General features: G+C 63.9%; 62 protein-coding genes and 1 pseudogene (2 of these 63 only partly in view). 29 read left to right on the top strand and 34 right to left on the bottom strand.

The window, feature by feature from the left end:
* Window positions 1–244 carry the 5' portion of an NADH:ubiquinone oxidoreductase subunit NDUFA12 gene (locus NLM25_RS21955; protein WP_254118959.1) on the bottom strand. 164 nt of this gene lie to the left of the window's left edge, so the window shows 244 of its 408 coding nt (coding positions 1–244); it begins with the start codon at window positions 242–244; its stop codon lies beyond the left edge, outside the window.
* A 244-nt stretch (window positions 245–488) separates the two neighbouring features.
* Here NLM25_RS21955 and NLM25_RS21950 point away from each other — a divergent pair, with 244 nt between their 5' ends.
* From NLM25_RS21950 to NLM25_RS21940, 3 genes are all read left to right on the top strand, one after another.
* A complete protein-coding gene (locus tag NLM25_RS21950) occupies window positions 489–1,121 on the top strand; it encodes a BA14K family protein (protein WP_254138356.1) in 633 nt (210 codons plus the stop codon).
* A 247-nt stretch (window positions 1,122–1,368) separates the two neighbouring features.
* The gene (locus NLM25_RS21945) at window positions 1,369–1,782 is read left to right on the top strand and encodes a response regulator (RefSeq protein ID WP_254118955.1); all 414 of its coding nucleotides are present in this window, start codon (window positions 1,369–1,371) and stop codon (window positions 1,780–1,782) included.
* Complete coding sequence (locus NLM25_RS21940; protein WP_254138355.1) at window positions 1,779–4,037, top strand: CHASE3 domain-containing protein; 2,259 nt, start codon at window positions 1,779–1,781, stop codon at window positions 4,035–4,037. Before NLM25_RS21945 ends, NLM25_RS21940 begins: the two co-directional genes overlap by 4 nt.
* 25 nt (window positions 4,038–4,062) lie before the next feature.
* Here NLM25_RS21940 and NLM25_RS21935 read toward each other — a convergent pair whose 3' ends face one another.
* The 5 genes from NLM25_RS21935 to NLM25_RS21915 all read right to left on the bottom strand — a co-directional run bounded on the left by NLM25_RS21935 (window position 4,063) and on the right by NLM25_RS21915 (window position 9,121).
* Entirely contained in the window at window positions 4,063–4,461 is a 399-nt protein-coding gene (locus NLM25_RS21935; RefSeq protein WP_254138354.1) for a hypothetical protein, read from the bottom strand.
* An 84-nt stretch (window positions 4,462–4,545) separates the two neighbouring features.
* Window positions 4,546–5,718: a hypothetical protein gene (locus tag NLM25_RS21930; protein WP_254138353.1), complete on the bottom strand. Its 1,173-nt coding sequence runs from the start codon at window positions 5,716–5,718 to the stop codon at window positions 4,546–4,548.
* 180 nt (window positions 5,719–5,898) lie between these two features.
* Window positions 5,899–7,278, bottom strand: a complete 1,380-nt coding sequence (locus NLM25_RS21925) for a HAMP domain-containing sensor histidine kinase (protein WP_254138352.1) — start codon at window positions 7,276–7,278, stop codon at window positions 5,899–5,901.
* Window positions 7,278–8,024 (bottom strand): response regulator, encoded by a 747-nt coding sequence (locus tag NLM25_RS21920; RefSeq protein ID WP_254138351.1) that lies wholly within the window; start codon window positions 8,022–8,024, stop codon window positions 7,278–7,280. The genes NLM25_RS21925 and NLM25_RS21920 overlap by 1 nt, the downstream gene beginning before the upstream one ends.
* 200 nt (window positions 8,025–8,224) lie before the next feature.
* The gene (locus tag NLM25_RS21915; protein ID WP_254138350.1) at window positions 8,225–9,121 is read right to left on the bottom strand and encodes a DMT family transporter; all 897 of its coding nucleotides are present in this window, start codon (window positions 9,119–9,121) and stop codon (window positions 8,225–8,227) included.
* Window positions 9,122–9,879: 758 nt separating this feature from the next.
* Here NLM25_RS21915 and NLM25_RS21910 point away from each other — a divergent pair.
* The 7 genes from NLM25_RS21910 (at window position 9,880) to NLM25_RS21880 (ending at window position 20,136) form a co-directional block, all read left to right on the top strand.
* Window positions 9,880–13,647 (top strand): vitamin B12-dependent ribonucleotide reductase, encoded by a 3,768-nt coding sequence (locus NLM25_RS21910; RefSeq protein WP_254138349.1) that lies wholly within the window; start codon window positions 9,880–9,882, stop codon window positions 13,645–13,647.
* Window positions 13,648–13,864: 217 nt separating this feature from the next.
* Window positions 13,865–14,956 (top strand): DUF4238 domain-containing protein, encoded by a 1,092-nt coding sequence (locus NLM25_RS21905; RefSeq protein WP_254138348.1) that lies wholly within the window; start codon window positions 13,865–13,867, stop codon window positions 14,954–14,956.
* A 10-nt stretch (window positions 14,957–14,966) separates the two neighbouring features.
* Window positions 14,967–15,704 (top strand): hypothetical protein, encoded by a 738-nt coding sequence (locus NLM25_RS21900; protein WP_254138347.1) that lies wholly within the window; start codon window positions 14,967–14,969, stop codon window positions 15,702–15,704.
* A 196-nt stretch (window positions 15,705–15,900) separates the two neighbouring features.
* The gene (locus NLM25_RS21895; RefSeq protein WP_254138346.1) at window positions 15,901–16,416 is read left to right on the top strand and encodes a ParB N-terminal domain-containing protein; all 516 of its coding nucleotides are present in this window, start codon (window positions 15,901–15,903) and stop codon (window positions 16,414–16,416) included.
* A gap of 290 nt (window positions 16,417–16,706) precedes the next feature.
* On the top strand, window positions 16,707–17,285 hold the full coding sequence (locus NLM25_RS21890; protein ID WP_254138345.1) for a phasin family protein: 579 nt from the start codon (window positions 16,707–16,709) through the stop codon (window positions 17,283–17,285).
* A 245-nt stretch (window positions 17,286–17,530) separates the two neighbouring features.
* Window positions 17,531–18,571, top strand: a complete 1,041-nt coding sequence (locus NLM25_RS21885) for a hypothetical protein (protein ID WP_254141236.1) — start codon at window positions 17,531–17,533, stop codon at window positions 18,569–18,571.
* A 767-nt stretch (window positions 18,572–19,338) separates the two neighbouring features.
* The gene (locus tag NLM25_RS21880) at window positions 19,339–20,136 is read left to right on the top strand and encodes a transglycosylase SLT domain-containing protein (RefSeq protein WP_254138344.1); all 798 of its coding nucleotides are present in this window, start codon (window positions 19,339–19,341) and stop codon (window positions 20,134–20,136) included.
* Between the two features lie 111 nt (window positions 20,137–20,247).
* On the opposite strand, the gene NLM25_RS21875 is transcribed toward NLM25_RS21880, so the two are convergent.
* The 5 genes from NLM25_RS21875 to NLM25_RS21855 form a co-directional block, all read right to left on the bottom strand.
* Window positions 20,248–20,529 carry a hypothetical protein gene (locus NLM25_RS21875; RefSeq protein ID WP_254118929.1) on the bottom strand — a complete coding sequence of 94 codons (282 nt, stop codon included), beginning with the start codon at window positions 20,527–20,529 and terminating at the stop codon, window positions 20,248–20,250.
* A 225-nt stretch (window positions 20,530–20,754) separates the two neighbouring features.
* Window positions 20,755–21,021 carry a DUF2312 domain-containing protein gene (locus NLM25_RS21870; RefSeq protein WP_254118927.1) on the bottom strand — a complete coding sequence of 89 codons (267 nt, stop codon included), beginning with the start codon at window positions 21,019–21,021 and terminating at the stop codon, window positions 20,755–20,757.
* Window positions 21,022–21,282: 261 nt separating this feature from the next.
* Window positions 21,283–21,753 carry a hypothetical protein gene (locus NLM25_RS21865; protein WP_375167840.1) on the bottom strand — a complete coding sequence of 157 codons (471 nt, stop codon included), beginning with the start codon at window positions 21,751–21,753 and terminating at the stop codon, window positions 21,283–21,285.
* Between the two features lie 183 nt (window positions 21,754–21,936).
* Window positions 21,937–22,620 carry a cell envelope biogenesis protein TolA gene (locus NLM25_RS21860; protein WP_254138343.1) on the bottom strand — a complete coding sequence of 228 codons (684 nt, stop codon included), beginning with the start codon at window positions 22,618–22,620 and terminating at the stop codon, window positions 21,937–21,939.
* A gap of 316 nt (window positions 22,621–22,936) precedes the next feature.
* Window positions 22,937–23,473, bottom strand: a complete 537-nt coding sequence (locus NLM25_RS21855; protein ID WP_254138342.1) for a helix-turn-helix domain-containing protein — start codon at window positions 23,471–23,473, stop codon at window positions 22,937–22,939.
* 199 nt (window positions 23,474–23,672) lie between these two features.
* On the opposite strand from NLM25_RS21855, the gene NLM25_RS21850 reads away from it, so the two are divergent.
* Window positions 23,673–24,023, top strand: a complete 351-nt coding sequence (locus NLM25_RS21850) for a zinc ribbon domain-containing protein YjdM (protein WP_254138341.1) — start codon at window positions 23,673–23,675, stop codon at window positions 24,021–24,023.
* A gap of 5 nt (window positions 24,024–24,028) precedes the next feature.
* Here NLM25_RS21850 and NLM25_RS21845 read toward each other — a convergent pair whose 3' ends face one another.
* Both NLM25_RS21845 and NLM25_RS21840 read right to left on the bottom strand, forming a co-directional pair.
* Window positions 24,029–24,964, bottom strand: a complete 936-nt coding sequence (locus tag NLM25_RS21845) for a DMT family transporter (protein WP_254138340.1) — start codon at window positions 24,962–24,964, stop codon at window positions 24,029–24,031.
* Window positions 24,965–25,049: 85 nt separating this feature from the next.
* Entirely contained in the window at window positions 25,050–25,466 is a 417-nt protein-coding gene (locus NLM25_RS21840; protein WP_254138339.1) for a nuclear transport factor 2 family protein, read from the bottom strand.
* A gap of 139 nt (window positions 25,467–25,605) precedes the next feature.
* Here NLM25_RS21840 and NLM25_RS21835 point away from each other — a divergent pair, with 139 nt between their 5' ends.
* The gene (locus NLM25_RS21835; RefSeq protein WP_254138338.1) at window positions 25,606–26,169 is read left to right on the top strand and encodes a bifunctional transcriptional activator/DNA repair enzyme AdaA; all 564 of its coding nucleotides are present in this window, start codon (window positions 25,606–25,608) and stop codon (window positions 26,167–26,169) included.
* A 1-nt stretch (window position 26,170) separates the two neighbouring features.
* Here the strand turns inward: NLM25_RS21835 and NLM25_RS21830 are convergent, their stop codons facing one another.
* From NLM25_RS21830 to NLM25_RS21820, 3 genes are all read right to left on the bottom strand, one after another.
* On the bottom strand, window positions 26,171–26,317 hold the full coding sequence (locus NLM25_RS21830) for a hypothetical protein (RefSeq protein WP_254118914.1): 147 nt from the start codon (window positions 26,315–26,317) through the stop codon (window positions 26,171–26,173).
* A 267-nt stretch (window positions 26,318–26,584) separates the two neighbouring features.
* Window positions 26,585–26,833: a hypothetical protein gene (locus NLM25_RS21825; protein ID WP_254138337.1), complete on the bottom strand. Its 249-nt coding sequence runs from the start codon at window positions 26,831–26,833 to the stop codon at window positions 26,585–26,587.
* 192 nt (window positions 26,834–27,025) lie between these two features.
* Window positions 27,026–27,190, bottom strand: coding sequence for a Flp family type IVb pilin (locus NLM25_RS21820; RefSeq protein WP_254124307.1), 165 nt, complete (start codon window positions 27,188–27,190; stop codon window positions 27,026–27,028).
* Window positions 27,191–27,497: 307 nt separating this feature from the next.
* Between NLM25_RS21820 and NLM25_RS21815 the strand changes: the two genes are divergently transcribed.
* Window positions 27,498–28,817 carry a hypothetical protein gene (locus NLM25_RS21815; RefSeq protein WP_254138336.1) on the top strand — a complete coding sequence of 440 codons (1,320 nt, stop codon included), beginning with the start codon at window positions 27,498–27,500 and terminating at the stop codon, window positions 28,815–28,817.
* Window positions 28,818–28,821: 4 nt separating this feature from the next.
* Here NLM25_RS21815 and pdxY read toward each other — a convergent pair whose 3' ends face one another.
* From pdxY to NLM25_RS21800, 3 genes are all read right to left on the bottom strand, one after another.
* Complete coding sequence (gene pdxY / locus NLM25_RS21810; RefSeq protein ID WP_254138335.1) at window positions 28,822–29,634, bottom strand: pyridoxal kinase; 813 nt, start codon at window positions 29,632–29,634, stop codon at window positions 28,822–28,824.
* Window positions 29,635–29,774: 140 nt separating this feature from the next.
* Window positions 29,775–30,416: an FMN-binding negative transcriptional regulator gene (locus NLM25_RS21805; RefSeq protein ID WP_254138334.1), complete on the bottom strand. Its 642-nt coding sequence runs from the start codon at window positions 30,414–30,416 to the stop codon at window positions 29,775–29,777.
* A 90-nt stretch (window positions 30,417–30,506) separates the two neighbouring features.
* Entirely contained in the window at window positions 30,507–31,151 is a 645-nt protein-coding gene (locus tag NLM25_RS21800; protein ID WP_254138333.1) for a TetR family transcriptional regulator, read from the bottom strand.
* A gap of 97 nt (window positions 31,152–31,248) precedes the next feature.
* On the opposite strand from NLM25_RS21800, the gene NLM25_RS21795 reads away from it, so the two are divergent.
* From NLM25_RS21795 to NLM25_RS21785, 3 genes are all read left to right on the top strand, one after another.
* Window positions 31,249–31,914, top strand: a complete 666-nt coding sequence (locus tag NLM25_RS21795; RefSeq protein WP_254138332.1) for an O-methyltransferase — start codon at window positions 31,249–31,251, stop codon at window positions 31,912–31,914.
* Between the two features lie 227 nt (window positions 31,915–32,141).
* Complete coding sequence (locus NLM25_RS21790; RefSeq protein WP_014495640.1) at window positions 32,142–32,486, top strand: multidrug efflux SMR transporter; 345 nt, start codon at window positions 32,142–32,144, stop codon at window positions 32,484–32,486.
* A complete protein-coding gene (locus tag NLM25_RS21785) occupies window positions 32,486–33,055 on the top strand; it encodes a TetR family transcriptional regulator (RefSeq protein ID WP_254138331.1) in 570 nt (189 codons plus the stop codon). The genes NLM25_RS21790 and NLM25_RS21785 overlap by 1 nt, the downstream gene beginning before the upstream one ends.
* A gap of 30 nt (window positions 33,056–33,085) precedes the next feature.
* Here the strand turns inward: NLM25_RS21785 and NLM25_RS21780 are convergent, their stop codons facing one another.
* The gene (locus NLM25_RS21780; protein WP_254138330.1) at window positions 33,086–33,448 is read right to left on the bottom strand and encodes a hypothetical protein; all 363 of its coding nucleotides are present in this window, start codon (window positions 33,446–33,448) and stop codon (window positions 33,086–33,088) included.
* An 89-nt stretch (window positions 33,449–33,537) separates the two neighbouring features.
* A complete protein-coding gene (locus NLM25_RS21775; protein ID WP_309143653.1) occupies window positions 33,538–33,744 on the bottom strand; it encodes a hypothetical protein in 207 nt (68 codons plus the stop codon).
* A gap of 112 nt (window positions 33,745–33,856) precedes the next feature.
* On the opposite strand from NLM25_RS21775, the gene NLM25_RS21770 reads away from it, so the two are divergent.
* Window positions 33,857–34,132, top strand: a complete 276-nt coding sequence (locus NLM25_RS21770; protein WP_254141235.1) for a DUF3551 domain-containing protein — start codon at window positions 33,857–33,859, stop codon at window positions 34,130–34,132.
* A gap of 9 nt (window positions 34,133–34,141) precedes the next feature.
* Here NLM25_RS21770 and NLM25_RS21765 read toward each other — a convergent pair whose 3' ends face one another.
* From NLM25_RS21765 to NLM25_RS21755, 3 genes are all read right to left on the bottom strand, one after another.
* Window positions 34,142–34,420, bottom strand: coding sequence for a hypothetical protein (locus NLM25_RS21765; protein WP_309143607.1), 279 nt, complete (start codon window positions 34,418–34,420; stop codon window positions 34,142–34,144).
* Window positions 34,421–34,590: 170 nt separating this feature from the next.
* The gene (locus NLM25_RS21760) at window positions 34,591–35,586 is read right to left on the bottom strand and encodes an SH3 domain-containing protein (RefSeq protein WP_254138328.1); all 996 of its coding nucleotides are present in this window, start codon (window positions 35,584–35,586) and stop codon (window positions 34,591–34,593) included.
* Between the two features lie 157 nt (window positions 35,587–35,743).
* Entirely contained in the window at window positions 35,744–37,666 is a 1,923-nt protein-coding gene (locus tag NLM25_RS21755) for an FAD-binding monooxygenase (protein WP_254138327.1), read from the bottom strand.
* A gap of 105 nt (window positions 37,667–37,771) precedes the next feature.
* On the opposite strand from NLM25_RS21755, the gene NLM25_RS21750 reads away from it, so the two are divergent.
* On the top strand, window positions 37,772–38,236 hold the full coding sequence (locus tag NLM25_RS21750) for a MarR family transcriptional regulator (protein WP_254118893.1): 465 nt from the start codon (window positions 37,772–37,774) through the stop codon (window positions 38,234–38,236).
* Between the two features lie 122 nt (window positions 38,237–38,358).
* Entirely contained in the window at window positions 38,359–38,793 is a 435-nt protein-coding gene (locus NLM25_RS21745) for a hypothetical protein (RefSeq protein ID WP_254138326.1), read from the top strand.
* Window positions 38,794–38,817: 24 nt separating this feature from the next.
* Here the strand turns inward: NLM25_RS21745 and NLM25_RS21740 are convergent, their stop codons facing one another.
* The 3 genes from NLM25_RS21740 to NLM25_RS21730 form a co-directional block, all read right to left on the bottom strand.
* Window positions 38,818–38,979: a hypothetical protein gene (locus NLM25_RS21740; RefSeq protein WP_254138325.1), complete on the bottom strand. Its 162-nt coding sequence runs from the start codon at window positions 38,977–38,979 to the stop codon at window positions 38,818–38,820.
* A gap of 40 nt (window positions 38,980–39,019) precedes the next feature.
* A complete protein-coding gene (locus tag NLM25_RS21735) occupies window positions 39,020–40,006 on the bottom strand; it encodes a hypothetical protein (protein ID WP_254138324.1) in 987 nt (328 codons plus the stop codon).
* 112 nt (window positions 40,007–40,118) lie between these two features.
* Window positions 40,119–40,736: a L,D-transpeptidase gene (locus NLM25_RS21730; protein WP_256570724.1), complete on the bottom strand. Its 618-nt coding sequence runs from the start codon at window positions 40,734–40,736 to the stop codon at window positions 40,119–40,121.
* Window positions 40,737–41,073: 337 nt separating this feature from the next.
* Between NLM25_RS21730 and NLM25_RS21725 the strand changes: the two genes are divergently transcribed.
* Both NLM25_RS21725 and NLM25_RS21720 read left to right on the top strand, forming a co-directional pair.
* Window positions 41,074–42,180: a hypothetical protein gene (locus NLM25_RS21725; RefSeq protein ID WP_254138322.1), complete on the top strand. Its 1,107-nt coding sequence runs from the start codon at window positions 41,074–41,076 to the stop codon at window positions 42,178–42,180.
* 406 nt (window positions 42,181–42,586) lie between these two features.
* Entirely contained in the window at window positions 42,587–42,817 is a 231-nt protein-coding gene (locus NLM25_RS21720) for a DUF6894 family protein (protein WP_254118882.1), read from the top strand.
* A gap of 52 nt (window positions 42,818–42,869) precedes the next feature.
* On the opposite strand, the gene NLM25_RS21715 is transcribed toward NLM25_RS21720, so the two are convergent.
* The gene (locus tag NLM25_RS21715; protein WP_254138321.1) at window positions 42,870–43,655 is read right to left on the bottom strand and encodes an SDR family NAD(P)-dependent oxidoreductase; all 786 of its coding nucleotides are present in this window, start codon (window positions 43,653–43,655) and stop codon (window positions 42,870–42,872) included.
* A gap of 129 nt (window positions 43,656–43,784) precedes the next feature.
* On the opposite strand from NLM25_RS21715, the gene NLM25_RS21710 reads away from it, so the two are divergent.
* Window positions 43,785–44,174, top strand: coding sequence for a hypothetical protein (locus NLM25_RS21710; protein WP_254138320.1), 390 nt, complete (start codon window positions 43,785–43,787; stop codon window positions 44,172–44,174).
* Window positions 44,175–44,296: 122 nt separating this feature from the next.
* The gene (locus NLM25_RS21705; protein WP_254138319.1) at window positions 44,297–44,545 is read left to right on the top strand and encodes a hypothetical protein; all 249 of its coding nucleotides are present in this window, start codon (window positions 44,297–44,299) and stop codon (window positions 44,543–44,545) included.
* Window positions 44,546–44,562: 17 nt separating this feature from the next.
* Here the strand turns inward: NLM25_RS21705 and NLM25_RS21700 are convergent, their stop codons facing one another.
* The 4 genes from NLM25_RS21700 to minC all read right to left on the bottom strand — a co-directional run bounded on the left by NLM25_RS21700 (window position 44,563) and on the right by minC (window position 46,774).
* Complete coding sequence (locus tag NLM25_RS21700; protein ID WP_254118875.1) at window positions 44,563–44,748, bottom strand: hypothetical protein; 186 nt, start codon at window positions 44,746–44,748, stop codon at window positions 44,563–44,565.
* Between the two features lie 212 nt (window positions 44,749–44,960).
* Window positions 44,961–45,242, bottom strand: a complete 282-nt coding sequence (minE, locus tag NLM25_RS21695; protein ID WP_212433762.1) for a cell division topological specificity factor MinE — start codon at window positions 45,240–45,242, stop codon at window positions 44,961–44,963.
* Window positions 45,239–46,054, bottom strand: coding sequence for a septum site-determining protein MinD (gene minD / locus NLM25_RS21690; RefSeq protein ID WP_254138318.1), 816 nt, complete (start codon window positions 46,052–46,054; stop codon window positions 45,239–45,241). The genes minE and minD overlap by 4 nt, the downstream gene beginning before the upstream one ends.
* A 21-nt stretch (window positions 46,055–46,075) precedes the next feature.
* Window positions 46,076–46,774, bottom strand: coding sequence for a septum site-determining protein MinC (minC, locus tag NLM25_RS21685; RefSeq protein WP_254138317.1), 699 nt, complete (start codon window positions 46,772–46,774; stop codon window positions 46,076–46,078).
* Window positions 46,775–47,153: 379 nt separating this feature from the next.
* Between minC and panB the strand changes: the two genes are divergently transcribed.
* Entirely contained in the window at window positions 47,154–47,978 is an 825-nt protein-coding gene (gene panB, locus NLM25_RS21680; RefSeq protein WP_254118869.1) for a 3-methyl-2-oxobutanoate hydroxymethyltransferase, read from the top strand.
* Between the two features lie 37 nt (window positions 47,979–48,015).
* On the opposite strand, the pseudogene NLM25_RS43910 reads toward panB, so the two are convergent.
* Window positions 48,016–48,153, bottom strand: a pseudogene (locus tag NLM25_RS43910) (nitrate ABC transporter substrate-binding protein); the annotation flags it as partial.
* 246 nt (window positions 48,154–48,399) lie between these two features.
* On the opposite strand from NLM25_RS43910, the gene NLM25_RS21675 reads away from it, so the two are divergent.
* Window positions 48,400–50,211, top strand: coding sequence for a tetratricopeptide repeat protein (locus NLM25_RS21675; protein ID WP_254138316.1), 1,812 nt, complete (start codon window positions 48,400–48,402; stop codon window positions 50,209–50,211).
* A 113-nt stretch (window positions 50,212–50,324) separates the two neighbouring features.
* Here NLM25_RS21675 and NLM25_RS21670 read toward each other — a convergent pair whose 3' ends face one another.
* The gene (locus NLM25_RS21670; protein WP_254118867.1) at window positions 50,325–50,570 is read right to left on the bottom strand and encodes a hypothetical protein; all 246 of its coding nucleotides are present in this window, start codon (window positions 50,568–50,570) and stop codon (window positions 50,325–50,327) included.
* 221 nt (window positions 50,571–50,791) lie between these two features.
* On the opposite strand from NLM25_RS21670, the gene NLM25_RS21665 reads away from it, so the two are divergent.
* The 4 genes from NLM25_RS21665 to NLM25_RS21650 all read left to right on the top strand — a co-directional run.
* The gene (locus tag NLM25_RS21665; RefSeq protein ID WP_254138315.1) at window positions 50,792–51,085 is read left to right on the top strand and encodes a hypothetical protein; all 294 of its coding nucleotides are present in this window, start codon (window positions 50,792–50,794) and stop codon (window positions 51,083–51,085) included.
* A 95-nt stretch (window positions 51,086–51,180) separates the two neighbouring features.
* Window positions 51,181–52,128 carry a formylglycine-generating enzyme family protein gene (locus NLM25_RS21660; RefSeq protein WP_254141234.1) on the top strand — a complete coding sequence of 316 codons (948 nt, stop codon included), beginning with the start codon at window positions 51,181–51,183 and terminating at the stop codon, window positions 52,126–52,128.
* On the top strand, window positions 52,125–53,831 hold the full coding sequence (locus NLM25_RS21655; RefSeq protein ID WP_254138314.1) for an arylsulfatase: 1,707 nt from the start codon (window positions 52,125–52,127) through the stop codon (window positions 53,829–53,831). Before NLM25_RS21660 ends, NLM25_RS21655 begins: the two co-directional genes overlap by 4 nt.
* Window positions 53,832–53,927: 96 nt before the next feature.
* Window positions 53,928–54,746, top strand: partial view of an HAD family phosphatase gene (locus tag NLM25_RS21650; RefSeq protein WP_254141233.1) — the 5' portion only. 162 nt of this gene lie beyond the right edge of the window; the window shows 819 of its 981 coding nt (coding positions 1–819); it begins with the start codon at window positions 53,928–53,930; its stop codon lies off the right edge, out of view.

Below are 54,746 nucleotides of genomic sequence, written 5' to 3'. Positions count from 1 at the left end.
CGACGACGTGATGGATCCAGCCGTGCCAGGACGGCGGGATGCGGCTTGCTTCGGCGTAACCGTTATAAATGACCCAGCGCCGCTCGAATCCGAGCGTCGGATCGATCGCCCCGCCGCGGGTGCGATAATAGAGATTGCCCTGCTCGTCCTGGCCGACCAGCTCTCCGTACCGCTTGGTCCAGAGTTGGGTGCCAAAGGTCTGGCCACTCCACCAGGTGAAGAACTTGAGGAAGAACTGTTTCATGCGGCTAGGGCCCTGCTTCGTGAGGCCCTGATGCCATCCGGACGACGAAATGTCCAGTTCGGCGGGGGCGGCCGTGCCCCACGCAAATGTGGTGCCCTGGCGTCACCACTGCCGTAGATCGGACGCGATCCGTTCATGCCGGGTACAGCGGCCGCATGGAAATCTGCGCCCCAAGCGCACACCGGCGTGAACCCTGGAACCGCAGCCCTTTCGAGAGGTTTGCTTCCGGGAAAGGAGTTTGAACATGATCAGTCTGAAGGTTTTAGGCGCCGCGGCAGCCGTGGCATTGGTTCTTCCGCTCGCGACGCCCAGCTTCGCCCAGGGCCGTGGTGGCCACGGCGGTGGCGGCGGAGCTCATTTTGGCGGTGGTGGCGGCGCCCGCATGGGCGGCGGCAATTTTGGCGGCGCCCGGATCGGTGGCGGCGGCGGGGCTTTCGCGGGCGGCGCGGCCATGCGTCCCAGCGCAGCGGCCGGCGTAGCCATGCGCCCTGCCGCAGCGGCCGGCTTACCCATGCGCCCCAGCGCAGGAACCACATTTAGCGGTGGTGGCGGTCGCTTCGCAGCCGCCGGCGGCAACTGGCAAGGCGGCGGCGGCCGCTGGCACGGCGGCGGCTGGCATCGTCGTGGCGGCTTCTGGCCCGGCTTCGCGGCCGGCGCTGCAATCGGCGGCCTCGGTTCCTACGCCTACTACGGTGGCGGATATTACAACGACCCCTACTACTATGGCGATGACGGCTATTATGACGAGCCCTCGGTCGCGGTGGTGCCGGACGGCGGTGGTGACTCCTCGGCTTATTGCGCGCAGCGCTACCGGTCCTACGATCCGGCCTCGGGCACGTATCTTGGCTATGACGGCCAGCGTCATCCCTGCCCGTAAGCAGATCGACAACGCTTGAAGGAAGAGGCGTCGCATCGGTGCGGCGCCTCTTTCGTTTGTGGCGCGCTCATCGCCTGTTTCGCGCGCAGGGCGCACATCGCGTGCGAGCTTCTCAACATCTGAGCGCGAATGGACCTCTAATCACCGCACCGTGCATATCTACAATGATCCAATCCCAAATTGACCCGTCACGCGATTCGCCTATATCACCGATGGATGTTGGGACTTCGACCTACTGGGAAATGTCATGCCGCGTATCCTCGTGGTAGATGACGATCCGATGGTCGGCGCGACCATCGAGGTCCTCCTCCAGCGTCAGGGCTTCGATGTCACGATGGCCGACGGCGGAGAAACGGGGCTCGCTGCGCTCGAAGCGCAGACGTTCGACGTGATGCTGGTCGACATCTTCATGCCGCACATGCGCGGCTTCGAATCCATCCGCATCTTTCACGAGCGCGCGCCGGCGATCCCCCTGATCGCGATGTCGGGCTACGCCTTCGCCTCGTCTGCCTCGCCCTCCCCGGATTTCCTTCGCATGGCGCTGGAGCTCGGGGCGGCGCGCTGCCTGCGCAAGCCGTTCACGCCGGACGCGCTCCTGACCACGATCCGGGAATGCCTCGGCGAGGCCGCGCAGCCGAAGGACAAGAAAGAAGCACCTTGATCCCAACGCAGCGCGTCATTCTCGGTGCTGGACTTGCCATCCTCCTGATCATCACCGCCGCTTCGATCGGACTCGACGTCAAGTCGCGGTCGGACGCAGCCTGGGTCAATCAAACCGTCCAGGTGCTGAAGAAGATCTCCGATCTGCGCGTGCTGATGCGCCGCGCCGAGAGCGCCGCGCGCGGCTACGAGATCTATCGCAGCCCGGGCTTCAGCGACGAGTTCCAGGCTGCGCACGCCCAGATCGCGCCGGCATTCGCCGACCTCAAGCGCGCCGTGCGTGACAATCCAGATCAGGTCACGCTGCTTGAGGGTACCGAGCCGCTGGCGCTGCGCCGGATCGAGATCGCCGCGGAAGTGATGCGCCTGCGCGCAGCGAACGACGAGGCCGGCATCGCCGCGCTCCAGGGCAAGGCCGAGGGCCGCGGCCTCATGGACACGGTGATGGGCAATCTCGATCATCTGAGCGCCGAGGAAGAGCGATTGCTCGCCGCGCGCTCCCAGGATTCCCGCCGCTCCGGCATCGTCCTGCTCGGCATCGACGTGATCGGCGCGCTGGTGATCCTGCTGCTGGTCACCATGCTGCTGCGCGAGAGCCAGCGCACCACGGTCGCGCTGAAGAGCACATTGCTGGAGACCACGGCGGCGAAGGAGCAGCTCGAGGCGGCGGTCGCCGAGCGCACCGAGCATCTCGTCAACGCGCATGACGAGCTGCGCCTGTCGGTCAACGTGCTCCAGAGCACGTTCCACAGCATGGCCGAGGCCGTGCTGGTCATCGACGCCGAAAGCACCGTGCTTCTGTCCAATCCGGCCGCGGAGCGCATCTTGCTGCATCGCGCCGGCATGAGCCTGCGCAATCTGCGCGCGCTGTCCGACGTGTTTCACGGCGACGGCGTCACGCCGCTCCGGTCCGACGAGCTACCCTCGGTGCGCGTGCTGCGTGGCGAGCAGTTCGAGAATCTGGAGATGATCGTCCGCCCGCACAGCGGCAACCAGCCCCGCCATCTGATGATCAGCGGCCGGCCGATGCGCGACGGGCACGGCGGCGTCTCCGGCGCCGTGCTGGTCTATCACGATGCGACCACTTCGCGCGAGACCGAGCGGCAGTTGCACCAGTCGCAGAAGCTGGATGCGATCGGCAAGCTGACGGGCGGCGTAGCGCACGACTTCAACAACATGCTGACGGTGATCTCCGGCAATACGGAGACGCTGGTGGCGAGCCTGAAACAGCAGCCGGAACTCCAGCGCGTGGCGCGGCTGATCGACGATGCCGCCGAGCGCTGCGCCGAGCTGATCCAGCATCTGCTCGCCTTTGCGCGCAGGCAGCCGCTGCAGCCGCGCAACGTCGAGATCAACGGCGCGATCGCCGACATCGCGAAACTGCTGCGCCCCACCCTCGGCGAGCAGATCCAGATCGAGACCGTGCTGGAACAGGGACCGATGACCGCGCACATCGATCCGTCCCGCCTCACCAATGCCGTGCTCAACATGGCGATCAACGCCCGCGACGCCATGCCGAACGGCGGCAAGCTGCTGCTCGAGACCCACCACGTCGTGCTGGACGAGGCCTATGCGCAGGCCAACGCCGAGGTGCAGCCCGGCCCTTACGTGATGCTGGCGGTGAGCGACACCGGCACCGGCATGACGACGGATATCCAGCAGAAGGCCTTCGAGCCGTTCTTCACCACCAAGGAGGTCGGCAAGGGAAGCGGCCTCGGCCTCTCCATGGTCTACGGCTTCGTCAAGCAGTCCGGCGGACACATCAAGATCTACAGCGAGGAAGGCCACGGCACCACGATCAAGCTCTATCTGCCGCCCGGTGAGGGCATGACGGAAGTCGCCGCTCCCGCGATACCCCAGGCCGAAGGCGGTGCCGAGACGATTTTCGTGGTCGAGGACGATGCGCTGGTGCGCAACTTCGTCACCGCGCAGCTTCAGAGCCTTGGCTACAACACGGTCGCCGCGCCCGACAGCCGCGCCGCGCTGCAATTGATCGAGGCCGGCCAGGGTTTTGATCTCCTCTTCACCGACGTCGTCATTCCCGGCGGCATGAGCGGGCGCGAGCTCGCCGAGGAGGTCGCCAGGCTGAGGCCGGGCGTGAGGGTGCTCTACACCTCCGGCTACACCGACAACGCGATCGTCCACCACGGCAAGCTCGACGACGGCGTGTTGCTGCTGACAAAACCCTACCGCCGCAACCAGCTCGCCGAAATGATCCGAAAGGCGCTGAACGGCGGCGGGATGGCGGCGAGCTAGGCGCGTCGCCGATCGAGTTCATGCGCTATTGTGAACCGACGGCGCCCGCTGCGGAGGTCTTCGCTGGCCCGGGTGTCTGCCGTCCCCGCGCAGCGATCAGCGCGGCCCTGATCCGCTGCTGCTCGGCGACGTCCATGAGCGGCGCCTTGCGCGCCGGCGGCATGTCGTGGACTGCAAGGTAACCGTTCTTGTCGGTCGCTTTTCCACCTTCGGCGAGGGATGCTTGTGCATCGAGCGGATTGCGAACGCCGGCAGCGCCCCCCGGGGTCGTCGCGCAACCTCCGAGCCCGAGTCCGATGACAACCGGCAGCACTGCAAGACGAACAATACCGCGCATGCCGAGCGCGGCGGACAGATGACCGGCCCGCCCTTGCGCCAAGGCGCCGTTACCGGTCGCGGATACAAAGCAGCTACGCAACAACATGGCACTATCGAGTTAAACAGCGTGGATAGGACGACCGCGAGCCGGACGCCTGAGGCAGATCGCCCGGCTCGGACAATGACCTGGTCACCAAACCGCATCGAGGATGCTGTACAAGGCCTGCCGGCCGCCGCTCAGCACCGCGCCAGGCGCATCCATCACGCGCTCAATGACCCCGGGCTTGGCGTACGACAGCCTGTCCTGTCGCTTGGCCGCGTTGGCCGCCTCGACGGCGGTGACATTCGGACCCAGCGCCGGGCCATAGATCACCGGCGGGGGGCCAACCCAGGAAGGAGTTGCGTCGGCCGCACTCGACCTCCAATTCCGATAGTCGACGTCGCCCCGCAGCTGGCCGAGCGCCTTGGGCTTCTCGGCCGGTGTCGTGGGAACGAAGTGTGCCAACCTCTGGCGCGCGGCGGGTTCGACTTTGGCCTTTGGCTCCTTTTTCTGTTCAGCCGATACGCCCGCGCTCCGCTCCGGCGTCCTGTTGCCATCGACGTCCCGGCTTGAGATCGCACGCGCCGGCTCTGCCTTCTCGGCCTTCGGCTCCGTCGCCGGAGTCTTCAGGATATCACGCGCCTCCGAAGCACCGGTCTCGGGTTCGGGCGCGCGCGTATTGGGAATGGTCGCGCTTTCGTCGACCGGCTTATCGCGTTCCGCGGATACGGCTATCGCGCCCGGTTGCGCCGTAGAATCTGCTTCAGCGCCACCAGCTGAATCGAGGCGAACGTCCTGACTGATCGCCGCCACATCGGGGCTGGACACCGCCGGCTCTCCGCGCGACACGGACAAGCCGCCGACGATCGCAAGCAGGAGCAAAGCGTCCAGGAGACGGAAACGAAAACGAAGCCTGCGAGACCTCGGCATGTCGAAGGCGAGCCTGCTTGGAACATACTTGAAAGCCGGCATGTGCGCGTACGGCTTGACTGCGGCAGACGGAACGAGCGACAGGCGCGCGTTCTCCCGCGCCGCGGGCCCCGCGAAATCGGTGTCCGGCGGCGAGTGAGAGGCGACCGGCAGGACCGCTTCCGGAGCAGGAATCTGTTCACGCGGCTCGGATTCTATGGACGCGAGAAGCGCATACACACGCTTTGGATCGCGAAACTCATCGTCCATCGACACGACGCCGCCCGCGCCGTCGACCGGACGCTGATAGCGCGCGCGTCCTGCCCCAAGGAAATGCCCGAGCGCCCTCAAGATTGAAAGCCACCAGCGCCGTCCCGGCGCGAGTTCAGGGACTGCTGACTCCGTAATGTACATGATTTCGCCTCGACTGACGCGCTGACCAGAATGTAATGGCAGCATTTGGGGTCGGAGCTGCGGCAGCTTTTTCGTCGAAATTTGTCCGCGCCATGGCGGTATGTGTAGAGATGTTAGCGACCCGCCGATCGATCCGGACACGCGTGCCGATCTGAAAGGACATGCGCAACCCGGCGAAGGCTAGGTGGCCTCCCTCATGGCAGAGGCCGGATCCGGAGACGCAAGCCCGCTCGGACCAGGCGGCAGAGCGACGCGAGCGCAAAGCCCGCGCGGCTCGTTGTCCAGCAGGCTGAGCATGCCGCCATGAATTCTGGCGACGCCGCTCGCGATCGGCAGACCGAGGCCAATGCCACTGCCCTCGCCATGGGTACGCGCCGCATCGACCTTGAAGAACGGCTCCAGGACCTTTCTCTTCAGCTCATCTGACAGGCCGGGGCCATCGTCGCGGACCTCCACGAAAATCCCGCCGTCGTTCCGCGGCGCCAGCACGAGCTCGATGTTGTCGGCATAGCGGGAGGCGTTGTCGATGAGATTGGATATCGCGCGCGTCATGCCGCGCACCTTGCACATGTAGACGAGCCGGCGCGGCCCCGAGAACGACACCGAGACGCCCATGTCAGCATAGTCGGCCGCGATCGTCTGCAGCAGACCGCTGAGATCGACCTTCGCGAACGACACGGTGTCCGTGCCCAGGTTTCTAAGGTACAGCATCATGTCGTCGATCATTCCGGCGAGTCGATCGACATCGCGCAGCATCTTGCCGCGCAGTTCGGGATCGCTACCGCGCTCAGCGCGCATGCGGAGCCGCGTGAGCGGTGTGCGCAGGTCGTGGCCGACGCCATAGATAATTCTCGTTCGTTCCTCGATCATGCGATTGACCCGCTCGCGCATGGCGTTCAGCGACGCGCCAAGGCTGCGAATCTCCAGCGTGCCACGGGCCGAGAACGACTCCCTGGAGTCCTCGTCCAAGGTAATCCGCTGCGCCGCAGCGGCAAATTCCACCACGGGCCGGGTGAAGCGGTAGCTGAGAAAATAAGACAGGAACAGCACAGGCAGGACGACAAGACCTATCGCGCCGAGACTTTGAAGCACCTTTCGGGCATTGGAGGAAAAGTGCGGAATGTCGGGCGAAAAGACCACCCAACGTTCGTCGGCAATGCGCACGGTCAGGGCGCGGCGGACCGGAGCGTGATCGTCCTGGTCGAGGTCGACAAGCTCGAGCAGCTTCGCAACGAGGCTCCCCCGCCTGTCCATGTCGCGCCGACGGGACGTGAAATCGAAGTCCTCGCCGGGATTGCGCGTCCGCAGTTCGACCGCAAGTCCGGCATACCCGCCCGAACCTGCAACGGTCGACCCATCTCCCTCGGAAGCGCCCGATTGTATCTGGCTGGCGAGGGCCAGGATCTCTCCTGCCACGAAGCTTGCCCATTCCGAGCGTTCGTGCCGGATCTCTTTCAGCGGCGCCCTGATCGCCGCGACGGTGGCAAACAGGAAGATCGGGAGGGTGGCGAGAAGGAATATCTGGCCGCGCATCGACGCGAGCCGGAAACGTTCCAGCATCAAGCGGCCGCAACGGTCGGCGTGAAGAGATAGCCGCCGAGGCGGATGGTCCTGATCAGCGTCGGCTCTCTCGCGTTCGGTTCGATCTTCTGACGAACGCGGCTGACGTGAACGTCGATGCTGCGCAGGAATGGCCCCGCCGAGCCGGCGTGCGTCAGCGAAAGAAGTTCTTCGCGCTTCATCACCCGACCTGGGTTGGCGCAGAAGGCGAGCAGGATGTCGAACTCCGCCGTCGTCATGGGGATCTCGACACCGTCGGGGTCGTGAAGCTTGCGCTGCACCGGATCGACCTTCCAGCCCGCGAAGGTCATGTTGGCAGGCTGCCGGGCGATGCGGCTGCTGTAAGAGGCTCTGCGCAGGAGGCTCTTGATGCGCGCCAGGAGCTCGCGTGAGTTGAACGGCTTGGTGACGTAGTCATCGGCACCGAGCTCCAAGCCAACGATGCGATCAATGTCGTCGTTGAGCGCCGTCAGCATCATGATTGGCACCGTTCCGGTCGACCGCAGCCGCCGGCAGATGCTGAAACCGTCCTCCCCCGGCAACATCGCATCCAGGACGATCAAATCGAAGTCGTCGCGCCGCAGGCAGTGATCCATCTCCGCGCCCGATCGGGCGATTGACGCAACGAGACTCGCCTCGGCGAACAGATCAGCCAGCATGCGCGCGATGTCCCGGTCATCCTCGACGATGAGAATCTTGGCCGACACCGCATAGTCGGTGCGATCCAGTCCGACAGCGGCTTCCATGTCCAGTTGGCTCCTGCGAGGTTGTCTCCGCCGCGGTACTCGTCGGGGCCGAGCCGCAGCCTGCCCTTCGCCTTGGAAAACGTGCGCGCGATCGGACCTGAACGCCCGGCTGATACCAGATCGCGGTCATAAAAACAAGTCGACCAGTCGGTTTTTTATATAGCGCCTTTGCGGGGTGCGCTGCTTCGCATCGTCAGGACCTAGCGCGTCGCCAGCACCACCGCCGCCAGCGTGAAAACCAGCGCGGCGATCTGGCCTGGGCCGAGCGGCTCGTGCAGCGCGATCGCCGAGGCCACCACCCCGATGACAGGCACCGCCATCGTCCCGATCGCGGCCACTGATGCCGGCAGGCGCGCAAGGGCTGCGAACCAGCTGACATAGGCGATGCAGAACTGCACAACGGTCGAATAGACCAGCAGCCACCAGCCGACCGGCGTCACCAGCGACAGATGCGTGGTCTCGACCAGGAGGCCGATGATCGAGATCGGCAGGCAGCCGATCCCGATCTGCCAGGCCGCGGCCGTGATCGGCGGCAGATGGATCGGGTACTTCTTCGAGAACACCGTGCCGACGGCGAAGCCGAGCGCGCCGCACAGCGCCATGATGATGCCCGGCAGCTTTGCCGCGCTGGCGGCGATGCCATTGCCGCCCATGATCGAGGCGAGCCCGACAAAGGCCATGACCAGCCCCAGCGTGCGCAGCACGGTCGGCCGCTCGCCCAGCACCGGCCAGGCGATGATCGAGGCCCAGACCGGCATGGTGTAGGCGATCAGCGCCGCCTCGCTGGCCGGCAGCCAGAGCAGCGCCAGGCCCATCAGCACCATCCAGCCGGTGACGTTGAGGACGGCGGCGGTGATCAGGCGCGGCCAGATCTCGGGGGCGACCCGCAGGCTCTGCCGGCGGACGAGCGCCAGCGCCGCGAGCAGTGCCGCCCCGAGCACGCCGGTCACCCCGCGCAGGGTCAGCGGCGGCAGCTCGGAGAGCAGGAATTTGGTCACCGGCCAGTTGAAACCCCAGCCGATCGAGGTGATCGCGAGGAACATCAGGCCGGCCGGGGCGATGCGCGATCGCGCATCCCGGCGAGTCGAATCAAGCATGTGGGCAATCCGGCAAAATCGGGGTCAGCTTGGCGCGGATTCGCCGCCTCCACCACCACCCCGGCGGGCATGCCTGCCCTCACCTTCCGTAGCCCTACGTGAGTCCCGCCCACGCAACCCCGGTCCCTAAAAATATACCTGCCCTGTGAACAGCGGGATGAAGGCGCCCCATCACCACCGGATGCAAATTTTTTCGGTTGGGAATCCCTGAGGACTCACTGATACTTGGCTCAACAACAGGCGCGGGCTTGCCCCCTGTTATCCCCCGCAATCCACCATATTTAGTATTTGATTCAGGAACTCGCACTAGTTCTTGACGGGCGCAACGGAGAGTCCTAGCTTTCGGTCCGTTCGGCGCGAGTGAGTTTGCGTCCCGCCGGCACTCCCCCAAAGGGCCTCGCAAATCGCCACTCCGCCAAGCCAGCCAAAGGCCGCGGGATATGGGCTTGTCTGCCCTGTGGAAGCGGACTTTTCGGGCGCCAGAACGGGCCGGCAACAGGTTCGGATGGCAATTGGTTGAAGTGGCGTTGTGGGGCGTTGAACGCATGTCGCGCACATCCCCTTGGGGGCGGATGGGTGTGGACATGCCGGACGGTGAAAGGTGCACGCACCTGACATCGCCGGGAGAAAAAGGGCCGGGTCCACCGGCTGAGCTGCGAAGCCTGAGGGGCGGAAACGCCTTTGGGACTCGCGAAACGAAATAGCGATCCGGGCGCCCAGCGGAGGCGATCCGGCTAAAAATAGGACGGGGCAAGACCATGCGGATTGAGCGGCGGCACACCACCCAGGGACAGTCACCTTACGCGGGAATCGAATTCCGGCAGACCACGTCGGAGATCCGGAATCCCGACGGCTCGGTCGTGTTCAAACTGGACGGCGTCGAGGTCCCGACCGAGTGGTCGCAGGTCGCCTCCGACGTGCTCGCCCAGAAGTATTTCCGCAAAGCCGGCGTTGCCGCGCGCCTGAAGAAGGTCGAGGAGGAATCCGTTCCCTCCTTCCTGTGGCGCTCCGTGCCCGACACCGACGCGCTCGCCGCCCTGCCCGAGAAGGAGCGCTATGTCAGCGAGCTCTCGTCCAAGCAGGTGTTCGACCGCCTCGCCGGCTGCTGGACCTATTGGGGCTGGAAGGGTGGCTACTTCTCCACCGACGAAGACGCCCAGGCCTTCTATGACGAGCTCCGCTACATGCTCGCCATGCAAATGGTCGCGCCGAACTCGCCGCAATGGTTCAACACCGGCCTGCACTGGGCCTATGGCATCGACGGCCCCGGCCAGGGCCATTATTACGTCGACCCCTTCACCGGCAAGCTGACCAAGTCCAAGTCGGCCTACGAGCACCCGCAGCCGCACGCCTGCTTCATCCAGGGCGTCGGTGACGACCTCGTCAACGAAGGCGGCATCATGGACCTCTGGGTCCGCGAAGCCCGCCTGTTCAAGTACGGCTCCGGCACGGGCTCCAACTTCTCGCGCCTGCGCGGCGAAGGCGAAAAGCTCTCCGGCGGCGGCCGCTCGTCCGGCCTGATGAGCTTCCTCAAGATCGGCGACCGCGCGGCGGGCGCGATCAAGTCGGGCGGCACCACGCGCCGCGCGGCCAAGATGGTCGTCGTCGACGCCGATCACCCCGATATCGAGACCTATATCGACTGGAAGGTGAAGGAGGAGCAGAAGGTCGCCGCCCTCGTCACCGGCTCCAAGATCAACCAGAAGCACCTCAAGCTGGTGCTGAAGGCCTGCGTGAACTGCGAAGGCTCGGGCGACGATTGCTTCGACCCCGAGAAGAACCCGGCGCTCCGCCGCGAGATCAAGCTCGCGCGCCGCAGCCTCGTGCCCGACAATTACATCAAGCGCGTCATCCAGTTCGCCAAGCAAGGCTACAAGGACATCCAGTTCGACACCTACGACACCGACTGGGATTCGGAAGCCTACCTCACGGTATCAGGCCAGAACTCCAACAACTCGGTCTCGCTGAAGGACGACTTCCTGCGCGCCGTCGAGACCGACGGCGACTGGAATCTCGTGGGCCGCACCACGAAGAAGATCACCAAGACGCTGAAGGCGCGCGACCTCTGGGAGAAGATCGGCTACGCCGCCTGGGCGTCGGCCGACCCGGGCCTGCACTTCAACACCACCATGAACGACTGGCACACCTGCAAGGCGTCCGGCGACATCCGCGCGTCCAATCCGTGCTCGGAATACATGTTCCTGGACGACACGGCCTGTAACCTGGCGTCCGCGAACCTGCTCACCTTCTACAACACCACCACCAAGCAGTTCGACGTCGCGGGCTACGAGCACCTCTGCCAGCTCTGGACCATCGTGCTCGAAATCTCCGTCATGATGGCGCAGTTCCCCTCGCGCGCGATCGCCGAGCTCTCCTACGAGTTCCGCACGCTCGGCCTCGGCTACGCCAATATCGGCGGCCTGCTGATGACCATGGGTCTGTCGTACGACTCCAAGGAAGGCCGCGCGCTCTGCGGCGCGCTGACCGCCGTGATGACCGGCATCACCTACAAGACCTCCGCGGAAATGGCGGCTGAACTCGGCACCTTCCCCGGCTACAAGAAGAACGCCGCGCACATGCTGCGCGTGATCCGCAACCACCGCCGCGCCGCGCATGGCGAGGCCTCCGGCTACGAGGCACTCTCCGTCAACCCGGTGCCGATGGACCTCGTCTCCTGCCCGCAGGCTGACCTCGTCACCCGTGCCCAGGCGGCCTGGGATGCGGCGCTCGAGCTCGGCGAGAAGCACGGCTATCGCAACGCCCAGACCACGGTGATCGCGCCGACCGGCACGATCGGCCTCGTGATGGATTGCGACACCACCGGCATCGAGCCCGACTTCGCGCTCGTGAAGTTCAAGAAGCTCGCCGGCGGCGGCTACTTCAAGATCATCAACCGTGCGGTGCCCTCCGCGCTGCGTGCGCTCGGCTATCGCGAGAGCGAGATCGCGGAGATCGAAGCCTACGCCGTCGGCCATGGCTCGCTCTCCAACGCGCCGGGCATCAACGCCTCGACGCTGAAGGCCAAGGGCTTTACCGACGAAGCCATCGCCAAGGTCGAAAAGGCCCTGCCGACCGCCTTCGACATCAAGTTCGCCTTCAACAAGTGGACCTTTGGCGAAGACTTCATCCGCGACCAGCTCGGCATCGGCGCCGAAGCGATCGCGGCCCCCGGCTTCGACCTGCTCCAGGCCGTCGGCTTCACCAAGCGCGAGATCGAGGCGGCCAACGTCCACATCTGCGGCGCGATGACGGTGGAAGGTGCCCCGCACCTCAAGGCCGAGCACTATTCGGTGTTCGACTGCGCCAATCCCTGCGGCAAGATCGGCAAGCGCTATTTGTCGGTCGAGAGCCACATCCGCATGATGGCGGCGGCGCAGCCCTTCATCTCGGGTGCGATCTCCAAGACCATCAACATGCCAAACGACGCCACGGTGGAGGACTGCAAGTCCGCCTACATGCTGTCGTGGAAACTCGCATTGAAAGCCAACGCGCTCTATCGCGACGGCTCCAAGCTCTCCCAGCCGCTCAACTCGCAGCTCATCAGCGACGATGAGGACGAAGACGATGCGGTCGAGGCCCTCTACGAGAAGCCGATGGCGGCGCGTGCGACCCAGGTCTCGGAAAAGATCGTCGAGAAGCTGGTCGAGCGCATCATCGTGATGCGCGAGCGCGAGAAGATGCCGGATCGCCGCAAGGGCTACACCCAGAAGGCGGTCGTCGGCGGCCACAAGGTCTATCTTCGCACCGGCGAATATGACGACGGCCGGCTCGGCGAGATCTTCATCGACATGCACAAGGAAGGCGCGGCGCTCCGCTCCTTCATCAACAACTTCGCCATCGCGGTGTCGCTGGGTCTGCAGTACGGCGTGCCGCTCGACGAATATGTCGACGCCTTCACCTTCACCCGCTTCGAGCCGGCGGGCCCCGTGCAGGGCAACGACAGCATCAAGTACGCGACCTCGATCCTCGACTACGTCTTCCGCGAACTCGCGGTGAGCTACATGTCGCGCTTCGATCTCGCCCATGTCGATCCGACCGAGTCGAATTTCGACGCGCTCGGCAAGGGCGTCGAGGAAGGCAAGGAGCCGGATGAGACCCAGCACGCGACCAAGCTGGTCTCGCGCGGCCTCACCCGCTCCCGCACCGATAACCTCGTCGTGATGCGCGGCGGCTCCGCCGCGATCGCCCCGGGCAACGACAGTGCCCCGACCGGCGGCAACAAGGTCACGGCGCTGGCCTCCCACGGCACCTCGGCCCGCGCCGGCGATGCCATCGAAGGCGCCGTCGCCCTGAAGCAGGAAGCCAGCCACGACCTCTCCCCGACGGAGAAGCTCGAAGCCCTCCAGTGGAGCAAGGCCGGCAGCACCGCACAAACGCTCGTCCCCACCAAGGCCGAGCGCCGCGCGGAAGCCAAGGCCAAGGGCTACGAGGGCGAGATGTGCAGCGAGTGCGGCAACTTCACGCTGGTGCGGAATGGCACGTGCATGAAGTGCGATACTTGCGGCAGCACGACGGGGTGTTCGTGAGGGGATAGATCGTCACAACGATCATTACGCCCGGGCTCGACCGGAAAGATACAAAGGGCGGCCGAACGGCCGCCCTTTCGCGTTTACAACCAAAGCGAGTAGCTACTAGACTACCATGATAGATCCTTGCTAGCGAGTTTCGGAACCTATTGCTTGTCCCGTAGCAGCATGGTTCGAGACAATCACGCTGCTGCCGTTGAGTGACAGGGAGCTTCCGATGGCTGGGTCGAGACAACATTACTTGCCGGCTACTTACATTTCTTTGTTTTCCGCTGAAGACGCGATCCCTCGACGGACGCGCAAGCTCTCCCAAGGTGATCGAACTTCTCAGAAATGTATCACTGCGTCGGCATCCGATCTCGGCATCCTAAAGAACATCTATACTCTACAAGACAACTCTCATAATCCCTCATTGATTGACGATATCTGGGCGGACTACGAAGCCAAGCTCGCCATCGGGATCGAGCAAATGATTGACGGATCGATATCCGCTCTAGAATGGGCTCGCGTGCTCGTTCCATTCGTTACCTGCTTGCTGGTTCGCGGTCCGGACTTCGATGAACGCTTCCCAGCGCGATTGCATTCACTGGGTTTTGAAGAACCGCACTTCGCCGATCGACCAGACAACACCAATTATGCCCGGGTTATGGAAATCCAACGGTTGCTCGCGCCTATCATGGTCGCCGAATGGAAAATCGTTTCGTTCGAAAAAGGCGAACCGCTGCTGCTGAACGATTGGGGCTTTATGCCAGTCGGTCCACTGGCTGGAATTTACGTACCCCTCGATAGAAATCACGTCCTGCACATCACTCCGAAAACGAGCCGTCTGGTTGCTACTTTTCGTGATGGTGGCTGGCTTCCCCTACTCGGTTCGGTTCATCTCGACGCCTCACACCGAGAGACTTTCAATCAAGCCATCGGTCACAACGCCAAGCGCTTCATTTTTGGCGACACCTGTGACAGCGTGCGTAAGTACCTATATCCGCAGGGTGACTCGCCAATTCCTCCACTCGAACCAGCGCACCTCGGCTTCATTACCGGCTCGCACGCTGTGATTCATGAATTTATGTGGCACCGGTTCGTGAGCGCCCTAGTCAAGGGAATAAGCGAAAAGATGGAGCCTCAAGATTTCGACTGGTACTTCGAAGGCTTAAAGGAAGCGTGGTTACCTCCCATAATCTTCCCAACCAATCTTCCTGAATATCCCGCAGGACTACGACGACAAGACAATTTCATCGCCGCCTATTTATACGAAATGCCGGTAGAGCCCATTCCCTATGACCCGCAAGGCCCCGAGGCCAAAACTTGAGGGCATAGGGATGACGGAGTTCGAAACTGAGCTTGAGATTTTTCGTAAGGAGGAGGAATCTGCCCAACAGTTCTTCTTCTCCTACCTCTCCGTACGCTCCTCTGCGGCGGGCGATCCTGATATTCTCCGCAAGTTGAATGAGAACGCGCTGTTCTGGATCACAGCTCATCACTCGATGCTGGTAGCTACGTTTGTGACGCTGGGACGGATCTTCGATCAAGACTCGAAGCATAACATTGACAGGCTCATGGGTGTGGTCGCCCGAGATCTTTCGATCTTCTCCCTTAAGGCCTTGCAAACCCGAAAAGAAGCATCGCAGATCACGGCCGCGGAGGCTGCTCAATACGTCGTCGGCAAACACGCACTCTCAGCTGATGACGTGAAACGCCTTCGCAAGCAAATTGATGTACGCCGGCGCATCTACGAAGACAGATATCGTGACATTCGTCACAAGGTGTTTGCCCACAAGGCCACCGCTGACATAGCGGAAGTCAGCTCGATGTTTGCCAAGACGAATATCGAGGAATTGAAGTCGCTTTTCGGATTTCTTCACTCCGTGCATGAAGGTCTGTGGGAAGCTTTTCACAACGGTCGGAGGCCTGACGTGAAACCCTTTCAGTTCACCCTGCCTTCAGAGCCGCCACCGCGTTATAAATCGCTCGCACCAGGCGAGCGAACGTTCAGGGAAGGCTACGCGGTGCTTCGCTCGATGTTACCGAAGGCGACCGAAGACGCCATCACTGAATGATGTTTGTCGCCTGAACTTCCCCCCTTAGGATTACGGTGACAGCACCAAATTCACTCCCTCCGTCCTGTCGATCTGCGCTTCGATGCCCATCGGTACCGTGCCATCGAAATTGCCTTTGCGGTCGAGCCCTTCCCCCCTAAACTCCCCCCACCACCGGCATGGGTTCCGACGGGCCCGGTAGAAGCGGAGTCGAGTTATGCCCAAACCGGAAAGCTTCCCGATCGAGAAGATCTTCGTTCCCACGAAGCAGAAGAAAGCTATCAAGCCCGAGATCGTCGGGGAGATCGCGGAAAGTATTCTGGACATCGGACAACAGGCCCCCATTTCCGTTCGGCTCGACGGAGACCGCCTCGTTCTGGTCGAGGGACTGCATCGGCTCGAAGCCTGCAAGGCGCTCGGCGAGACGACCATTATCGGTGTCCTGGTCCCGGCCGAGCTTGCGCAACACAAGCCGCAGCTCGCCGAACGCCCTGAAGTCGAAGCAGAGCGCCTCAAGATGGCGCGATTGAAACAGTTGCGCCTCGAGAAGGAAGCCGCAGAGGCATCGACGGCTGCCACGAAGCGCGTCAACGCAACGGAAGCGCCGCGCACCCGTCAGACGAAAGGCGTCCGCGACAACGCGAAGGCATCACCGGGCCGGACTGCGAGATCGGCACCGAAAACATTGTCGGACTGGATCACGCAGCAAAAGGGCAGCGGCGGCCGCTATTGATTGCCGGCTCCAAATTACGGAGACGGGATTACGGTGACAGTGCACTTAACTTGCCGTTGATGCTGACCGATCCATTGAGAGCACTGGCACCGTAATGCCCGCCCTATGTGGTCGACCCTTACGGCGATCCGGATGGTGGGTCCTTAGCGAGCGCGTAAACAGGATGGCCTGGCCGATGCCTGGCAAAATCTCACCACATCGCCGCCACGCAAGCGACAACCCACAATCGCGATTTCAGCGCAAACACGACGGAGTCTTGCGGCTTCAGCGATATTCAGGAGTTATTTGCAATGTTGAGTGCGGGCGAACATAAGCCAACGGGAAAATCCGGCCGGCGCAGCGGGAAGAAGAAGGCCGGGCAACGGACCGGGGCCGGCGAGCAACACACGGCTGCAGCCCATCAAGTGCCGGATGCCTCGGCGCAGATCAGCCAACAGACCGAGCAAGAGAACAAGCAGGAGACCGAGAAGGAGACGAGCCGGGAGATCAGTGCGCAGGTACCGTCGGCCACAGCCTTGCCGGGCGAGGCTTCCGGGATGGAGATCGCCGCAAGCGCGCCCGTCGCATCGGTGGAACCCTCCCACGCCAGCAGCACGCAGGCCATTGCCGATGCCTATAGCGACTACACGAGGACATCGCTCGAGCACGCCTGGGCCTTCCTGGGAAAGCTCGCGGCGGCGCGCTCACCCGTCGAGGCCTTTGAGCTTCAGATGGCGTACGCGAAACAGGTGTGCGACTCGTTTGTCGCCGAATCCCAGAAGATCGCCGAGTTGCATGAACAATTGACCAGGCAACGGGTCATGCATTTTGAGGGGTTCGTGGCCAAGCTCACCCAGCCGACGCTCGAAATCCGCGCGACACGTCACTAGCGACAGATCCCGAGCCGCAAGTTTCAGTAACCCGCCTCTTTCGTCTCTGCGGAAACAGAAGTGGTGGGTTACGCTGCGCGAACTGCGCTTTGCGCTCGTTTCGGAGCTAACCCACCCTACCCCCTCACGCCACCCCGCTCCCGGGCCCGCCATAATTTTTCCTTCGCGCGCGCGTTGTGTTGGACAACGGTGAGACCTATCCTGCCAACGATCGGACTGCCGCACTCCCATTGACGCCCGACTGGATGGAGCGCGCATCGGTGCCTGAAGCGAACGACCCCAAACCTGATACTGGCAAGCCTGATACCCAAAAGCCTGACAGCCAAAAGCCTGATGCCCACAAGGCGGACGAGGCGCGCGCCGATGGCGGGCTGTCGCGGGCCTATGACCGGATCAAGAGCGCGGAGGAAGACCTTGCGCGACTGGACCGGATGGTTTCCGGAATGGAACGCGACAGCGAAGGCCAGCGGGCCTCGCACCCAAGCGCCGGTGCGCCGGCGGCCGAGCCTCCCAAGTACACGGCGCCCCCACCGGCTGTCAGGGTTCGCGATCAAGGCCTGAAGGGAGATCGGACCATGGTGCGCGCTTTGGTTGGCCTCGTGCTGGCGATCGGCCTTCTCGGTGCCGCCTTCGCGTCGCAATATCGCGATGAGGCCAGGTCGATCAGCAAGTCGATCATGGCGCGATGGGCCCCGCCGGCCGCGAGCGAGCCCCCGCAAGCGGCCGCGATCGAAACTCCGGCGCAACCGCCGGCCGTGCAACTGGCTGCTGCGGATGGGCCGATGCCGGTGCCCGCGCCGCCGCCCGGCAAGGAAACGGAAAGCGCGCCAAAACCTGACGCTCCAAGACCTGACGCTCCAAGAACTGACACTTCAAGACCTGCTGCCGCAGCGCCTGACCCGTCATCGTCCGAGCTCGCGCAATCGCTCAAGACCATCACCGGCGAGCTTGCGAGCATCAACGGAAAGCTCGAGCAACTGAAAAGCCGCAACGAGCAGGCGCTGCGCGAGCAGGCCGACACCATTCAACAGCTCAAGGCGGCGCAGGAGAAGGATGCGGCGGACAATGCGCGCCTCGCCGCGCAGGTCCAGGCGCTGCAAACGCAACTGGCGGCGCCATCCGCGTCTGCATCCGCGAAACCCGTCGTGCGGAGCGTGACGAATAGCGAGACGGCTGCGCCTGCACGGCCGCACGTGCAGGCAGCCGCACCCCGGCGGCCCAGGCCGCCGCCGCGAGGACGCTGGATGCCCCCGCCCTATATGGACCCCTACGATCCGGATTGGTGAGCCCCGCAGGGCGGATCATTGCGCACGGCGGCGAGAACGCCGTGCAGCCCGGATGCTGCTCACGCTCCACCCGGGCTGTTCGCTCTTCACCGCTCATCGTTCGCCACCGCATTTCGACGCGCTTGTCTTGAAGCTTGTCGTGCAGCTTGCCTCGCCGCCCTCCTCGCAACCCAGCGCGCGCGAAACTGCGTCGCGGCACGAAAGGTCCGCGGTGCGACGACCTGAAATGCCAAAGAGGCGATTCCAGCGACCACCCCTTTGACGACGTCGAAAGCGAAGTCGGGTCCAAAATACTCCCACATGACCCTGCCTCCTTCTCGCGAAGGCGCCGCCGGGCTGGAGTGGGCAGATTGCGAACATGAAAAAGGCCCCGTCCTTCACCGGCGGGGCCTCAAGACAACTCCTGCGCGCCTTGTTCAGCGCACGCGAAATCTCTCGGTACACCCGCTCATGGTGGACTCGATGAACCAGCTGCAAAGCATGGCCGTGCGATGAAAAACGCCCATAACGATCACCCAGGAGTTGCGAAATGCGGAGGCGCCGGGCGCGCAATGCGAAGCGTGCGCACGAGGGGCCATCTGACGGCAGATAAACAGGCAGGAGCACCGCCGTCTGTGGGCCAATTCACAATTGCGGTATGACTTTTTTTGGGCGCTGTGCGATTCAGCCCTGCCGCTGCGCCAGCCAGAATCCGCACAGTCCGCCAGAATGTCCGCTTCCATGAATTGTTGGTCGTCAGCATCGTTTCGCAGCCCTGATCGCTGACCATGCCAGGAAAAAACCGAAACCTCCTCCCTCGCCTGCGCAACGTCAGGCGGCGCGCCCGGTGGGCACGAAAGACTTTCTCACGCGCACCACGGATGGTTCGGATCGCGAGTGGCACGGCGGTCCTGCTTGCCGCCCTTGCCCTCCTGAACATCGCCTATCACGTCATCCGCAAGCCGACCGAGCTGTTCGTCTTCGTCGGCAATTCGCTCGACAAGGAGCCGGCCGAAACCTGGCGGCAATACGGGGCGCTGTTCCGCAAGCTTTCCACCGCGACGATCACGCCCGAATTGCTGGCCGCGCTGGCGCAGGTCGAGAGTTCAGCCAATCCGGTCGCGCGCACCTACTGGCGCTGGCGATGGAGTTTTAATCCCCTTGCGATCTACCGGCCCGCCTCCAGTGCCGTCGGCCTCTTCCAGATGACCGATCCGGCCTTCGCCGAGGTCTCGCGGTTCTGTATCCGTGGCAACGCGGTCACGGAAACCGGCTGCGGGTTCACGAGCTTCTATGTCCGCGCGATCCCGAGCCATGCCATCGAGCTGGCATCGGTGTATCTGGACCGCAATGTCGCGCTGGTTCTCACCCTCGCGGGTGATGTGAGGCCAAACGCGCAGCAGACGCAGGATCTGGCAACGATCATCCATCTCTGCGGCGCAGGTCCCGCCGCCGCCTACGCGCGCCGCAAGTTTCAGATGATGGCAGGCGAGCGCTGCGGGGATCACCTCGTCGCGGGCTATCTCGCTAGGGTCAACGCGATGAAACGGCAGTTTGTGCGCCTTGCGGCGGATGGCGGAGGTTAGCTTGTAGCCCGGATGAGCGGAGCGACATCCGGGGTCTTGCCCCAAGCTGCGCCGGTCCCGGATATCGCTACGCTCATCCGGGCTACGGGCACCTGCGCGCTAATCAGGATTCTACCACCAGTACGGCCACCGCCATCCCTCATAGCGGACCCACGACGACACGTATGGCGGGCCGTTGGGATCGACGCGGTCGTCTTCAGGCCGATATCGATAGCGTGGAATAATGTAATAATCCCACGGCGTTGGCCTCAGCACGGGCGCCGTGACGATGAGCCTCTGCTGCGGTTCACGAACGACTTGCGCCTTTCGCGTCCGGGCTTCGGCACCTGAGATCCCGAGATTGCACAGCACCAGGGCCGTTCCGAGCGCACACGCGACGGTCATTTTCTTCATGCGTTGGCCTCCTTGCCGGGGAAGAGTGCGCAAGGACGCATGGCAAGGCAAGCCAATTCGCGCGCGACTTTGCTGGAATGACCGACGTCGGCCAGAACTTTCTGGCTCCAATGGAAGCGTCGGGTTTCGCAAAGCGCACGACCCGTCCCGACCTCCCCACCGCGTCACGCCGGAGCGATAGCCGCGGGTCCCGCGGCTATCTCTCCTCAGTTCAAGCCGATCGTCTCACGCCGCTTTCGCCTGCTCCTGCGACGCCGTGTCCATCGCGCGCATATAGAGATCGAGCAGGCTTTCGCGCTCGTCGCGCTCGTTCTTGTCTTCCTTGCGGAGCTTGATGATCTCCTTGAGGATTTTCACGTCGAAGCCCTCGCCCTTGGCCTCCGAGAAGACTTCCTTCTTCTGTTCGCTCAACTCCTGCAATTCGCTGTCGAGGTTCTCGATCCGCTCGACGAAGGAACGGATTTTGCCGCCGGGAATGGTGATGTCGGACATGGTGCCTCTTTGCTGACTGAGGTCGTGAAAATGACCGCAAAGAAATGACCAATGTGTTAACCGCGCGCGCTCTCGCATCGCCCGCGCAAAGCCGCGAGCTGCGCGCGCGACCAGCGGGCGCAAGCCTGACTGCAAGCCCCTGACTGAAGGTCCGGTGAAACAGCGAGCGTAGCTCGACGAGCTGAGGCGGAAGCGAACCCATCGACGCTTGCGCGACGATGGGTTCGCAACCCGTCCTACGAAGGACGCTCGACGCCCACTTCAGTGTACCTCGCTCAACGGCAGCTTGGCGGCGATGCCGTTCGGCTCGGGTTCTTGCTCCGCGAGCTCCGTCTCGGGAGACTCGCCGACCGAGACTTCCGCCATTCTGCGCTTGATCTGTTCGCAGGTCTTGCGGACGTCTTCGGTGAACAGCGCGCATTCTTCGATGCGCTTGAAGATCTTCCGTCCCTCTTCCCGGTACCCCGCCGCCGTTTCGCGCATGAAGGCGATCGCATCATGGACCTGGGCTGTCAGCGCTTCGCACTTCTGCGCGGCGTCGATCAACTCGGTGCCCATGGCCTCGATCTCTTTTGCGGCGGACTCGTAGTCGCGAATGACCGCCTCCGCACTGAGCGCGCCGACGCGCGTCACCCCCGCGGTATGCTCGACGTAATCAGGCAGAGCAATGGAAGCAATCGAGCTTCCCGTGCGTACCGACGCAATGTCCGCCTCGAGCTGAAGCAGGTTCACGCCTTCCCGTCTGTGCAATTGTTCAATACTTGCCATGACTATCCTCCCAATATGCGCCCTGAACCCCAAACGGCGCCGAGTGTATTACGGTGAGAAGCGGCATTCTAACCAGATGTGTTCTTGACAGCCCCAGTATTGCCGTTTTTTCCTAGTCGCCAGGGCGGCACGCAGCGATACCGGATCTTATGAGCGCTCAACCTCTCCTCGCTCTGCTGCGCGCACCGCCTCCTGCAGCTTGATCCTCTGCTTGTTCCACCGGCTCTCCTCCGCCTCGACGCGCTCGTCGAGCGCCGCCCGCTCGGCTTCGATCGCCTCCGACCGCGCCTCGTGCTCGCGCCTCGCCTTGTCCAGCGCCGCCTGCGCTGTCGCGACCGCCTTGTCCCGGCGCGCGCGCTCCCTGGCGCGGGCGGCCTCCTCCTTCTGGCGCTCGGCTTGCCGCCGCCGCTCCTCCTTCTCGAACGCCGCGGCGGCCCTGCGCGCCTGTCGTTCGTCGATCTCAAGAGGCTGTTTGCGTGCGCTCCCGGCGGGACGCTTGTCCGGCTTGGATTTTGATTTGGACTTGGACTGCGCTCTGGACTTGGGTTTGCGCCTGGTCTCGCCGTCGGCGAGATCAGTCGGCAACTCCGAGCTCTCGGTGAACGGGCCGTTCGATCCGACGGGACGCCTGAGCACGACGCCCGGGCTTGCCATCGTCGCGGCGACGATGTCGGGGTCGTCGGTCTCCTTCGCAACGCCCTGGTGGAACAGGTTGGAGCTGGCGCCCCAGGCCTCCAGCGCCGCCTTCATCGACGGTGCGGCGACCGCCTGGTCGTAGAAGCCGAGCGAGGTCTGGTAGGTCTTCAGTTTTCTTTTCGGTTTTGTCGGCATGTCGCCCCGCGGCCTGGCGACGCACAAGTCCCCGTCGCACCGGCGCCCATCACGCCAATGTGCCCCTGTTTTGCCCGACGAGTCAAATTCGATTCGGTATCGCCGAAGTAGGTCGGTGTGCAGCCCGGATTATTCGGTATTGCAGAATCTTGAAATCCCAAGGGATTTCTACTGTGCATGGGGTTGTTTTCGCCGGTTTAGTTGGACGCGCCGCAGCACGCGTAGCCCGGATGAACGAAGCGACATCCGGGGATTGTTCCGGCGACGAAGGTCCCGGATATCGCTTCGCTCATCCGGGCTACGGCCCTACGAACCGCTACGCCGCGTCGACGTCCTCAGGCACAGGTCCCGCCACGAGCCCATCGAGGCCGACCATCAGCAGATCGGCGATGTGCATCAGCTGGTAGAGCGGAATATCCGCCTCGCCGTTCTCGGCCAGCGCCAGGAAGGCGGGCGTGACGCCGATGCGCTCGGCGAGCTGGGCTTCGGTGTAGCCGCGGGTCTCGCGCGCGGTTTTGACGCGCGCACCGATCCCGAGCCGGTGCCGGGACTGCTCGTCCGCGGTCATCATGACGGCCTGCTCGTCCGCGCTCGCACAGCCATCGGTGAACGCACCGCCGATCAGCCTGCCCTTGCGCCAGGCGACCCGGCAGTCCTTGCGCAGGCCGCTCTGGAAGACCAGCGTGAACTGCTCGGCGACCCACAGCGACGAGTTGAGCTGCAGGCGCGCGCCGGTGCCGGAGACATCGCGGATCGTGCAGGGCACGCTGATGATGCTGCCGGTGCCGTTGTCGAACTCGACAATGCCGGTCCGCAACGTGTGATGTCGGACCGCGGCGCGGTGCTCGCTCATGACCTGGACGCTCCTGCTGCGGCGGCGTCGAACGGACGCAGCCGGAAATTCCGGACCTCAATACCGCAGAATTTTTCCTGAACTCCTAAGGTTCCGCCGCTTCAACCGGGACCGGACGCCATGGTAAAGGATTTGCTCCCAATCCATCTTTTCCGGCGGAATGCGTGCGGCGCGCCCGTGACGGGTGACGAGGCAAGCAATGACCGAACCGATGAGATGTCCGAACTGCCAGTCCGAGCACGCCTACCAGGATCGCGATCTCTGGGTCTGCCCGGAGTGCGCGCATGAATGGAGCGCGGACGGCGATGCCGCCGCGCATGCTCCGCAGGAGGCCGGCGTGCGCGATGCCCATGGCAATGTGCTCGCGGACGGCGACAGCGTCATCGTGATGAAGGACCTCAAGGTCAAGGGCTCGTCATCGGTCGTCAAGGGCGGCACCAAGGTCAGGAACATCCGCCTCCAGGACGCCACCGACGGCCACAACATCGCCTGCAAGATCGACGGCATCGGCGCGATGAATCTGAAAGCGGAGTTCGTGAAGAAGGCGTGAGCCGGTCACCGCTGCCTTTGCGCCAGATAAAACCCGCACAGCACCGTCACGAGGCCCGCCGCCTGCAACATCGTCGGCGGCTCGCCGAGCAGCAGCCAGCCGACCAGGAGCGTCAGCGCCGGCACGCAGGCCGGGAATACGGCCGCGCGGGCGACGCCGAGGCGCTGCACCGAGACGGCGAACAGATACAGCGCGGCGGGACCGGCGAGCACGCCCTGCGCCAGCGCCTGGATGGCGTTCTCGGTCAAGCCGATCGCCGCGACATGGGCAAGACCGACGGTCGCGAGATAGACCGGCAGCAGCAGCAGCGACAGCACGTTGATGACGAGCGCGGCCGACACGGCGGACACGCGCCAGTGACGCAGAGCTGCGCCGAAACCGGCGAACATCAATCCGGTCAGCACGAAGATCAGATCGCCCAGCACACCGTCGGCGCCGATATGGCCGATCGATTCCGCGCCGATCACGCCGAGGCCGCCGACGATGACGAAGGCGCCGGCAAGGCGCGAGGCGGAGATATGTTCCTTCAGGAACAGAGCTGCGAGCAGCAGGCCGCCGAGCGTCGCGCAGGAGGGCTGGATCACGCTGCCATGGCCGAGCGGGACGAACATAAATCCGGTGTAGGAGATCAGCGACATCACGGGACCGCCGAGCACCATCAGCACCAGGCCCCTGCCCCAGCCGATGCCGCAGAGATCGGAGATGCCAGCGCGCAGGACAAGCGGCAGGAACGCGATGCCCGACCAGACATAGCGGTGCACGAGCAGGTCGACCGGGGTGAAGCCGACCTTGAGGCCGTGACGCGTGCCGGCAAAGCCCAGCGCCCAGAACAGCGCCGCGGACAGGCCGCAGACGACGCCGAGCAGCGCCGGCGCCGCGTCGTTGTTCTGCGCATCGTTCTTCTGAATGAGAGCGTCAGCGCCGCTCGTTCGCTGATCCATCCGCAAGCTCTATGTCAGCGCGCAGGCCGCCTCAACCCACGCAGTTGCAGGTCTGGCACGCGGTGAGTTTCCGTGGGCCCAATCATCACGCCCCCTCGCCGAACACCATCCGCCATCCCTTGCGCGTGTCCATGTATTCCCTGACCTCGCGGATTTTCCCGCCGGCCACCGTGAACACGAAGCAATAGTCGTTCTCGTAGTGCTTGCCGCCGGGCAGCGTCGCGCGCATCCGCTCCTCCACGATCACGACATCGCCGTCGGCGTAGACGCCGCGAAAGGCGATATCGACTTCCGAAAACATCCGGTGCATCTCCTGCGCGATGAAGCGCGCGATCGCTTGCGCGCCGACCATGTGATCGGCGTGATCGAGTGCGACGGCGGTGGCGTTGCCCTTCGGCGCGATCCATTCGGCATCCTCCGTGAACAACGCGGCGATGCGATTCGCATCGCGCGAGGAAAAGGTCTTCCAGGCGTTGAGGACGATGTCTTTCGGGCTGGTCACGGCGCGCTCCAAAGCTTGCATCGAGGGATGTTGATTGAAGGCCGCCTTCTAGGCCGCCATGCGCGTTGCGGCTCGCCACAATCGGACTCGGTCATCCCGCGGCCCTTCCGCCCGCGCGGACATGCGCTATGATCCGGCCATGCTGAGCTTTGAGACTTGCAACGCCGCGCGCCTGCGCCGGGATGCCCACTATGACGGCCGCTTCTTCACGGCGGTGAAGACCACGGGCATCTATTGCCGCCCGGTCTGCCCGGCCAAGCAGCCGCTGACGCGCAACGTCGTCTATTATCCGACGGCGGCCGCGGCCGAGGCCGCAGGCTTTCGGCCCTGCCTGCGCTGCCGCCCCGAAACCGCGCCGTTCTGCCCGGCCTGGAACGGCACGCGCTCGACGGTCGCGCGCGCGGTGAAGCTGATCAACGACGGCGCGCTCGACGCGGATTCCGTGGTGACGCTCGCGATGCGGCTCGGCATCTCCTCGCGTCATCTCGCACGACTGTTCGAGCGCCATGTCGGCGCCACGCCGCAGCAGCTCGCAAAGACGCTGCGCGTCCAGCGCGCAAAGCGTCTGCTCGATGCCGGCGATCACACCATGACGGATATCGCGTTCCAGGCCGGCTTCGGCAGCCTGCGCCGATTCAACGCCGCGTTCGCCGAGCTCTACGGAAGATCGCCGTCGAGCCTGCGCTCATCGAGGCGTGCGTAGCTCAGAAGAAACCGGGGCTGAGATCGAGCCCGTAGGTCAGGCTCAGCACGAACACGAACAGCGCGGCGGCTGCGAACAGGGCGAGATGCTTGAGGACGAACGCGCGCGGCGAGGCGCTTGCAATCACGGCTTTCTGTGCAACGGGCATGACGGCTCCAGTATGTGGTCCATTCTTGGCCGCCAATAAGCGGCGCCCGCATCAAGCGCCGCGATCTGCAAAGCAACTATTAAAGAGATCACACTCGTTTTGAACGGCGATACACAAGTCGCGCGTGGCGAGGAATTTTTTCGCGAGAGGATTCTCACTACGCGCATCAACACGCGAACGGGATGGACAAAAAGAAATGGCCGGGACGAGCCCGGCCATGATGTCGTGGAAGTTCGCGCACCAAGCTCTCGGCTCGGTGCGATCTGCTCAGCGGGCGCTGCCCACGGTCGCGGTCTTCACCTTGCGCGGCGTCAGGACGCTGGCCTGAAGCGCCGTCACGCTGGTGGCGGGCGCCGTCACCTGCTGTTCGACATTGGTGGCACCGAGCACGCGGACCTGCACGGGCGAAACCGGAATGCCGCTGGCCTGATAGGACGGCAGTTCGGCAGCGAAGGCGGCAGTCGAGCCCGCGATGGCGAGGACAGCGGCTGCGATCGACAAAGTCTTCTTGTTCATTGGTGATGCTCCTGGAAGTAGGTTCGGAGCACATCTAATGCTGATTTGCTGCATTGCGATATGCATTGCTGCATCGCAATATCGCGCCCCACGCATGGACGCGATGGTTAACTGTCGCAAGACTCGCGAGCACTGTTCCCGCCCCCGCAAGAGCGTTGGCAGTGCATCCCGAGGTAAGGGACCGGCAAACGTTTATTTCAGGGCCGCCGCAAGCGATTGCAGCTTTGCGACGAGATTGGTGCCGAGCGCATAGATGATTTCGATGATCGCCAGCGCGATACCGGCTGCGATCAGGCCGTATTCGATCGCGGTGGCGCCGGATTCATCGGCGGCGAATTCGGCCAACAGACATTTCAATTTCACAACTCGCATCCTTCCCAACTCAACCAGATGTTGCCGGTACGCGAGAGATACCGGGGCGCAATCCAAGATTGAGTAAATTCACTCCATTCAATTTGACGACAATCGCGACCGCCTTTGCAGCCCTTCTCAGCCGCCCCTGGAATCGCAGGGAACCTGCGTTGCGTCTCGGCAACACCCATCCGAAAAGCCTTGTCTCGCCGATTTCCGCCATTGCGCCGCCACACCGTCCTCCGAACAATCGACGCGTTGCGTGCCTGGCTGTGCAAGATTGGTTCGAACGAACCGTTTGGAGGCAGGGATCATGAACGATCGGCGGTCTCTTCTGGTGGCGATCTCCTGCCCCTCGGCCGTTCTCGGCGGCTGGCTGGCGCTCTCGCTGTCCGCCTATGCTCCGGCCCTCATCGAGAACAGCGGCGCCAATGCGAATGCGGCAGCCGTCTCGCGCGCGAAAGATCTCACCCGTCTCGAGCTCGCCGATGTCCCGCACGCCGCGACCATCGAAGATGGGATCGCATTGACGGCCGACATCGCGGCTGTTGTGGCCGCGACACCAGGCCCCGCGACACCAGGCCCGATGGCTGCCGAGGCAGCACCGCCCGAAGCGCCCGCTCCCGTCGTCCAGCTCGCCTCCGCCGATCCGGCACTGACCTTGCCGGCGGAAGCGCCGCCCGCGCCGCAGATTTCGCCCGAACCGGAGCCCGTCGTCAGCGAGGCTGCACCGGCTCCGATGCCGGAGCCCGTCGTCAAACTCGCATCGGCCGATCCCACCGAGATCGTGACGACAGACGCGCTGTCGCCCGCGACGATTGCGACCGGCCCTGCGCCCGCCCCGAGCAAGGCGTCGCCGCCTGCCGACACCGTCGCCGTGCTCGACGAGTGCTTCGTCATGGACGCCTGCATCGACCGCTATCTCTGGGCGCTCTACCAGCGCACGGCGAAGGAAGATTCGATCAAGGTCGAGGAACGCCGCCCCGTCACCATCAAGCGCAGGGGCAAGACGGTCACGGTGATGCGCAGCTTCACGAAACTGGTCGACGAGGACTTTGGCTGGAAGGATCCGAAGGCGGCCGAACGCGCCGGCATGTCGATGATGGATTACGTCATCGGCGGCATGGACAAGAGCTTCAAGCGAAAACTGTTTCGCACGCTGCTCGCGGCCGAAGCCGCCGGCCTCTCGCCCGGCATCACCAGCGCGTTTCGCGACGATTATCGCCAGTCGATCGCGAGCGGACTGAAGGCCGCCTCGAATCGCTCCTATCACGGCGGCAGCACGCGCGGCGGTTATGGCCACGGCATGGCCGCCGACATCGTCAGCACCCAGGGCAACAACCGCGCACAGCGCTGGGTCTCGACCGAGATCCTGTGGAAGTGGGTCGATGCCAACGGCAAGGCGCTCGGCATCGGCCGGCCCTATCTCGGCCGCGATCCGCCACATGTCGGCCCGGTCGACGGTCCGGAATACACCTCGCGCCGGGGCTCGGCGGAGCGCAAGGAAGCCGCCAACGTCAAGTCGAAGAGGGGGCGGGCTGTGGCCAGTGCAAAGTCGAGGGCGCACGCCGCACGTGAGCAGAAGGCAAGGCCGCAGAAATCGGCGCAGTCCGCCGCGAAGCGCGCGACCTGAGCCGTTACGGCTTACGCCCGGGCAGCGGCACGAGGCGCATCTCGGCTGAACCGGATTCCTGCGTGCGTACCAGCACCGCAAAGATAGTCTCGACCGCGAGCCGCACCGCCGCCTCCACCGCCTTGCCCTTGGCCAGATGCGCTGCGATCAGGCCGGTGAGCAGATCGCCGGTGCCATAGGGACGGATCGGAAGACGCGGCGTCGCAAAGCGCGACAGCTGCCCGTCCGCGCATAGGATCGTTTCCACCTGCCCGTCCGCCGTATCGGCAAGCGTGCAGCCGGTCGCGACAACGTCGATGCGTCCCTGCCCCGCCAGCGCCGCGCACGCCGTGCGCAAGCCTGGCGCGTCCGCAATAGCGGTGCCCGACAGCAGCTCGAGCTCGAACTGGTTGGGCGTGATCAGGTTAGCCGCCGGCAGCAGACGGTGCCGGACCACGTCCAGGATGCCGTCGGCGACATAGACGCGGCCGTCATCGCCGATCACGGGATCGCAGAGATAGACGAGCTTCGAATTCCGCGTCAGCGCCCGCTCGACGAAATCGGCGATGACGGCCGCATTGCCGGGCGAGCCCAGATAGCCTGTGACCAGCACTGCGGCCTCGTCGACGAGATCGCGCTCCTCGACGCCCTTCAGCAGATCGGCGACGAGCTCGGTCTCCAGCACCCGCCCGCGCAGGGTCGGATAGCGCGGATGGTTCGACAGCAGCGTCGTCGGCACCGCCGCGACGTTCACGCCCTCGGCCTGCATGGCATAGGCCGCCGCGCTGTTGCCGACATGGCCGTGGACCACCTGGCTTTGAATGGAGATGACGAGCATGCAGAAGTCCGTAGGGTCAAATGCCGGATGTGGCAAGCGTAGCAGTGGTTGGCGTAGCCCGGATGGAGCGCAGCGTAATCCGGGACTCTCGCCGCAACATAGAATCCCGGGCTTCGCTGCGCTCCATCCGGGTTACAAGTTTACGGTGTCTCGTACCCCAGCCCCGGCCGCAGCGCCTGCATCTTCCGCGCCAGCCGTTGATGCCCCGTCTCGTCCGACCGCGCCAATCGATCGGCGACCGCGACATGATCCGCATCGCCCTTGTGCTGGTTGAGCTTGGCCTGTCCCTCGACGGTGTCGACCACGAGATCGACGACCCGGATCGCCGCCAGCATGCTCTCGCGCTTGGCCGGCTCCATCTGCGTGAGGTCCCAGGGCGGCTTCGGCAGCCGTGCCTCGGCGACGGCCAGCAGCGCATCGCCATGGCCACGGTTCTCATCGTGCCTGCGCAGATGCGCCACACCCGACAAGTGCACGGCCTCGTAAAGCCAGGTCGAGACATTGTCACGGGAGGCGTACCAATCATTGGAGATGTAGGCATCGTCGCCGGCAACGATCAGCAGGAAGCGCCTGACGCCGTCGGCAAGCTCGACCAGAGGGTTTTTTGCCGTGAAATGGATCTGCACGATCACGCGCCCATCGCGCTGGTCCAGCACGAACGGCACGTGCGAGGCGCGCGGGCCGTTGGCATCCGCCGCCACGATCACGCCGAAGCCGCGCCGGCCCGCAAATTCCAGCGCGCGCTGCTCCTCGATGCGGAACTGGGGTCGAAGGACATGCATGGCGCGGCACTCGGGCTGGACGAAAGACGATGCAAGGCTAACCCATGATCCCCAGGAATCCGAAACGATATTGGGCCGTAAACGCAGATGTCAGGAATGACGTCCGCGGCCTGCAAGCTTGTCGAGGTAGGCGCAGAACATGTCAGCCAGCCCGTCGGCGTGTCGCGCAATCTCGGCCTCGCTGCGCGGCGTCTCCGAGAACCGTTTACCGACCTCGGCCAGCGTCGTCTTGATCAACTCCCCGGCAAGCTCGCGCGTCGCCTCCGAGGCCTTTGGCAGCGCCTCGCGCATGAAGGTTGCGACAATGCCTTCGCCGGCCGCGCGCGCGTCCTGCGCCTCGGGCGCGTCGCGATAGAGCGGCGCGGCATCACTGAGCGCGCCGCGCATCGCAGCCTCCTCGCACTCGGAACGGATGAAGGCGTGGACCAGCGCGCGCAGCCGCACCAAGGGCGGCTTCGCCGAATCCGCGAGGATACCGCGCAAGAGCTCGCTCGTGCGCCGCCACTCGTCGCTCTGGAGGCGGAACAGGATCGCGGCCTTGTTCGGAAAATATTGATAGAGCGATCCGACGCTCACACCGGCCCGCTCCGCCACCCGCGCCGTGGTGAAACGCTGCGCGCCCTCCTTTGCCAGGACCTGAACAGCGGCATCCAGAATGGCCGCCACAAGCTCGTTGGAGCGGGCCTGTTGCGGCTGTTTTCGTGAGGAAACTGAACGGCTTCGGCGATCGGCCATGGCGCACCCGGGCAATGCGAATAGGAAATGCGACGAATTAGTCGTATTTCAACCCGCACGCAAGCACACGCTTCGCTAAAAAACTCGGAGACCTCACATGACCACTCCAACCATCACATCGCTTGCGCCGCTGCTGGATCGCCTGTTCGACCAGGACGAAGCAGCACGCGGCACAACGCGAGCCGCCTTCGCCGATGTGACCGACGCCGACCGCACTCGGATGATGCAGAGCAAGACCGATTACCGCGACCTCTACGCACGCCTGAAGGACGTACCGCTCGCGGTCTCGCGCGAGACCGGTCACCTGCTCTACATGCTGACGCGTAGTTCGCGCGCCAAAACGATCGTCGAATTCGGCACCTCGTTCGGCATCTCGACGCTGCATTTGGCCGCTGGCTTGCGCGACAATGGCGGCGGCCGCCTCATCACCAGCGAGTTCGAGCCGTCCAAGGCGGCACGTGCGCGTGAGAACCTCTCGGCCGGCGGGCTGATCGATCTCGTCGAAATCCGCGAGGGTGATGCGCTGAAGACGCTGAGCAAGGACCTGCCCGATCGGATCGATCTCGTGCTGCTCGACGGCGCCAAGGCGCTGTACCCGGAGATCCTGGATCTGGTCGAGGGCCATCTCAAGCCGGGCGCGATCATCGTTGCCGACAATGCCGACGACAGCCCCGACTATCTCGCGCGGGTACGCAGGCCCGGAAGCGGATACATGTCCACGGCCTTTGCCGAAGACGTCGAGCTCTCCGTGCGGATCAACTAGCGTCACACCGAACGACCACGAAACCTCGGAGCCGCCGCACGTTCCATCGCGCGGCGGCTTCAGCCCGTTGGGCGCCCGTCGAGGAACATCGGCGTCTCACGTTTGCGAGGCCTCCTGTCGCAGGCGCGTCACTCAGACGTGATACCGGCTTCTGGCAAAAGCCATGTTACGCATGCTAAACATACCTACCGCGCGGTATCTTTCGCGCAGCTGTGCTCGAGCCCGTCATGACCTCCGCCTTCAACGCCTACGCAGCGCTTGCCCTCGCCATCGTCTTCGAGGTCACGGCGTCCGCCTTCCTCCAGCAGTCCGCGCAGTTCACGCGGCCGTGGCCGACGCTCGCGATGGTGCTGTTCTATGTCGCCTCGTTCTACGCGCTGTCGGTGGCGATCCGGGTCATTCCCCTGAGCATTGCCTATGCGATCTGGGGCGGCGTCGGCATCATCCTGACCGCGACCGTTTCCTTCGTGCTGTTCCGCCAGATGCTGGACGCCGCGGCCTTCGTCGGCATCGGGCTGATCGTGTCAGGGGTCGTGGTCATCAACCTGTTCTCGCAGACCACGGCGCATTGATGCCGGCGAGCGCCTATACCCGCGCCAAGCAGCCCGAGCAGGTGCGACGCGCCCTGCTCGACTGCGCAGCGGCCATCGCCATGGACCACGGCGTCGCCGGCGTGACGGTGCAGGCGGTCGCGGCGGCAGCCGGGGTCACCAAGGGCGGGCTGTTTCATCATTTCGGCAGCAAGCAGGCGCTGATCGAGGGCCTGTTCGCCGACCTCCTCGCCCGTGTCGACACAGAGATCGACGCTGCCATCGAGGTCGATCCCAAGCCACGCGGCAGCTTTACGCGCGCCTATGTGAATGCAGTGTTCACGGGCAAGGCCTTCGGCTTCGCGACACCCTGGGCCGCCTTGAGCATGGTCGTGGTCACGGATCCGTCACTGCGCCGGCTCTGGAACGACTGGATGAAGGCCCGCCTGAAGCGTCACCGTACGACCGACGCCGCGCCCGAGCTCCACATCGTGCGTCTCGCCGCCGACGGTGCCTGGCTGTCCTTTGTCACGACGGGACAGACGCGGATTAGCGCTGACTTGCGCGCCGTGCACGCGCGGCTGATTGTACAGACATATCGTCGTGCATAGCGCCTTGCCGTAACCGGGATGGCGAGCTGACTACCGGCTTTCCATCGGCTTGGGCGGACGCGGCGCGGATCGCGACGGTTTACCACCGGCTTTCGCTGAGGCGCGTGGAGGCGGCTCATCGACCGACTGCAGGTACGCGGCGAGCGCCTTGGCGGAGTCGGAACTGGTTGCGTAGTGATCCTTCAGGAACCAGGCGAGCGTCAGGCTGAAGCGCCCTTTCGCCAGTCCGCGCGGGCTGCGATGGCAGGTGGCACAGCCGTCCGCGAAAAGCTTCGCGGGCGGTTTGCCGGCGTCGAGATTTTGCGCGGACGCGACCGTCACCGTCAGCGCGGCGGCTGCGAGAGTCACCAGGGGCGCAATCACATCGCGCCCCGGTCGAAATAGCGAAATCAATGTCGCCCCCTGGAACGTTTTCGAGCGAAGTGGACACCCAGTTCGCGTAAAGAAAACGCGTCAAAAGAAGAATCGGCCCCGTCGCGCGGTCACGCCGCCAATAGCTGATCGAATTCGGGCGGAGTGTAGGCCTTGCCGTCCGGGTCGGTGATGACGACCTGCCACCCTTCGCTCGCCCATACTCTTGCCTTCGCCACGATGAGCAACCGGCTCTCGCGGGCAAAACTGCACTTCTCATTGTCGCGTTCTGCGACCATCTTGTAGGCCAATGCGCATCCCCTTGCGTTGCCCTGCACCCGCTTCCGTCGTGGCAGCGGGCTTTGGCGGCAATTCGCCAGGAGCATGGCAATTTGGTGCCGTCCAAGGCAGCATTGTGCCCTGGTTCCAACCGAACGACGGAGATTGATCCTGCACCGCCTGATGAATGCGATTCTGCTTGTCGCGGGCTTGCCTGGCGCGGCGCTGGTTGGCACGCCCGTGGAAGCGCAAACCTACGATCCGCGCTATCCTGTCTGCATCGAGATCTACACCATCGACGGCAGCAGCATCGATTGCAGCTTTACATCGATTGCTCAGTGCGCAGCGAGCGCATCCGGGCAATCCGCCCAGTGCTACGCCAACCCCTATGCCATGCAGAACCGCCAGCCGGGCCTGGGTCCATCGCCGCCGCGACGGAGCCGCTAGCGCCCGCGCCTAGTGCACGCGGATCACGTGCGGGCGACCGAGATCGATCAGCCCCTGTACCGCCGACAGACGGTCGTCCAAAGCTGCGATGGTGAGCAGCAAATTGTTGCGGCGCTCGTCGAGCATGCCCATCTCGGCGCCGGTGAGCTTTGTGCTCGTCCGCTCCTTGTGAATCCCGTCGAGGGATTTGCGTAGCCCGGCAATCAGGCCGGTCAGCTGTTTGGCCTCTTTGGTCATCGACCGCTTCGCGACATTTTGGCGGCGCGTCTCCGCCGGGTTCTGTCTCATCGTCATCCTCCCGTGCCCCGCTGCCCCGAGTGGATGCTTACAGCTTTGAGTAGACATATTACGATCGATGAAATCTGCCCGCGAAGAACTTTCTTAAATTGGACGGGCCGGGAACCGAGGACGCCCCAAACTGAAAGCCCGGCGCGAAGGCCGGGCTTTCCCAGGCGATGTCAGTGCTTCTGATGGCCGCCGCCGGGGCCGCCGGCCGGCGCACCGCCGCCGCGCGGAGCGGCGTTCATATGCGGAGCGCCACCACTGCCGCCGTGCGGCATCGCAGGTGCAGCCGCGCGCGGCGCCGGCATCTGCGCGCGAGCATTCATCGGCGAACCGTGGCTCACGTTCGGCTGCGCCACGTGCGGTGCCGCCGGACGCGCTGCAGGTGCGGCCGAGACGCGCGGCGCCTCATGCGCACGCGCCATCGGCTGCGCACGCACCGCGGCGCGGCTCTGCGTCTGCTCATGCATCATGCGGGCCTGTGCATCGCGCGGATTGCGGCTCTGCATGTTGGCCCGCTCGTGCGCGATGCGCTCGTTTCGTCCGGCGCGGGTGCCGTCGGCCGTCACCGCAGCGTCGCGCCTCGCGGTCGCCGCGTCGCGCCCGGCGATAGCCGCGTCGCGACGCGTGGTCGCTGCATCACGACCGGAGATCGCGGCCGCTCCCTTGGCATGCACGCCCTCGCGTCCCAATGCGATGGCCGAGTCGCGCGTTGCCGCCCGACCGATGCGGGCCGCGCGCGGATCGATCGTCATCCGCGTCGCGAGGCGCTGATGCGAGGTCCAGTAATTATTCCAGTAGGCGTGACGGCGATAAAAGGGACGTCGCTCATAGTAGCTCGACCAGTAGGAGGTCAGCACGAAGGGGACGACGGGCACGTCGATCTCGTCGACATAGTCCGGCAGATAGACGTAGTGATTGCGGTAGAGATATTCGAGATATTGCGACGACACCCAGCCGCGATCGTCGGAGAAGCTCACGTCGCACCAGGCGTTGCCGCGCAGGCAGCCATGGATGTTGACGCGGGCGCCCTCAGGGACGCGATCGACCAGCGGAAAGCCCGTGCCCGGCCCGGCGCGCAGGCCGGTCGAGACGGTGACGATGCCCGGCGCGGCCAGCGCGGCCGTCGGGGCCAGCAACAATGCTGCAACTAAAGCGCTCTTGAGCCTCATGGCGAATTCCTCCTCGTTCGAGTCGGAACGCGCTAGCCGAACGAGCGTTCCGCGCGCAGCGGTCGCATCCATCGAAAGATCGAGATGCATGCCGCACGCGGTTCAATATTCATGCGCCGTTCATCGATGCAGCGCGCAACCGCGCTGCCGGGCGCCGTCAGTTCACCGGCAACATGAACGCGTCGAAGTACGACGCAAGCCCGGCAAAATCGTCGATCGGCAGCACGGTCGCGACGTACTGGTCCGGCCGCGCCACCACCATGCAGCCGGCCTTGCGGTCGATGCCGCGCATGGCGAAGACGTCCTGGCCACTGTTGAGGTCCGGACAGAACATCTTCTCGTAGTCGATCAGGCCGTATCGCCCCTTGCGCGGAAGCAGCAGCGGCGGCATCGCCTCGACGGCAAGCTCGCGATGATCCTGCTGGAAGACCGCGCGCAAATCGATCGCGCTGTCGATGTCGGCGCCCGCGGGCGTATAGCGCCTGATCGGCGATTCCCGAGCCTCGCTGAGAAAATTGCACAGCGCACGAATGGCCGAGCCCGCGGCCGCAGGATCTTCAGCAGGCGAAAACGCGTAGATGCGGAAGCGCCCGTCGGCCTGCGCCGCATGGCCGAGATGAACCGGCTTGGCATCCCCGAGCCGAATGACCGGCGCGGAATGAAAGCGCGTGCCGATGACAAGGCCTTCGGCGAGATGCTGATGGGAGTTTGCGCCGGTGAGGAGCGATGAACGGTAGTGCGTCGCCGTGCCTGCGGTGTAGCGCCCGTGCCTGACGAAATAGTCCTGCGTCCTGGCGGCGTCGGCGCCGCCGGCCTTGGCGGCGGAGGCCAATATTCCCGCCCACTCGCGGTCGAAATCGATCAGCTCCTTCGCCACCGCTTGGCGTTCGGCCGAATAGGAATGCAAAAGGCTCGGCGCACACTGCTTCCGGAGGACGGCGGCGAGCTTCCAGCCGAGATTGAAAGCGTCCTGCATCGAGACGTTCATGCCCTGCCCCGCCTTCGGGCTGTGGGTATGGCAGGCATCGCCGGCGATGAAGATGCGCGGCAGGCGCGAGGCGATCTCGGTCTCCGGTACGTCGTCGAACTTGTCGGTCAGGCGCTGGCCGATCTCGTAGACCGACCACCAGGCGATCTCCTTCACGTCGAGCGTATGCGGCTTCAGGATCCGCTGCGCTTTCGCGATCACATCCTCGGCGGTGATGTTGCGATTGGCGACGCGTTCGCCGACGTCGAGTTTTGCGAGCTCGACATAGAGACGGACCATGTAGCCGCCCTCGCGTGGAATGATCAGCAGGCTGCCGTCCTTCGCCGATTGGATCAGGGCCTTGAAGCGGATGTCCGGGAAATCGGTCACCGCCAGCACGTCCATCACGCCCCAGGCGTGGTTGGCGGAATCGCCATGCAGCTCGCGGCCGATCGATTTGCGCACCGTGCTGCGCGCGCCGTCGCAGCCGACGACGTAACGCGCCTTGATCGTCTCGATCTTGCCCTCGCTTCCGGCATCGACCCGTTCGAGGCGCACCGTCACGGCAGCCTCAGTGGGACCCGCGGCCGGATCGACCTCGAGGTCGAGCAGGCGCCGGCTGTAATGGGGTTCGAGCTTCGCCTGTGATTTGCGCATGATGTCGAGAAAGCCGTCATGGATGCGCGCCTGGTTGAGGATGACGTGCGGGAATTCCGACAGCCCGTCCTCGACGTCCTGCACCCGGCCGCTGCGCACGATCTTTTCCGGCGCCCGCTCGTCCGGTTTCCAGAACGTCGTCTCGTTGACCCAATAGGCTTCCTTCAGCACGCGCGCGCTGAAACCATAGGCGTGGAACATCTCCATGGTGCGGCAGGCGATGCCGTCGGCCTGCCCGACCAGCAGGCGGCCCGGCTTCTGCTCGACGATGCAGGTCTTGATGTCGGGGAATTGCGCGAGCTGGGCCGCGAGCGTCAGGCCTGCAGGCCCACAGCCGACAATGAGGACGTCGACCTCTTCAGGCGCGGCCCCCACTGCACCCGAATTCTGGATGCGTTCGGCGGGATCGGCGATTTCAGGATCGCCCGGCTGAAATCCATTGAGATGGAATTGCATGAGCACCTCTCCCTGCGAAACGTTCTGTTTGGATATTGCTCAGTATGCTGACTATCAGTATACTTGTCAACGTTCCGGCCCACCCTGTCCCACACGGAGAATTCGGTGAAAGACAACAACGACATGCCCGGGCATCTGGCGCGCCGGTTCCAGCAGATTGCGGTCGCGGTCTTCCTGGCCGAGGTCGGAGACGCCGGCTTCGACCTCACGCCGGTACAATACGCCGCGCTTGCGACCATCAAGGCCAATCCGGGGCTCGACCAGGTGACGCTCGCAGGATTGATCGCCTACGACCGCACCACCATCACCGGCGTGATCGATCGCCTCGTTCAGAAGGGGCTCGCGGAGCGCCGTGCCTCCAGCCGCGATCGCCGTGCCCGCGAGCTCGAGATCACCGACGAAGGGCGGCGCACGTTGCGCAAGATCACGCCGGCGGTGGAATCAGCCCAGCGCCTCATGCTGCGCGGCCTCAGCGCGAAGGAAGGCGAGGAGCTGATGCGGCTGCTGCGCAAGGCCATCGCCGCCGGCAACGAGCTCAGCCGTGCCCCGCTGCGCGAGGTGCAGGCATAAACCCCGTGTTTCTACCTGTCATTGTCGCAGTGCCGCGAAACCTGGAACTAACCTTCGGCTGCTACGGTCGGTCATATTCGGCGCTTTAATGCGCGATTAACTTTGCCGTTCGGGGGTATCGGATGCTCAGGTTCCACATTGCGGCCGCGGTCCTCGCGCTCTCGATCGTTCCTGCACTCGCGAACGGCCATGGCGGCGGCGGAGACCCTCCTCCGCCGAAGCCTGAGACGACGACCGCGCCGGCGAAAGTGGTCCTGACCAAGCAGGGTCCCAAGCTGGTCGATCTCAAGGGCATGACGCTCTATTATTACGAGCGCGACACCACCGGAAAGACGTCGACCTGCAACGGCAAGTGCGCCGAGAGCTGGGTCCCGCTGGCCGCGACGGCCGAAGCCAAGGCCATTGGCGACTTCACCGTGATCAGCCGCGACGACGGCAGCAAGATGTGGGCTTACCGCTATCGTCCGCTCTACACTTCGCCGGCCGACAAGGCGCCAGGCGATGCCAACGGCAATGCCACGACATTGCAATGGCGCATCGCGCGGCCTGAGAATTAGGGCGAGAACGGCGCGCGTCGGTCTCTAGCGCGCAAGGTCTGTCGGGACCGGCTTCCATACCGGCATCTTCGCGCTCGGCTGAAGCGGTTTGACTTCTTCGTTCACCACCACCGGCCCGGTCAAGAACCAGACCGCCGCCACGGCCGTGATCACGACCGCAGCGCCAAAAGCCGCAAATCCTTTCATGCTTCGTCCCTCGTTCCGTTCCAGCTTCTGTCTCTGGCGATCAGTTGCCCAGAATGACGCCGTGCTGGCGTCGTGACGGATGATCGGCGCCGACAAGCGCGTTCGGATCGATTGCGATCACGGCTTCCGGCAACGGCACCGGCTCGAGGCCGGCGAAGCGGCGATAGAGCGCACCCATGATCGCTCCGCAAAATGCCGCCGGCACCAGCAGAGCGGCGAGGAGCGGCACGACCAGCACCAGCAGCAGCATGCAGGCGAACGCCGCTACACCTCCGATCGCTGCGTATTCCCACGCGCTGCGGCGGCTCATCGCGCGCGCGACATGGTGCACGCAGAGCATGAAGATGCTCGAAGGAATGACCGAGATCACCATCATGACCATGAAGGTTTGCGCCGGGATCACGGCTGCGAAGATCTGAGCGGTACTCTTGTCCGCGAAACCATTCATCAGGAACGGCACCTGCGTGTAAGGCAGAAGCGTTGCGAGCACTGTCGGTATCAGGGCCGCGATTGCGACACCGGCGACCGATGTGCGGACCCGGACCGGTCCGTCGAACACGATCGGCGGCGGCGCGGCCGGTGTGTCGGCGGAGGAGGCCACGCCGGTCGCCCGGGCAACCGGACTGAGGCCCGCAAACTGGCCATAGAGGAAACCGCCGATCATCCCTGCGATGGTCGGCAAGAGACCGATCGTCACTACGGTGCCGTCGCCGGGCGCGGCCAGCTGGATGTGGTTGCGGATTGCAATGCCGTAACTCACTGCTGCCATGACGCCGCCCATCAGCCCGTAAGCGAGGCGGCTCGAGATCGTCCACTGCCGCAGCGCGATGTGCCCGGCGAACAGGAAGGCCGCATTGATCGCCATGCGGCCCGCATAGAGCACCACGATCTGGTCCGGCGCGGGCACGCCGACGGGGTCGGTCACCTGCCCGCCCGCGATCGCGAAGACCATCAGCACGGCTTCGACGATGGCCAGCGGAATCAGCGCGGCGAACAGCGCGCGCGGAGAATTCTTGACCAGATACATGCGAGCAACCCCTTGCTCGCTGCACGCTAGAGGCGAACCGTTACGGCCCGCGCAAGACAATGGATAAAATTGTCGGCAAGCCGCGCATCGGGTGCGCGGCTCGCTCAGGTTTCTACCCGCGCCAGCTGGACCCCGCGTCGACCCGCGCGTTCTGCCCGGGCGGCAACACCACGACCATCGAATTCAGCTTCACCCGATCGAACAGATCGATCACGTCCTCGTTGCGCATCCGGATGCAGCCGGACGAGATCGCCTGCCCGATATATTCGGGCTGGTTGGTGCCGTGGATGCGGTAGAGCGTGTCCTTGTTGCCGACATAGAGGTAGATGCCTCGCGCCCCCAGCGGATTGGCGGGGCCACCGGCGACGCGCGCCGGATAGGGTCCGAGCCGCGCCTGGATCTCCGCTGTCGGAACCCAGTCGGGCCATTCCGCCAGACGGCCGACGCGCGCGACGCCGGAGAAGGCCATGGCTTCCTCGCCGACCGCGACGCCGTAGCGGATCGCCTTGCCATCGGGCAACACGAAATAGAGGTAGCGCGCATCGGTATCGACCAGGATCGTGCCCGGCTGCTCCTTGCGCGGATAATCGACGATATGACGGAGATATTGCTCCGGCACGTTCGCCTTCGCGTAAGGCGTATGGGCAAGCAACTGACGGTCGCGCGGCGTCATGCTCGCATCCGTCGATGGCGAAAGCGTTGTCTGCATGCAGCCGGCGAGCGGAAGCATGGCTACGACAAATAATGCGATTAGAGATTTTGGCACCGCCGGTCCCCCCGATAGCGCATAACAGCGCCCCCAGCTTCACCAGATGCTGCCCAAATCGTGCTGAAAACAAGGCAAGCCGGAACACGTGCGCGTGTTTAACGGGCCGGGTTCCATCACCACAAAGGGCGGAGGGACGGTCGCACAGTCTCCATCCCCTCGCCTTGCTTTGGTCAAACCCGGCTGGACTCGTGGGTCACAGTGATTGGCTCATCGGATTTGGGATGAGTCGCCTCAACAGATCGGCTCGCGCCAATGCGGACGACCAAGATTTTAAACACCTGGTTTCAAAGGAGCTGCGATGCTCGCGACGCTGAACTCTCGGCAAATCGTCGATGAGATCGTGAAGGACACGGTCAAGGACAACGATCCGCACGACGCCATTCAGATCTCGCCCGACATGGTGCTGGCGTCGCGCCCCATCAGCGTCGCCCCCGCCCTGGCGCCTGAACTCACGGCCCGTCCGGAGCCCAAGCTGGATTTGAAGTTCGCGCCGCCCCCCTCGATCAATCCGGAGCCGAAGTTCAGTCCTGTCCTGAAGCCGCCGGTCCTGGAGGAGCCAAGGGGCCTGGAACCGCAGGCGGCAGCGCCCTCGGCGGTGCCCTCGGTCGATTCTGCCGTGCGCGTCGCGGCCGACGACGGTCGCAACCGGCCGAAGCGATCCTCCGCCGGAAAATGGCTGCGCCGCGCGTTCGTGACGATGTTGCTTGCGGGCGGAAGCGTGGGCGCCGCCGTCGCCTGGGAGAAACATGGCGACACGGCCAGGCAGATGCTCGCCGAATGGACACCGGCTTTGACATCATGGACGCCGGCATTGGCGTCGCTGCTGCATCCGACATCGCAGACGGCGCCGGTGACCGCCGCGCAGGCCGCGCCGCCCGCGGAGCAGCCCGCTACCGCTCAAGCGACCGATCAAACCGCGACGCCGCCTGCGGCGCCTGCGGTTCAGGTTGCAGCAGCCGCGCCTGTCGTAACACAGCCTGTCGCAACACAGCCTGATGCAGCGCAGCCCGATACAGTGCAGTCGGTCCAATCGATGACGCGCGATCTTGCAGCCATGGCGCAGCAGATCGACGCGCTCAAGGCCAACATCGCCGAGTTGAAGGCCGGTCAGGAGCAGATGGCGCGCGAGATGGCAAAACCGCCTGCGCCAAAGCCGGTGGCTGAGGCGAGGCCAGTCGATCCGCGCGCGCGCGTGTCCTCCGCGCGCGCTCCGATGCCCCCGGTTCGCAAGCCGAAGCCGGTCGTGTCGCAAACCTACATGCCGTCGTATTCGCCGGCGCCGCTCGCACCTCCGCCGCCGCCTTCGCAAGCTGCCGCGGTCGCGCCAACAGCGCCGGTCGCCACGACGCAAGCCATTGCCGATGACGACGGACCTGTCGTGCGTCCGCCGATGCCGCTGCGTTAGCGCAGCGTCGCCATCGTACCATCGCGCAAGCTGTCCGACTCGATGTGATGCGTTGAGTCCGGGCGACTACGGAGACCGATGCTTCGATCGTTCTCCGTCAAGAGAAAAGGCCGTCGGGATCTATGCCGCCGGCCTTCTCTTGCAGCTGCCGGTTCCCGGAGCCCGGTTCTGCTGCAATTCCATGCCTTATGATCGCGCCGATATATTTAATAAAACCTTAACGAGCTCGCATACTGCACATCATTTCTGCGCCATAAGCACAGAGATTGCGCCGCCTGTTCATTCGTCAATGATCGACTCAGTGATACCATCCGACATGTGTTGAAGACTTCCGTTGAAGACTTGCAGCCAGTGAAGACTTGCAGCCAGGACTTTTGGGACTTGGTCGTCACACCGGAGAATTCGGATGCCCTTCTACTCCTTCGATCTTGTGGTTGGTGAAGAGTTCAAGAACCAGGGCGGAATCATCCTCGAAGACATCGAGCTCGCTTCCGATCGCGCCGATCAACTGGCCACCGAGCTGTCGCAGGTGAAGCCGGAGCTGCAACGGAAGGGTTGCGCGGTGCGCGTGACCGATCGCGATCACAACGAGGTCTATCGCACGCCGCTCGATCCCGTGCCGGCCTGGCAACGCTAGCCGCGTCAAGCGAAGAATCCAAAGCACCGTTCCGATTTATCGGAACGGGGCTTTAGTCCTCCAGCACCGGCGGCTCGAACCAGTTCGTCAGCGACAATCCACCGTCGACGACGAAGGCTGCGCCGGTGACGTAACCTGAAAGCTTGTTCGACAACACCGTGAGCGCCATCGGCGCGAGGTCCCTGGCTTCGCCGAGACGCCCGAGCGGGATGTGCCGCGCCAGCGAGGCGTCCGCGACGAACCCGCCTGCCGCGATCGCGCCAGGCACCAGCGCGTTGACGCGGATGTCGTGACGCCCGAACGTCTTCGCGAGCTCCTTCACCAGCATCGTCATCCCCGCCTTCGCCGTCGAATAATGCGGCAGGTTGCGCGGCGTGCCCGCGTGCAGCGAGGTGAGAAACAGGAACGAGCCGGGCCGCTTCGCCGCAATCAGCCGTTTGGCCAGCCCGCGCGCCAGATGAAATCCGGCATCGAGATTGACGGCATGCATCTCCTGCCAGGTCTTGCGATCGACCGCGAGCGCATGATCGGCCTCCCGTCGCGGCGGCGATGCGCTGTGCACGAAATGCGAGACCTCGCCGAGCGCCGCCTCTGCTGCGGCCAGCAGCGCATCGCAAGCGTCTGACTTGGCGAGATCGCCGACCCACGGCACTGCCAGTTCAGGCTTGCTGCTCGCGCTGATCGCCGCACTGACCCGCTCTGCGCTTACATCCGCGAACACGGTCCGGACGCCCTCGCCGATGAGCGCCTGCGCGATCGCGCGGCCGATGCCGTTGCCTGCGCCGGTGACGAGCGCCGTGTCGCGTGCGGGATCGAACGGCGTGCTGAACAGGCTCATGTCGCTCTCCGGGACCAGGGACGGGTTACGATAGCGTACCGCACCGGGGCGCGACAAATCGGTTCCGGCACCATTGCGGAGTGGCGCGGCGGACGCTAGCCTTCCAAAAAAATGGAGGAGATACCAAGGATGCGCACCGGTTTCCTGATGGCAGGCCTGTTACTGCTCGCCGCGCCGGCCCAAGCGGCGGACCATCCACGCTCGACCTATGTCACGATGGTCTTGCAGGCCTTCGCCGCCAGGGTCGAATGCCCGAACACCGATCTCGTCTATCAGGACCTCGTGCAGAAGGCGCAGCAGATGCAGCTGCCGGACGGCACCACCGAGAAGGTCCGCAAGGCGATCGCCTGGATGCACACCGGCGGCAAGATGGGCGAGAAGCAGGACGACGATTTGATGGCCGAGGTCGCGGTCGCGACCCAGGCGACCGACATGGACCAGCGCCGCCTCGGCATGCCCGGCTGGTGCGAGGCCCAAAAGGTCAACCTCGCCGGCCTGATCCGCGCCAAGGGCGGCTAGAAGGACGGCTAGGCGCTCACTCGCGGCGTTAAGCACGCCGCGCCGGAACCGTCGCCGCGGCAAACAATCGTCACAATCCTCGACACCATGCGGCCTCTTCGAATTCGAACAGGAGAGCCCTCATGCGGAGTATCCATGTCGTTTTCGCCGGTGCGCTTGCGGCCGCCACGGTGCTGACCGCGCCCGCTCTGGCGAAGAATTCCGACGCCCAGAAGGGCGAAGAAAAATCCGCCTCGTCGTCCTGTAGTGCCTATCAGCAGGCGCCCGACGGCACGTGGGAGCCGCTCCCCTGCAAAGAGACAGGCGAGCGCCCCCAGCCGCAGACACAAAACCGCTCGTCGCAGCCGGGCGCCGACCGCCAGGAGCGTTGAACGCCGCTTGCCGGGCGTCAGCTATGGGCCGGCCCGCGCATGATCTTCATGGCATCTTCGATGTGACGCCACTCCTTGGCCTCATCGGCCTCGCCGCGGCCCTCGCAGGCCTGCGCCTGTTCGGCCGCCTTCGCTATCGCAGCGAAACCATGCTTTTCCAGCATCTGCCGCGCAACGGTGTGGACCTGGAGCTCGGACATCATGGGCGCTCTCCCGTTTTCGGAAACCGCAGGGCCTGGCTCGGCTCTCCGCGGTCTCTGACAACGATTTCGCCGCAGGTCCCGTTCCGCCCACTCCCGATCACATCGGCAGGCCTGGAATTGAACTGACTGTGCGAGAACGACAAAGGCGGTCCGCTGTGCCCAGCGGACCGCCTTCTCACCCACCCCAAATTGCTCGTCTTCGGTCGCGTCCCCTACGCGACCGCCACGCGCTTGCGCTCGATATCGTTGGGGACCTCGATATCGACCTCCAGGGTCGACACCTCGTCACCGCGCTCGAGCCGGACGATGACCTTGGTCGGATCCAGCGTGACGTGCTTGGACACGACAGCGAGAATTTCCTCACGCAGCACGCCGAGCAGGTCGGGCTGGCCGCGCATTCCGCGTTCATGCGCGAGCAGGATCTGCAGCCGTTCGCGAGCGACGGGTGCAGAGGCCTTTTTGCCGCGGAGAAGTCGGAGCAGACCCATGCTCATGCAGCCCTCCGTCGCAGCAGACGATCCATGAAGCGCCTGCGCTCGGCCGGAACCTGCATCGGCACGGTGTCGCCGCACAGCCGCTGCGCCGCGTCCATATAGGCCCGTGCGGGTGCGCCGCCCGCGTTCGACAGCGTCACCGGCGTGCCGACGTTGGAGGCCTTCAACACGTCCTGGCTCTCGGGGATGATGCCGAGCAGGGGCGTTGCGAGGATCTCGAGGATGTCGTCGATGGTCAGCATCTCGCCGCGCGCGGCGCGCGAGGCATCGTAGCGGGTGATGAGAATGTGCTTCTCGACCCGCTCGCCTTTCTCGGCCCGCACCGTCTTCGAATCGAGCATGCCGATGATGCGGTCGGAATCTCGCACCGAGGAGACTTCCGGATTGGTGACGATCACCGCCTCGTCGGCAAAGCGCATCGCCATGGAGGCGCCGCGCTCGATGCCGGCCGGGCTGTCGCAGATCACCCAGTCGAAGCGGCTGCGCAGATCGTCGATGACCTTGCCGACGCCCTCTTCCGTCAGCGCGTCCTTATCGCGGGTTTGCGAGGCCGGCAGCAGCCAGAGATTCTCCAGCCGCTTGTCCTTGATCAGCGCTTGCGGGAGTTTCGCGACGCCCTGCACCACGTTGATGAGGTCGAACACGACGCGGCGTTCGGCGCCCATGACGAGGTCGAGGTTGCGCAGGCCGACGTCGAAATCGACGACGATGACCTTGTCGCCGCGCTGCGCCAGTGCAGCCCCCAGCGCGGCGGTCGTCGTGGTCTTGCCGACCCCGCCCTTGCCTGATGTCACGACCAGTACCTTACTCATCTGAAATGTCTCCTTTGCTGGTCAGTTCAGTGCTGTAATTCGCATGGTATTCCCCTGCAGCCAGGCCTGCGCCGGCTTGCCGCGCAAGGCGGCGTCAATGTCGTCCGCAGTCTGGTAAAACCCATCAATTGCAAGCAGTTCAGCCTCAATCTTCTGACAGTAGATGCGCGCGCTCGTGTGACCGTTGACCCCCGCCATGGCGCGGCCGCGCAGCGCGCCGTAGACGTGGATGGAACCGCCGGCGACGACTTCCGCGCCGGAACCGACCGAGCCGAGAATGGTGACGTCGCCTTCCGGGAAGATCACGGTCTGGCCCGAACGCACGGGACTATCGAGCAGAAGCGACGTCGGCTTGGTTTCAGCCTTCACCTCGGCCTTCTTCGGCGCGTTCGCCTCGACCACGCAGCTGCGCCCGCCCGAGAGCAGCGGCGGCATGGCCGGCGTCAGCCGGCCCTCCTCTACCCCCTCGATCCCGAGCACACGGATGCTGCGGTCCTGAAGGCTGCTGAGCAGATGGCCGATGCCGGACTGGCTGAGATCGACCGAGGACAGGTCGATCACCACGGGCCGGCCGGCAAAGAAGCCCGGCGAGCGCGCAATGGTGGCGTCGATTTCCTGCAGCCAGTCCTGGATCGGAACTGTCGGCATGAACACGAAGGCCACGTAGGAGCGCCCGCGCAGGCGCACCATTTGGCGTTGAGGTTTTGCTGCAGCCTCCATAGCGGCCGACTCGTTCCCTGTTATTGAATGGTTAACGATGCGGCGGATTTGGTTAACGCGCGGTTAATTTTCTATGGGGTTACGTGAGGGATAGGTCCATCCGGGCTACGGGGGCAGCCTCCGGGACGCCATCTGGACAATGCGGCGCTCAACTGCCCCCGCACCGTCATTGCGAGGAGCCCTTGCGACGAAGCAATCCAGTCTGCCTCCGCGGAACGACTCTGGATTGCTTCGCTACGCTCGCAATGACGCCGCAGAGACAGCGCGCGCCCCTGCCGACTCACCTCGCGCCGTCCATTTTGATCGCAGGCCCGACCATCCGGATTGACACGCACGTGACATCTGGCTTCGATCCGCGTCCCGCAAACGGAGCCTGAGCATGTCAATCCAGTCCACTGTCAGGCGCAAGACCGCGCCGGACATCCGTGCACGCAAGCAAGGCGAGCGGATAGTCATGCTGACGTCCTATCACGCGCATACGGCAGCGCTGGTGGATCGGCATTGCGACGTCATTCTGGTCGGCGATTCCCTTGGCAACGTCATGCACGGTTTCGAGACCACGGTGCCGGTCACGCTCGACATGATGATCCTTCAGGGCGCAGCGGTGATGCGCGGTTCCCGGCAGGCGCTGGTGGTCGTCGATATGCCGTTCGGCTCGTATGAAGCCACCAAAGAGCAGGCCTTCAATTCAGCCGTGCGGATCATGAAAGAGACGCAATGCGGCGCGGTGAAGCTCGAAGGCGGCGTGCGCATGGCGGAGACGATTGCGTTCCTGTCCGGGCGCGGGATCCCGGTGATGGGTCATGTTGGCCTGACGCCGCAATCCATCAACACGCTCGGCTCGTTCCGTGCCCAGGGGCGTAGCGAGGCGGACTGGGGGCCGATCGAGGACGATGCGAAAGCGGTCGCCGACGCCGGGGCATTCTCCGTCGTCATCGAGGCTGTAGCCGAACCACTGGCGCGCAAGATTACCGAGACAATTGCCATTCCCACCATCGGCATCGGCGCGAGCGCAGCCTGCGACGGCCAGGTGCTCGTGCTCGAGGACATGCTGGGGCTTTCGCCGCGACCACCGAAATTTGTCCGGCGGTACGGCAATCTCGGCCCGGCCATCGAAGCGGCGATCGAGGCGTATGCCGCCGACGTGCGGTCTCGCGCCTTTCCCGGGCCGGAACATGTGTACGAGATGAAGAAGGGCGGATGATCCGCGGCAGCTGTCGGCCCCCGCTTGCAGCGCTTCCCTACTTCTTCACCTTGCTCGCATCCATCTTGATGGCGGGATCGAGCATCCTTGTCGTGAACGCGCTCGTCACGTCGAACGGCTTCTCCATGCCGAGATTGGTCTGGACCAGCTCGTAGTCCTTCTTCATCCGCTCGCCTCGGAGGGGTCGAGCCCGGACGAGCAACCCTTCGTTATTTCCGCATTGCGGCAAGGCCATTTTGCGCGGATTGATCAGGACATTTATCCAAAGGAACGTTGGCCGAGGCATCGAATTGTCTCGATTCAGCGCGCCTCGGAAATTGTGTCGCAATCACTTCCCGCGTTACTGGCACAAAGTGCATAGCCCGTACGCAATGGCGCAGCTATCGTCGTAGTCGATAATTCGTGCAGCGCGGTGTAACGCTTGCAGGACAGCCGGTCAGAGTTACCCGCTAGGGAAGAAGCCGATTTCCCTGGCAATGCCCGGCTCGATGTCCAGGAGCTGGCGCCGGACTCCGTGTTTAGCCAACTCGATCGGATCTGCACGAGCCCGCACTTTCAGGCCAGCGAAAGGCGACGGGCGTTCCTCCGGTTCATTGTCGAGGAGACGCTCTCGGGACGCGCCGAACGCCTGAAGGGCTATACGATCGCGCTCTCCGTCTTCGGTCGCGACGAGTCCTTCGATCCGCAAGCGGACCCGGTCGTCCGGCTGGAAGCAAGACGCCTGCGACGCGACCTCGACAGTTACTACATCGATGCGGGGCAAAATGACCCGATCCGCATTTCCATTCCAAAAGGCTCCTACGCCCCCAGCTTCGAAAGTCGCAAAACTCTGTTGGCCGGACGTTTGGCCAGTGAGCAATCGTCCGAGCGACGCGTGGATGAAGTTACCAGCCGCAGCGCGGAGCTTGCTGGCAAAAGCAACAAGTCGGCACTCTTCCGCCGCTTGTCGGCGGCCGCAGCGCTCATAGCCGCAATCGCGATTGGAGCGGTCGTGTCGCTGTCGTACTTTGGCCGATCGCCCTTCGGCGCGTCGAGGGAACCCGGTGTCCTGGTCGCCCCTTTTGAGGCACTTAGTCCCGGAGAGAGTACCCGCTATCTCGCCGCCGGCGTGGGCCAGGAACTGATCGCGAACCTGTTTCACTTTTCGGGCTTTCGCCTCTACACCTCGCCAGTGTCCTTGAACCAGGACGTTCGCTCCACATGGTTGCCATTGGCGCGCGACCGGGGCGTGGCCTATGTCGTCAACGGAAGCGTGCAGACCGAAGATGGGAACGTCCGTGTGACCGTCTCGGTCGCGAATGCGATGACCGGCGGCATTGTCTGGACCAAGTCTTACAGTCGGCCATTCGACCCGGAATCGCTGATCGCAACGCAGGGAATGTTGGCGGAAGAAATCGCGGAAGTCATCGGCCAGCCCTACGGCGTCGTCAGGGCTGACATGAGCGGCGGTTCGTCATCGGCGACGACGTCGAGCATGGACAGTTACAATTGCGTGCTTCGCGCCCACGGCTACCGCCGCACCTTCCTTCGGGCGGAGTTCACCCCGGCCCTTCAATGCCTGGAACGGACCGTTCAGCGGGACCCGGACTACAGCGATGCCTGGGCCATGCTCGGATGGCTTCATCTCGACGCCGGACGCCTTGGCTTTGACGCTGACGATCGACAAACCGAGTATGGCAAGGCTCTCGAGGCGATCAACAATGCAATTCGGCTTCGGCCGAAAAGCACGCTTGCCCTGAAAGCACTGGCGGCCGCCTATCATTTCACCGGACGTTATGAAGACAGTGAGCGTCTCACGCGGCAACTCGTTGCGCTCAATCCAAACGATCCTGAAATTCTTGCCCAGCTTGGCTGGCGGCTCTCGGTGCGGGGCAATTTTGAAGAAGGCGTTGCTGTTCTCAAGCGCGCAATCGATCGAACGTTGAATCCTCCCAATTGGTATTTCCATTTCATCGCGGTGAACCTCTACATGACCGGCGACTACCAACAGGCCCGGACGACCGCGGAAAGGTCCGCGCTCGGCGATTCCGGGTTCAGTCAGCTCGTGCTTGCAGTTTCCAATGCTGAACTCGGAGATCGAGACGGTACGCAAAAGGCGCTGGACAAGCTGGCCCTGTACGAGCCCCTCGCCCGCGATCCGGATGGATTTCTACGTCGCCAAGGCATTGCGGACCGCACGGTCGACGCTCTCGTTGCCGGGTTGGCGAAGGCGCGGTCTTTGGTTGCGCGATGAGGTTGGTGCGGGCCGCAGTACAAAACGCCAGGCCTCCGACGTCTCGTCGCCCGCAATGTACACAAGAGAGGACCGCCGTGCGACGGTCCTCTCTGACAACGAGCGCGATCACTTCAGGGCCTGATGCCGTTCTTTCGCGCGCAATCACGATAGGCAGAGTAGCCGGCGGAATTCCGCGCAGCAGTCGCACCGCTCGACATATTCAGTGACGCCGCGTTCGCAGCCTCGTTCGCCTGCCTGAAACATTCGGCTCGAATTGAATCGAGATCTTTCTTCGGCGCCGATTCTGCCGGCATTGCCGTTCCCAGCACTGGTACAAGAAACGCCAGGATGCCAAGCGATCTCATCTTCTTCGGCATTGTTCGACCTCCCTATTCGAAACGCAGATAGCGATCGGGGCTGACCCTCGACCTGGGTCAAGGCTACTCGGCAATCAGAGTGTCACGGGAGGTACGAACATGTTCGCACCTTACCGATATCCGATGCCGTGAGATGATGCGCCAGGCGTGAGGGACGCGTCCAAGGAAATCATCTTCGATGTCCCGAAGCGACAATACCGCTGTCATATGTCGATGCGGTCTTGGCCGCGATATCACGTGTCTTCGCAATCAACGTGCGGCGAAATGGCATGGAGGGAATTCGCACCATCATCGACCACTTCCCCCAACGCGAACTCGACATTCGTCGCCGCTTCGCGCGCGATGCGTCCTTCAGGGCGATCTGCGCCGACTACGAGGAGGCAGCAAAGGCACAACATCACTGGCAACAAGCCGCGAACCAGGGAGATCCCACAGCAGCGAGAAACGTCGAAGACTACACCAATCTGCTGATCGAGCTGGAGCGTGAAATCCTATCGCATTTGAATCGTTCGTGAATGCGGAACCAGATCCCTTTGGAGCACGACGGATGGAGCCGTCAGAATAATTGGAGACGGAACTCGTGAGTAACGCCCGCAGACTGGTCGAGCACATGGATGACGCGCTCCCCTCAGACAGCATCTTCATTCCGGGCGGCACATTCCGCATGGGATCAGATCAGCATTATCCCGAAGAAGCGCCATCGCACATGGTCAGCGTCGACGGGTTCTGGATGGATCGCACGCCGGTGACGAACCGGCAGTTCAAGGAATTCGTGCGAGCCACCGGCCATGTGACGTTCGCAGAAGTCGCTCCGGACCCAAAAGACTATCCGGATGCCTTGCCGCACATGATCTACGCGGGGTCGCTCACCTTCACACCGCCCGATCACCCTATCGATCTTCGCGACTACAGCCAATGGTGGACGCTGCTCAAGGGGGCGAACTGGCGCCATCCCTATGGTCCGAACAGCAAGATAAAATCGCTGGACGATCACCCCGTCGTTCACATCGCCTATGCCGACGCGCTCGCTTATGCCCAATGGGCCGGCAAAGACTTGCCAACGGAAGCCGAGTGGGAATTTGCCGCTCGCGGTGGCCTCGATGAGGCGGAGTATGCCTGGGGTGACGAGCTGGTTCCCGGCGGCGTCCATCAGGCCAACATTTGGCAAGGTCACTTCCCGTTCGAGAACCGGCGCGAGGATGGCTTTGAGCGTACCTCGCCTGTGATGACCTATCCGCCCAATGGTCATGGCGTTTACGACATGATCGGCAATGTCTGGGAATGGACCAGCGACTGGTGGGCTCCGAAGCACCAGGCCGACGCAAAGAAGTCATGTTGCATTCCCGAGAACCCACGCGGCGGCTCCGAACATGACAGCCACGATCCGTCGCTGCCGCTCAGCCGGATCCCGCGCAAGGTGATCAAGGGCGGTTCGCACCTCTGCGCGCCGAACTATTGCCGGCGCTATCGACCGGCTGCGCGCCACGCCGAGCCGATCGACACGTCCACCAGCCACCTCGGGTTTCGCTGCGTCACACGTCCAGGGAGAAAGTCATGACTGAGAAGAAGACGACGGAAGACTTCAGCCGCCGCAAACTGCTTGCGGCCTCCAGTTCGCTCGCCACCATTGCCGCTTTCTCGGCCATGGCGCCCGTCGAAACCGCGCAAGCGCAGACCCAACTGCCTCCGCGGGCGATTGCCGGCGGAGACAAGCCGAACATCATCCTGATCCTGTCGGACGACTTCGGTTACGGCGACTCCGGGCCCTATGGCGGCGGAGAAAACCGTGGCATGCCGACGCCGAGCATCGATCGTCTGGCTGCCGAAGGAATGCAATTCATGTCCTTCTACGCGCAACCCAGTTGTACGCCCGGACGCGCTGCGGTGCAGACCGGCCGCATTCCGAACCGCAGCGGCATGACCACTGTGGCGTTCCAGGGACAGGGGGGCGGCCTTCCTGCCGCGGAGTGGACGCTCGCCTCGGTCCTTAAAACCGGCGGCTACAAGACGTTCTTCACCGGAAAATGGCATCTCGGCGAGGACGACTACGCGATCCCGAACGCGCAGGGCTACGACGAGATGAAGTATTGCGGGCTCTATCATCTCAACGCCTACACCTACGCCGACCCGACGTGGTTTCCCGACATGGACCCCGAATTGAGAGCGATGTTCACGAAGGTCACCAAGGGCTCGTTGTCCGGAAACGCAGGCGAGAAAGCGAAGGAAGATTTCAAGATCAACGGTCAATACGTCAACACGCCGGACAAGGGCGTGGTCGGCATCCCCTTCTTCGACGACTATGTCGAAAAGGCTTCGCTCGATTATCTCGATCGCAACAAGTCCTCGGGCCCCTTCTTCATGAGCATCAACTTCATGAAGGTGCACCAGCCCAACATGCCGGCGCCCGAGTTCCAGGGCAAGTCGATGTCGAAGAGCAAGTATGCCGACTCGGTCGTGGAGAATGACACACGCATCGGCCGTATCATGGACAAGGTGAGGTCGCTCGGGCTCGACAAGAACACCTATGTGTTCTGGACGACCGACAACGGCGCCTGGCAGGACGTCTATCCCGACGCCGGCTACACGCCGTTCCGTGGCACCAAGGGCACCGTTCGCGAGGGCGGCAACCGCGTCCCGTCCATCGCCTGGGGGCCGGGGATCAAGGCCGGCACGAAGAATTCCGACGTGGTTGGCGGTCTCGACTACATGGCGACATTCGCCAAGCTCGGGGGCGCCAAGCTTCCAGAGAACGACCGCGAGGGCAAGCCCATCATCTTCGACAGCATCGACATGTCGCCGATCCTGTTCGGGACGGGCAAGCCGGAGCGCAAGAACTGGTTCTACTTCACCGAGTCCGAGCTCACGCCGGGCGCCGCCCGTGTCGGCAACTACAAGGCGGTGTTCAATCTTCGCGGCGACAACGGCGCCAAGACAGGCGGCCTCGCGGTGGACAGCAATCTCGGCTGGAAGGGGCCCGAGTCCTATGTCGCGACCGTACCCCAGGTCTTCGACCTCTGGCAGGACCCGCAGGAGCGCTACGACATCTTCATGAACAACTACACGGAGCACACCTGGTCCCTGGTCACGATCAACGCCGCGATCAAAGAACTGATGCAGACCTACGTGAAGTATCCTCCACGGAAGATTCAGAGCGAGACCTATGCGGGGCCGATCACAATTCAACAATACGAGCGCTTCTCGTTCTTCAGGGATGAGCTCGCCAAGAATGGCTTCCAGATCGGATTGCCCAACGGCAACTAGACCAAATGAACGGAGCGGCTCTGAAGCTATCGGGGCCGTTCCAACCTTCGTACAAGAATGAACCTCATGAACACAATCTACGTCGATCGGCGTTCGATGTTGGCGGGTTTGCTGCTGTCGGCCGCCGCGACACCTATGGCTGGGCGTGCGCTGGCGCAGGCAGATCCCCTCCCATCGTGGAATGAAGGCAAGTCGAAGAAGTCCATACTGGATTTCGTCTCTGCAGTGACGCACGAGGGCGCGCCGGATTTCGTTCCCCCTTCCGAGCGCATCGCGACGTTCGACAACGACGGTACGCTCTGGTGCGAGCAGCCGATGTACGTCCAGCTCGCGTTTGCGCTCGCTCGGGTGAAAGCTCTGGCCCGCAAGCATCCGGAATGGAGGCACAAACAGCCCTTCCAGGCCGTGCTCGAGAACGATCTCGCTTCCCTCGCCAAGGCGGGCGAGAAAGGCCTGGTCGAGCTCGTTATGGCAACTCATGCCGGCATGACTACGGCAGAGTTCGAAAAGATCGCCAGCGACTGGATCGCAAGCGCGCGTCATCCGAAATTCAATCGACCGTATACGGATCTCGTCTACCAACCGATGCTGGAGTTGCTCGCCTATCTCCGGGCCAATGGCTTCAAGACCTTCATCGTCTCGGGGGGCGGCATCGAGTTCATGCGTCCCTGGAGCGAACGCATTTACGATATTCCACCCGAACAGGTCATCGGATCGAGCATCAAGACCGCGTTCAAGGTCGGCAAGGACGGGCCGGTCCTGATCCGCCTGCCGGCCATCGATCTCATAGACGATGGGCCCGGCAAACCGGTTGGCATCAATTCACACATCGGCCGCAGGCCGATCGCGGCCTTCGGCAACTCCGATGGCGACTTCCAGATGCTGCAATGGGCAACCGCGACTCCGCGTCGGCGC

Origin of the sequence: Bradyrhizobium sp. CCGB01, assembly GCF_024199795.1 — a bacterium.
Lineage (GTDB): Bacteria > Pseudomonadota > Alphaproteobacteria > Rhizobiales > Xanthobacteraceae > Bradyrhizobium.
The sequence above is the reverse complement of the archived record's forward strand: the minus strand, read 5'-3'. Positions and strand labels throughout refer to the sequence as shown.

Coding starts and splice junctions, on each gene's coding strand:
- NLM25_RS21950 (WP_254138356.1), top strand. CDS start 489: ATGATCAGTCTGAAGGTTTTAGGCGCCGCGGCAGCCGTGGCATTGGTT.
- NLM25_RS21945 (WP_254118955.1), top strand. CDS start 1,369: ATGCCGCGTATCCTCGTGGTAGATGACGATCCGATGGTCGGCGCGACC.
- NLM25_RS21935 (WP_254138354.1), bottom strand. CDS start 4,461: ATGTTGTTGCGTAGCTGCTTTGTATCCGCGACCGGTAACGGCGCCTTG.
- NLM25_RS21930 (WP_254138353.1), bottom strand. CDS start 5,718: ATGTACATTACGGAGTCAGCAGTCCCTGAACTCGCGCCGGGACGGCGC.
- NLM25_RS21925 (WP_254138352.1), bottom strand. CDS start 7,278: ATGCTGGAACGTTTCCGGCTCGCGTCGATGCGCGGCCAGATATTCCTT.
- NLM25_RS21920 (WP_254138351.1), bottom strand. CDS start 8,024: ATGGAAGCCGCTGTCGGACTGGATCGCACCGACTATGCGGTGTCGGCC.
- NLM25_RS21915 (WP_254138350.1), bottom strand. CDS start 9,121: ATGCTTGATTCGACTCGCCGGGATGCGCGATCGCGCATCGCCCCGGCC.
- NLM25_RS21910 (WP_254138349.1), top strand. CDS start 9,880: ATGCGGATTGAGCGGCGGCACACCACCCAGGGACAGTCACCTTACGCG.
- NLM25_RS21905 (WP_254138348.1), top strand. CDS start 13,865: ATGGCTGGGTCGAGACAACATTACTTGCCGGCTACTTACATTTCTTTG.
- NLM25_RS21900 (WP_254138347.1), top strand. CDS start 14,967: ATGACGGAGTTCGAAACTGAGCTTGAGATTTTTCGTAAGGAGGAGGAA.
- NLM25_RS21895 (WP_254138346.1), top strand. CDS start 15,901: ATGCCCAAACCGGAAAGCTTCCCGATCGAGAAGATCTTCGTTCCCACG.
- NLM25_RS21890 (WP_254138345.1), top strand. CDS start 16,707: ATGTTGAGTGCGGGCGAACATAAGCCAACGGGAAAATCCGGCCGGCGC.
- NLM25_RS21885 (WP_254141236.1), top strand. CDS start 17,531: ATGGAGCGCGCATCGGTGCCTGAAGCGAACGACCCCAAACCTGATACT.
- NLM25_RS21880 (WP_254138344.1), top strand. CDS start 19,339: ATGCCAGGAAAAAACCGAAACCTCCTCCCTCGCCTGCGCAACGTCAGG.
- NLM25_RS21875 (WP_254118929.1), bottom strand. CDS start 20,529: ATGAAGAAAATGACCGTCGCGTGTGCGCTCGGAACGGCCCTGGTGCTG.
- NLM25_RS21870 (WP_254118927.1), bottom strand. CDS start 21,021: ATGTCCGACATCACCATTCCCGGCGGCAAAATCCGTTCCTTCGTCGAG.
- NLM25_RS21860 (WP_254138343.1), bottom strand. CDS start 22,620: ATGCCGACAAAACCGAAAAGAAAACTGAAGACCTACCAGACCTCGCTC.
- NLM25_RS21855 (WP_254138342.1), bottom strand. CDS start 23,473: ATGAGCGAGCACCGCGCCGCGGTCCGACATCACACGTTGCGGACCGGC.
- NLM25_RS21850 (WP_254138341.1), top strand. CDS start 23,673: ATGACCGAACCGATGAGATGTCCGAACTGCCAGTCCGAGCACGCCTAC.
- NLM25_RS21845 (WP_254138340.1), bottom strand. CDS start 24,964: ATGGATCAGCGAACGAGCGGCGCTGACGCTCTCATTCAGAAGAACGAT.
- NLM25_RS21835 (WP_254138338.1), top strand. CDS start 25,606: ATGCTGAGCTTTGAGACTTGCAACGCCGCGCGCCTGCGCCGGGATGCC.
- NLM25_RS21830 (WP_254118914.1), bottom strand. CDS start 26,317: ATGCCCGTTGCACAGAAAGCCGTGATTGCAAGCGCCTCGCCGCGCGCG.
- NLM25_RS21825 (WP_254138337.1), bottom strand. CDS start 26,833: ATGAACAAGAAGACTTTGTCGATCGCAGCCGCTGTCCTCGCCATCGCG.
- NLM25_RS21815 (WP_254138336.1), top strand. CDS start 27,498: ATGAACGATCGGCGGTCTCTTCTGGTGGCGATCTCCTGCCCCTCGGCC.
- pdxY (WP_254138335.1), bottom strand. CDS start 29,634: ATGCTCGTCATCTCCATTCAAAGCCAGGTGGTCCACGGCCATGTCGGC.
- NLM25_RS21805 (WP_254138334.1), bottom strand. CDS start 30,416: ATGCATGTCCTTCGACCCCAGTTCCGCATCGAGGAGCAGCGCGCGCTG.
- NLM25_RS21800 (WP_254138333.1), bottom strand. CDS start 31,151: ATGGCCGATCGCCGAAGCCGTTCAGTTTCCTCACGAAAACAGCCGCAA.
- NLM25_RS21795 (WP_254138332.1), top strand. CDS start 31,249: ATGACCACTCCAACCATCACATCGCTTGCGCCGCTGCTGGATCGCCTG.
- NLM25_RS21790 (WP_014495640.1), top strand. CDS start 32,142: ATGACCTCCGCCTTCAACGCCTACGCAGCGCTTGCCCTCGCCATCGTC.
- NLM25_RS21785 (WP_254138331.1), top strand. CDS start 32,486: ATGCCGGCGAGCGCCTATACCCGCGCCAAGCAGCCCGAGCAGGTGCGA.
- NLM25_RS21765 (WP_309143607.1), bottom strand. CDS start 34,420: ATGAGACAGAACCCGGCGGAGACGCGCCGCCAAAATGTCGCGAAGCGG.
- NLM25_RS21760 (WP_254138328.1), bottom strand. CDS start 35,586: ATGAGGCTCAAGAGCGCTTTAGTTGCAGCATTGTTGCTGGCCCCGACG.
- NLM25_RS21755 (WP_254138327.1), bottom strand. CDS start 37,666: ATGCAATTCCATCTCAATGGATTTCAGCCGGGCGATCCTGAAATCGCC.
- NLM25_RS21745 (WP_254138326.1), top strand. CDS start 38,359: ATGCTCAGGTTCCACATTGCGGCCGCGGTCCTCGCGCTCTCGATCGTT.
- NLM25_RS21740 (WP_254138325.1), bottom strand. CDS start 38,979: ATGAAAGGATTTGCGGCTTTTGGCGCTGCGGTCGTGATCACGGCCGTG.
- NLM25_RS21735 (WP_254138324.1), bottom strand. CDS start 40,006: ATGTATCTGGTCAAGAATTCTCCGCGCGCGCTGTTCGCCGCGCTGATT.
- NLM25_RS21730 (WP_256570724.1), bottom strand. CDS start 40,736: ATGCTTCCGCTCGCCGGCTGCATGCAGACAACGCTTTCGCCATCGACG.
- NLM25_RS21725 (WP_254138322.1), top strand. CDS start 41,074: ATGCTCGCGACGCTGAACTCTCGGCAAATCGTCGATGAGATCGTGAAG.
- NLM25_RS21720 (WP_254118882.1), top strand. CDS start 42,587: ATGCCCTTCTACTCCTTCGATCTTGTGGTTGGTGAAGAGTTCAAGAAC.
- NLM25_RS21715 (WP_254138321.1), bottom strand. CDS start 43,655: ATGAGCCTGTTCAGCACGCCGTTCGATCCCGCACGCGACACGGCGCTC.
- NLM25_RS21710 (WP_254138320.1), top strand. CDS start 43,785: ATGCGCACCGGTTTCCTGATGGCAGGCCTGTTACTGCTCGCCGCGCCG.
- NLM25_RS21705 (WP_254138319.1), top strand. CDS start 44,297: ATGCGGAGTATCCATGTCGTTTTCGCCGGTGCGCTTGCGGCCGCCACG.
- NLM25_RS21700 (WP_254118875.1), bottom strand. CDS start 44,748: ATGATGTCCGAGCTCCAGGTCCACACCGTTGCGCGGCAGATGCTGGAA.
- minE (WP_212433762.1), bottom strand. CDS start 45,242: ATGAGCATGGGTCTGCTCCGACTTCTCCGCGGCAAAAAGGCCTCTGCA.
- minD (WP_254138318.1), bottom strand. CDS start 46,054: ATGAGTAAGGTACTGGTCGTGACATCAGGCAAGGGCGGGGTCGGCAAG.
- minC (WP_254138317.1), bottom strand. CDS start 46,774: ATGGAGGCTGCAGCAAAACCTCAACGCCAAATGGTGCGCCTGCGCGGG.
- panB (WP_254118869.1), top strand. CDS start 47,154: ATGTCAATCCAGTCCACTGTCAGGCGCAAGACCGCGCCGGACATCCGT.
- NLM25_RS21670 (WP_254118867.1), bottom strand. CDS start 50,570: ATGCCGAAGAAGATGAGATCGCTTGGCATCCTGGCGTTTCTTGTACCA.
- NLM25_RS21660 (WP_254141234.1), top strand. CDS start 51,181: ATGGATGACGCGCTCCCCTCAGACAGCATCTTCATTCCGGGCGGCACA.
- NLM25_RS21655 (WP_254138314.1), top strand. CDS start 52,125: ATGACTGAGAAGAAGACGACGGAAGACTTCAGCCGCCGCAAACTGCTT.